This window comes from Brevibacterium pigmentatum (genome assembly GCF_011617465.1).
GTDB classification, from domain to species: domain Bacteria; phylum Actinomycetota; class Actinomycetes; order Actinomycetales; family Brevibacteriaceae; genus Brevibacterium; species Brevibacterium pigmentatum.
Map to the genome: position 1 here is coordinate 115,344 of NZ_CP050153.1, position 56,568 is coordinate 171,911.

Sequence of the window (56,568 nt, forward strand, 5' to 3'; positions counted from 1 at the left end):
GAAGTCCGACCTCGCTCCAGAGGACAACGACGCTGTGAAATCAGATGCGTCGGCGACCGCGCAGCCGAATATCGAGCAGAAGCGGACGCTGCGGCGCGTCGTCTCCGCCAGTTTCGTCGGCAACTTCGTCGAATGGTTTGACTACGGCGTCTACGGGTATTTTGCGACGACCATCGCGATCGTCTTCTTCCCTGAGTCCGAAGACAATCTCGCGCTTCTGTCCACCTTTGCGGTCTTCGCCGTCTCCTTCGTCGTCCGCCCCATCGGCGGCTTCATCTGGGGTCATATCGGAGACAAGATCGGACGACGTTCCGCACTGTCCGTCTCGATTCTCATCATGTCTGTCTCGACCTTTGCGATCGGTCTGCTGCCGAGCTTCGCGGTCGCCGGCTTCCTCGCTCCGGTGCTGCTGCTCGTCGTCCGCCTCGTCCAAGGATTCTCTGCGGCAGGCGAATATGCGGGGGCCTCGGCGTTCCTCGTCGAATACGCACCACCGCGGCGACGCGGTCTCTACGCAGCCGTCGTTCCAGCCAGCACCGCCACCGGATTGCTATTGGGATCGGTGCTCGCCGCAGTCCTCTCGTCGACGCTGAGCGATGGACAGCTGGAGAGCTGGGGTTGGAGGCTCCCATTCTTCCTTGCCGCGCCCATGGGACTGATCGGCCGCTATATCCGGACCCGACTCGAGGACACGCCGGCATTCCGTGAACTCGCTCAGCAGGATGAAGTGATCAAAGCTCCAGTCTTCGCCATGTTCCGGGACCACTGGCGCCCCCTGCTCATCTCGATGTGCGCAGTGCTGCTCAACGCCGTCGGGTTCTATGTCGTCCTGACTTATATGCCCACCTATCTCACGACCGAGCTCGGCTATGGGGCTACTGAATCGTTCGTCGCCACCACCATCGCTCTCGTCACCTATATCGGTTTCATCCTGCTCACCGGTCTGGCCTCGGATCGGTTCGGTCGCAAGAGGATGCTCATCATCGCCTCAGTCACTTTCATCGTCCTCACGGTGCCGGCCTTCATGTTGCTGGACGCCGGCAGCTTCACGCTCGTCGTCCTCGTCGAGATCGGACTCGGAGCCATGCTCACCCTCAACGACGGCACTCTGCCGAGCTTCCTTGCCGAGATGTTCCCGACACGTATCCGGTACACCGGGTTTGCCGTGAGCTTCAACGTGTCGAACGCCCTGTTCGGCGGCACCGCACCTTTTATGGCCACTCTGCTCATCGGCCTGACCAATTCGCATCTTGCCCCCGGTTGGTACCTCATGGCTGCGGCCGCAATCTGTCTCGGTGCAGTCATCTGCGCCAAGGAGACCTTCCATAAGCCTCTGCGCGACGTCTGAAGTCGTCCAGAACCCCACCACACCGCCGCGGCACCGAGATGGCGGTGTCGAACGAATAGGAGAAACCCATGACCACCTTTGCTGACAACGCCTCCGTCGCTGACCTCGAGCGGCTCAAGGTCCTCCACAACGGGTCCAAGACACCGCTGGCCTTCTCCGATGGGGAGATGGAGCGGAGACTGACCGGACTGCGCGCCATTATGGCCGAGAAGGAGCTCGACGCAGTGGTCCTCACCTCTTATCACAACATCAAGTACTACTCGGACTTCCTCTTCACCTACTTCGGTCGCTCATATGCCATGGTCGTCACGGCCGACGACACGGTGACGATCACCGCGAATATCGATGCAGGCATGCCGTGGCGAACCAGCTACGGGGAGAACATCGTGTACACGGATTGGCGTCGTGACAACTACTACTACGCGATCCAGGAGGGCCTGCGTCAGCGCGGAATCGGAAACCCGCGCCGTCTCGGCGTCGAAGACGACAACCTGCCCCTCGAGAATCGCAACAGGCTCCAAGATGCCTTCCCTGCAGCGGAACTCGTCGACATCTCGAAGGAGTCGATGCGCCAGCGGATGATCAAGTCACCCGAGGAGATCGAGGTGATCAAGCACAGCGCTCGAATCGGCGACCTCGGCGGTGAGGCGATCAAGGCCGCCATCACCGAAGGCATCAGCGAGTACGAACTCGCTCTCATCGGCACTGAGGCGATGACTCATGAGATCGCTAGGACTTTCCCTGACCAGGAGATCCGTGATACCTGGGTGTGGTTCCAATCGGGTATCAACACCGATGGCGCGCACAATTGGGCGACGACCCGCAAGATCCGAAAAGGTGACATCCTCAGCCTCAACTGCTTCGCCATGCCGACCGGCTATTACACCGCGCTGGAGCGCACACTCTTCTACGGAGAGCCCAACGCTCGGTCGCTCGAGCTGTGGAACGTCAACGTCGAAGTGCACAAACGCGGAATCGAACTCATCAAGCCCGGCGCTGTGTGCAAGGACATCGCCGCCGAACTCAATGAGATCTACTTCGAGCACGGACTCTTCGAAAACCGCACCTTCGGGTACGGACACTCATTCGGAGTGCTCAGCCACTACTACGGGCGTGAGGCCGGGCTTGAACTGAGAGAAGACATCGACACCGTCATCGAGCCGGGAATGGTCATCTCCATGGAGCCGATGATCACCATTCCCGAGGGGCAGCCGGGTGCCGGCGGTTACCGCGAACATGACATCGTCGTCGTCGGGGAAAGCGGTTCCGAGGACATCACGAAGTTCCCGTTCGGGGCCGAACACAACATCATTCCGGCCTGAGGCACCGGCTGGCGAATATACTCACACCATGTCCCGACAATCGCCTGACAACCCACGCCGCGGTGCCTCGGTCATCGAAAACACCGTCGCCATCCTGCGCTGTTTCGCGCCGGACCGACAAGAGCTCGGTGTCACCGAGATCGCACCGCGCGTGGGGCTGCACAAGAGCTCGGTGTCGCGGATTCTCGCCTCACTCGAGCAGGAGGGGATCGTCGAACAGGCGCCGTCCAGGCGGTATCGGCTGGGTCTGGGAATCATCGCGATCGCGGGCCCTCTGTTGGCCGATCTTGATGTTCGCAGGGCAGCATATCCCATCCTGCAGGCACTCACGCAGGCCACTTCCGAGACGAGCGCGCTGATGGTGTGGGACGGCGCCGAGGCGGTCACCGTCGAACAGGTTCCGAGTCCCGAGCCGGTCAAGCACACGTCGAGTCTGGGGTCGCGATATCGGACGGAGGGAAGTGCCTCGGTGAAGGTGTTCCGCAACGCCGGCGACGGCCCGGATCGCGCCGGCGGACCCGCCTATGCACTCAACGATGCCGAAACCTCTCCGCACGAGGTCGGCATCGCCGCACCCGTGCACGACCATCGCGGTGAAGTGGTCGCGGCCGTCCTCATCGCCGCACCGAAGTTCCGCACCGATGCGCCCCGCATCGCCGAGCTCGGCAAACACTGCGTTCAGGCGGCGGAGCGGGTCTCGCTGCGCCTCGGCGGTTCAGGGAGGTAGTGAATCTGCATCAGTGTGCGATGACGGGACCGTGAAGCGCGGGTCCAGTTCTGGCCGGGCTCAGCGCAAGGTGGAGCGGACGGTCTTGTCGAACTCGCGGACGTGCTCGGCGGCGCGGGCGGCCACGGTCTGTTCGTCCCCGTCGAGGATCGCCTCGAGCAGATCGATGTGCTCGCGGATGTGAGTGATGAGATCCGGAATCCCCGGGATGACGAGGCACCAGATGCGAGTAGCAAGGTCGTCGAGGCGGATGAGCGTCTCCGATAGGTGCGGATTGTCCACTGAGCTGTAGATGAGGCGGTGGACGTCGAGATCGCGTTCCATGAGGGTCCGCTGCTCGTCGGTCGCCTCGAGTGCCTTGAGATCGGCGATCGCTGCCGTGAAATCCGCGCGACGCTCCGGCGTGAGGTTGCGAGCCGCGCGCCTGGCGGCGATGGGCTCGAGTGCTTCGCGCATCTCGGAGATCGTCGACAGATCGGTGAGGTCGACGTTGGTGGCGAAGGTGCCGCGCCGCGGATAGGACACCACGAGATGATCGCGTTCGAGTCGCTTGAGGGCCTCGCGGATCGGCGTGCGGCCGACCTCGAGCTCGGCACTGAGGGCCGCCTCGTTGATCGGATCGCCCGGAGCGATGTCGAGCATGATGAGGCGGTGGCGGAGGATCTCATAGGCGTGATTCGCCAAGGACGTCGTCGGTGACGTCGCGTCGGCGGATGTGCTCATGAGAAGACTCCTCCCAATCTCTGCGGGAAACGTATTGCGCTGGCTGGAATTCTCTGCCTACACTACAGGAACGCATCTGATATATTAGTTGCCGATCAGCCGAAGGAGGCTGGCTGCAGCAGGTCGAAGGAGATCCATGACAGAGCAACTCGCACACCCCGCCGACGTGGCAGAGGCCTTCCCCAGCCGCGAACCCGTCGAGCTGAGCACCTCGATCGCCGAACTCGATCCGCAGATCGCCGGATTCATCGACGCCGAACTGGCCCGGCAGCGCGAGGGCCTGGAGATGATCGCCTCGGAGAACCACACCTCCTCGGCCGTCATGGAAGCTCAAGGGTCGGTGCTCACGAACAAGTACGCCGAGGGCTACCCGGGTCGCCGCTACTACGGTGGCTGCGAACACGTCGACGAGATCGAACGCATCGCCATCGACCGCGTCAAGGCCCTCTTCGGCGCCGAACACGCGAACGTCCAGCCGCACTCCGGCGCCCAGGCCAACGCCTCGGTCATGCACGCCCTCATCCGCCCCGGCGACACCGTCCTCGGACTCAACCTCGCTCACGGCGGCCACCTCACCCACGGAATGAAGATCAACTTCTCCGGCCGCCTCTACTCGATCGTCCCCTACGGCCTCGATGCCGAGACCGGACGCGTCGACATGGTCGAGGTCGAACGCCTCGCCCACGAGCACCAGCCGAAGCTCATCGTCGCAGGCTGGTCGGCCTACACCCGGCAGCTCGACTTCGCCGAATTCCGCCGCATCGCCGACTCCGTCGGTGCCTACCTCATGGTCGACATGGCTCACTTCGCCGGACTCGTCGCCGCCGGCCTCCACCCCTCACCGGTCCCGTACGCCCATGTCGTGTCCTCGACGACGCACAAGACCCTCGGCGGTCCTCGCGGAGGCATCATCCTCACCAATGACGCGGACGTCGCGAAGAAGATCAACTCCGCCGTCTTCCCCGGCCAGCAGGGCGGACCCCTCGAACACGTCATCGCCGGAAAGGCCGTGGCCTTCGGTCTGGCCGCCACCGACACCTTCGTCGACAAGCAGAAGCGGACCCTCGCCGGCGCCTCCGAGCTCGCCCGCCGCCTGACCGAAGACGACGTCGCCGAACGCGGAATCTCCGTCCTCACCGGCGGCACCGACGTCCACCTCGTCCTCGTCGATCTGCGCAACTCGACCCTCGACGGAGCCCAGGCCGAAGATCTGCTCGCTCAGATCGGCATCACCGTCAACCGCAACGCCGTCCCCGACGACCCGCGACCGCCGATGGTCACCTCCGGTCTACGGATCGGCACCCCGGCGCTCGCCAGCCGCGGATTCGGCAGCGAAGCATTCGCCGAGGCGGCCGACATCATCGCCGAGGTGCTCAAGGCCGGCACGGACGAGAGCGGCGCGAGCCCGGAGATCATCGCCGAACTGAGCGAACGCGTCACCCGACTGGCGAACGACCACCCCCTGTACCCCACCCTCACCGAGATCGGAGCACGCTGATGGCTGACCAGCTTCCCGAACACCCCGACTTCCTGTGGCGCAACCCGGAGCCGAAGAAGTCCTACGAAGCCGTCATCGTCGGCGGCGGCGGACACGGACTCGCCACCGCCTACTACCTGGCGAAGAACCACGGAATGACGAACATCGCCATTCTCGAGCGCGGCTGGCTGGCCGGGGGCAACATGGCCCGCAATACGACGATCATCCGTTCGAACTACCTCTGGGACGAATCCGCCGCGATCTACGAGAAGTCCCTCAAGCTCTGGGAGCAGCTTCCCGAAGAGCTCGACTACGACTTCCTCTTCTCCCAGCGCGGCGTGCTCAACCTCGCCCACACCCTCCAGGACGTCCGCGAATCCCAGCGTCGGGTGAATGCGAACACGCTCAACGGCGTCGACGCCGAATGGCTGGACCCCCAGCAGGTGAAGGAAGTCTGCCCGATCATCAACATCGGCGACGACCTCCGCTATCCCGTGATGGGCGGCACCTACCAGCCGCGCGCCGGCATCGCCAAGCACGACCACGTCGCCTGGGCCTTCGCCCGCAAGGCCGACGAGATGGGCGTCGACATCATCCAGAACTGCGAGGTCACCGGCATCGAACGCATCGGCGACCAGGTCGTCGGCGTGCAGACGAACCGCGGACCGATCGCCACGGAGAAGGTCGCCCTGGCCGTGGCCGGCGACTCCTCGGTGCTCGCCGACATGGCCGGGATCCGCCTGCCGATCCAGACCCACCCGCTGCAGGCGCTGGTCTCCGAACTCTTCGAACCCGTGCACCCGACCGTGGTCATGTCCAACCACGTCCACGTCTACGTCTCCCAGGCGCACAAGGGCGAACTCGTCATGGGCGCCGGCGTCGACTCCTACAACGGATACGGCCAACGAGGCGGCTTCCACGTCATCGAGGAACAGCTGGCCGCCGCGGTCGAGCTGTTCCCGATCTTCGCCCGCGCCCATGTGCTGCGCACCTGGGGCGGAAACGTCGACGTCACCCTCGACGCCTCACCGATCGTGTCGAAGACCGAGGTCGACGGACTCTACGCCAACTGCGGCTGGGGCACTGGCGGCTTCAAGGGAACACCGGCGGCCGGCTTCACCTACGCCCACACCATCGCGAACGATGAACCCCACCCGCTCAACGCCCCATTCGCCCTCGACCGCTTCGAAACCGGCCACCTCATCGACGAACACGGCGCCGCAGCCGTGGCCCACTGAGCGGAAGGAAAGAGACACCGACATGCTGCTCATCCACTGCCCGAACTGCGGGCCACGCGACGAAACCGAATTCCACTACGGGGGACAGGCGCACGTTCCCTACCCCGAAGACCCGCACGCCCTGACGGACAAAGAATGGGCCGAGTACCTCTTCTACCGTGAGAACAGCCGCGGCGCCTTTGCCGAGATGTGGAGCCACAGCGCCGGCTGCCGAAAGTGGTTCAATGCCGTCCGTGACACGGCCACCTACGACTTCGCGGCGATCTACCCGATCGGCTCGCCCCGTCCCGACACCCAAGGAGAGGTTCGATGACGAACACCACCCGTCTGCACTCCGCGTCTCGACTGTCCTCTGCCACCGGCATCGACACCGCCCGCCCGATCGATTTCACCGTCGACGGACAGTCCTACTCGGGCTTCGCCGGTGACACGATCGCCAGTGCGCTCATCGCCGCGGGCCGCATCGACTGCGGCAACTCGACCTACCTGGGACGTGCTCGCGGCATCCTCGGCGCCGGCGTCGAGGAGTCCAATGCGCTCGTCCGCGTGTATTCCCGGTACTCCGGAGACGTCTCCGAATCGATGCTGCCCGCCACCCGTGTCGCCATCGCCGAAGGACTCGAGGCCGACTACCTCGCCGGACTCGGCATCCTCGACCCCGGCCAGGACGAACTGACCTACGAACACAAGCACGTGCACACCGACGTCCTCATCGTCGGCGCAGGCCCCGCCGGACTCGCTGCGGCCAGGGAAGCCGGCAAGTCCGGTGCGCGCACCCTGCTGCTCGACGACCAGTCCCTGCCCGGCGGCTCGCTGCTCGCGGCGGGACCGGCCACGGCCGAAACGATCGACGGCGTCGACGCCCTCGCCTGGGTCGAGTCCACCGTCGCCGGGTTCGCCGAGCACGAAGAGCTCACGTACGTGAAGAACACGACCGTCTTCGGCAGCTACGACTCGAACTACTTCGTCGCCCTCGAAGACCGCACCGATGCCGTCGCCGCTGCTGGTGGCCGCGGAGTGCGCCAGAAGGTCTGGCATATCCGCGCCGGTCAGGTCGTGCTCGCCACCGGCGCCCACGAGCGTCCGATCGTCTTCGCGGACAACGACCGACCCGGCATCATGCTCGCCTCGGCCGTGCGCACCTATCTCGGCCGCTTTGGTGTGGCCGCCGGTGACCAGGTGGCGGTGGCGACGACGAACGACTCCGCCTATGACCTCGTCACCGACCTCCACGCGGCAGGCATCACCGTCCCCGCGGTCATCGACTCCCGTCCGACCGCGTCGGCGATCGCCGAATCCGTCACCGCAGCCACGGGCACCCGGCTCATCCTCGACTCCGCCGTCACCGGCACCGCCGGTGAGGGACCGGCCGGTCGGGTCAGTGCGATCACCGTCGCAGCGCTCGACGATGACGGCGTCGCGGCTGCTGAGGGTGAGGAGATCGCCGTCGATCTGCTCGCCGTATCCGGCGGCCACTCACCGGTCATCCATCTGCACGGTCAGCGCAAGGGCGCGATCCACTGGAACGTCGACATTGCGGCCTTCGTGCCGACGACGCCCGTGCGTGACCAGTTCACGGTCGGATCCGTGACCGGGGACTACTCGCTCGAAGCGGCTCTGCGGCAGGGCGCCGAGGCGGGGAACCAGGCGGCGAACCGCACCGGCTTCCCGGCCGCGCTCACCGTCCCTGCCGCCTCGGCGATGGCGTATGCCCCGGCGCGCCCATTGTGGCTGGTCACCTCGGCGCAGGACGATCACCAGAACCTGAGCACTCACTTCATCGACTTCCAGCGTGACCAGACCGTCGCCGACGTGCAGCGGGCGATGGGCGCAGGCATGCGCTCGGTCGAGCACATCAAGCGCTACACCTCGATCTCGACGGCGAACGATCAGGGCAAGACCTCAGCGGTCAACGCCATCGGCGCGATCGCCTCGGTGCTGGGGGAGGCCGACGACCTCGGCCAGGTCGGGCACACGACCTTCCGCGCCCCCTTCGCACCGGTGCCCTTCGCGGCACTGGCCGGACGACGCAAGGGCGAACTCTTCGACCCAGCCAGGGTCACCTCGATCCACTCCTGGCACGTCGCCCACGGCGCCGAGTTCGAAGACGTCGGGCAGTGGAAACGGCCCTGGTACTACCCGAAGCCGGGCGAGGACATGGAGGCGGCGGTGCTGCGCGAGGGCAAGGCCGTGCGCGAATCCGTCGGATTCCAGGACGCCTCGACGCTCGGCAAGATCGAGATCCGCGGGAAGGACGCCGGAGAGTTCCTCGGCCAGATCTACACGAACGGCTTCAAGAAGCTCAAGGTCGGAAAGGGTCGGTACGGGCTGATGTGCAAGCCCGACGGCATGGTCTTCGACGACGGTGTGACCCTGCGCGTGGCCGAGGACCGCTACTACATGACGACGACCACCGGCGGGGCTGCGACCGTCCTCGAATGGCTCGAGGAATGGCATCAGACCGAATGGCCCGACCTCGACGTCGTCTTCACCTCGGTGACCGAACAGTGGTCGACCGTCGCCGTGGCCGGACCCCGGTCCCGCGACGTCATCGCCAAGCTCGCCCCGAACCTCGACGTGTCGAACGACGCTTTCGAGTTCATGGGCTTCCGCGAGACCACCCTGGCGAACGGCATTCCCGCCCGCATCTGCCGGATCTCGTTCTCCGGCGAGCTCGCCTTCGAGATCAACGTCGACACGTTCTATGGGCTGGCCGTCTGGGAAGCCGTCGCCGAGGCGGGCGCCGAGTTCGACATCACCCCATACGGCACCGAGGTCATGCACGTGCTGCGTGCCGAGAAGGGCTTCATCATCGTCGGACAGGATACCGACGGCACCGTCACCCCGCAGGACGCGGGCATGGAATGGATCGTGTCGAAGGTCAAGGACTTCATCGGCAAACGCTCCTACTCCCGGGTCGACACGGCCCGCGAAAACCGCAAGCACCTCGTCGGGGTGCTGCCCGTCGACGGCACGACCCGTCTCGCCGAGGGCGCCCAGCTCATCGCTGCGGGCACTCCCGTCACACCGGAGGACGGACCGGTGCCGATGATCGGCCACGTCACCTCGTCCTATATCTCGCCGAGCCTCGACCGGCCGTTCGGACTCGCGCTCGTCGAGAACGGCCGCAACCGCGAAGGTGAGATCGTCAAGTCCCCCTTCGGCGACACCCTCGTCGACGTCGAGATCACCTCTCCCGTCTTCTACGATCCGGAAGGAAACCGCCGCGATGGCTGACACCACCTATTCCACCCCTTCGACGGCACAGTCCCCGTCCGCCGCGGCTGCCACGGCAGAAACCGGCACCGCGGGCACCGGGTCGAGCGGACTCGATGATCTGCGGGTCTCTCCGGCCGCGCACCTGGCCGGGCTGATGTCCGAGGCGAGCGCGGCGGGCGGCCGCAGCGTGGGCTTGCGCGAACTGCCCTTCACCGTGCAGATCGGCCTGCGGGCACAGCCGGATTCCGCATCATGGAAGTCGCTCGAGGACACGTTCGGCCTGCGCCTGCCCCGCGGCGTCGGTGAAGTCACCGGTGACCCGGAGGCCCAGCACGTGCTGTGGCTGAGCCCCGACGAGTTCCTCGCCGTCGACGTCTCCCGCTGCCAGGAGCCCGGTGAGACGATCGTCGCCGAGGCGGGACTCGAGGGACTGCCCGGACAGGCCGTCGATCTCTCTGCCAACCGGACGATCCTCGAACTCACCGGTGAGAAGGCCCGCGAGGTGCTCGAGAAGAGCTGCCGCGCCGATCTCCACCCCCGCGCCTTCGGAGTCGGCACGGCGATCGTCACCGCGCTGGGACCCGTCCCGGTCATCCTCCATCACAGCGGTGAGGACACGTACCGGATCTACCCGCGGGCGAGCTTCGCGGACTTCGCGGTCCGCTGGCTGCTCGACGGTATGGCGGAGTTCCTCGCCGACGGACAGATTCCCGGGCCCGAAGAGGGAGCCGGCTGATGAGCCTCGGGGTCCTCGATCTGTTCTCGATCGGCATCGGGCCCTCGTCCTCGCACACGGTGGGCCCGATGCGTGCGGCGGTGCGCTTCGTCGACGAACTCGCCGAGGCGGGCCAGCTCGACCGTGTCGATGCGGTCCGCGTCGGACTCTTCGGTTCCCTCGGTGCGACGGGCATCGGACACGGCTCGGACTCCGCCGTGCTCGCAGGGCTGAGCGGTAAGGAACCCGAAACGCTCGACCCGGATTCGGTGGGCCCGCTGGTCGCCGAGATCCGCGAGAAGGGGTCGCTCCGCCTCGGCGGGCGAAAGGACGTGCCCTTCGACGTGGCGTCAGATCTCACCCTGCACCTGCGGGAATCCCTGCCCGGCCATCCCAATGGGATGCGCATCAGCGCCGAGGCGGACGGTGAGCTCATCGAGCGCGACTACTACTCCGTGGGCGGGGGATTCGTCGTCACCGACGACGAGCTCACCGCGGAGAAGGACGCTGCCGAAGCCATCGACGCAGCAGCCGGCGGGTCCGGTGAACAGCGGAGGGACGGGGACGTCATCGACTTCGCCACGGCCGACGAGCTGCTCGAGCAGTGTCGGACACACGGGCTGAGCATCGCCGAGCTCATGGCGGTCAGCGAACGAGCCCGCCAGTCCGATGAGACCCTGCGGGCGCGGCTGCTCGAGATCTGGTCGGTGATGCGCGAATGCGTGCACAACGGCTGCACCCGCAGCGAAACGACCCTGCCCGGGGGACTCAAGGTGCGCCGTCGGGCCCCCGAGCTGAAGGCGAAGCTCGAAGCCGCGGACTACCGGGCCTCGGGGTCGCTCGACGCTCTCGAATGGGTCAACCTCTACGCGTTGGCCGTCAACGAGGAGAATGCCTCGGGCGGGCGGATCGTCACCGCCCCGACGAACGGCGCGGCGGGGATCATCCCCGCGGTCCTCCATTACATGGACCGGTTCGTCACCGGCGGCGGGGGCGCCGACTCCGAAGCTGCGGAAGCGAGCGCGGGTGACGACGCCGTCGTGACGTTCCTGCTCACGGCGGGGGCGATTGGGATCCTGTTCAAACGCAATGCGTCGATCTCCGGCGCCGAGGTGGGCTGTCAGGGCGAGGTCGGATCGGCCTGTGCGATGGCTGCCGCAGGACGGTGCGCCGTGCTCGGCGGAAGTCCCGAGCAGGTGGAGAACGCCGCCGAGATCGGGCTCGAACACAACCTCGGGCTCACCTGCGATCCGGTGGGCGGCCTCGTGCAGGTGCCGTGCATCGAACGCAACGCCATCGCCTCGGTGAAGGCGATCAACGCGGCCCGGCTGGCCATGCACGGCGACGGCTCCCACCGGGTGAGTCTCGATCAGGCGATTGAGACCATGCGGCAGACTGGAGCCGATATGAAATCGAAGTACAAGGAGACATCGCGCGGCGGACTCGCCGTCAATGTCGTGGAATGCTGAGTAGAGCACCAGGCCCCACCCCACCGACAGGAAGACAAGGACATGCAGGACTACATCTTCACTCTCGAATGCGCCGAGCGCCCCGGAATCACCCATGCCGTGACCGGTGCCCTGCTCACCCACGGAGGGGATATCAAGGAACTCAAACAGTTCGACGACCAGTCGACCCAGCAGCTGTTCCTGCGCATCGACTTCAGCGTCTCCGATGAGCCCGGCAACGGTGTCGAGGCTCTACGGACCGACTTCGAGGCGATCGGCGAGGAGTTCGGGGCGACCTGGCAGCTGTGGCCGCAGGGGGAGAAGCGGCGGGTGCTCATCATGGTCTCGAAGTTCGAGCACTGCCTCAACGATCTGCTCTTCCGCGCCCGCGTCGGCGAGCTGCCGATCGAGATCGCGGCCGTCGTGTCGAACCACCCCGACCACCGTGAGCTCGTCGAATGGCACGGAATCCCGTTCTTCCGGGTTCCGGTGACGAAGGAGACGAAGCCCGAGGCCGAGGCGAAGCTGCTCGAACTCGTCGATCGCTTCGAGGTCGACCTCGTGGTGCTCGCGCGCTATATGCAGATCCTCTCCGACGACCTCGCCCGCGAACTCACCGGACGTGCCATCAACATCCACCACTCGTTCCTGCCGTCCTTCAAGGGCGCGAAGCCGTACCACCAGGCTTGGGAGCGGGGAGTGAAGACCGTCGGGGCGACCGCGCACTTCGTCAACAGCGAACTCGACGAGGGCCCGATCATCGCCCAGCAGCTCGTCGAGGTCGACCATGCCTTCACCCCCGAGGACCTCGTTGCGGCCGGCCGCGATGCCGAATGCAAGGCCCTGTCCAATGCCGTGAAGTGGCACTGCGACGGCCGCGTGTTCCTCTCGGGCAAGAGGACCATCGTCCTACGCTGAGCGATCGGCGATTTGCAGCTGAGTTGGACGGAGGCCATGAGCTCACTGCATGCCGCCTCGGCGTGGATAGACTGTCGACTATGAGCGAGACCCAGACCGAGATCGGCCCGCGCGTCGGCGACCAGGTGTTCGAGGCGCTGCAGGCGAGCATTCTGTCAGGCGAATATCGCAGCGGGGATCGTCTGCGGATCCGCCAGCTCGCGGCGTCCCTGGGCACGAGCGTCATGCCCGTGCGGGAGTCGCTGGCCCGGCTCGAGGCGGTCGGGCTCGTCGAGACCAGCCCGCACCGTGGAGCGGTGGTCAAGACCTTCACCGCCGAGGAGCTGCTGCAGATCTACTCCGTGCGTCGCATCCTCGAGGTCGAGGCGACGGTCCAGGGTGCTCAGAAGCTCGATGAGGTGGGCCGGGCACGATTGGATGAGGAATTCGCGGCGATGGAGGCGGCTCTCGACTCCGGCGATGCCTCGAAGTACCTCGACCACGACGAAGAGCTGCTTGCGACGATCTATTCTGCCTCGGGCAATCCCGTCCTCGCCGAGACGATCCGGGCTCTGTGGCTGCGATGCCGGGCCTACAAGCTCGTCGGAGCGAGGCTCGAGATCGCCGCTGCGGACACGGTGCCGCTGCTCAAACATCAGCGCCGACTCATGGACGCCGTCGACGCGGGAGACCCCGCAGCAGCCGCCAAGGTGACCGAGGAGTCCTTCGACGACGCCGTCCGTCGTATTCGTGCGGGACTGGGAGATCAAGCCGCCGTCTAGTTCGGAATCCGGTCGGCGAAACTCAGCTGCGGCTGAGGAGCGCCGAGTGGAGTTCGCGCGGGAGTTCGGCGACCTCGAGGGTGCGTTTGCGACCGAAATCGACGCCGAACTGCGAGTGCAGACGATCGAGGTGCTCGGCGACCCGCTTCGAGTAGTCAGGGTCGAAGGCGTCTGCCGCGATCGCGATGACGAACAGTCCCGTGCCCGGGTTCTCCTGTCCCGAGTCGAAGGCGGGTGCGTCGACGGAGAAGCGGCCCCCGCCATGGACGGCGAGGAGTTCGATCATGAGTGCGACATTGCTGCCCTTGACCCCGCCGAATGGCAGCAGGGAACCGGCGAGGGCGGCCTCGGCATCGACCGTGGCCGCCCCGTTCGGGTCCTGTGCCCACCCTTCGGGGATCGCCTCTGACCGATCGGCGGCGTCGCGGACGTTGACCCAGGCGGTCGCACTGGTCGCCTGGTCGAACATGCGCGGGCCGTCGGCATGGGGAACGGCGAACGAGAACGGGTTCGTTCCGGTCGCCGAGCCCGGTGAGCTGAACAGCGACATCAGCGCTGGTGAGTTGGCCCCTGCCAGCGCCACCAGGCCTCGCTCGGCAAGCCGTGTCGTGTAATAGCCGAGTTCGCCGGCAGTGAAGGCATTGGAGATGTTGAGGACCGAGATGCCGAGCTTCGCGGCAGACGCGGCGAAGTCATCGACAACTGCGTCGAACGCGAGCTGCGCAGTGCCGCGGTCGGCGTCGACATGGTGTGCTGCGGGCAGACGATTCGTCACTCGCGGCTGTGCCTGCCCGTTGATGCGGCCGGCTTCGAGCCCATCGAGGTAGTCGAAGAGGTGCGCCGTGCCGACGGCGGTCTTGCCGCGGCGCTCTGCGGCCACGGTCGCCTCGGCCAGGGACTGCGCCAGTGCGGTCGACCCGCCGGCCGCGGTGATCGCAGCGATGCACAGGTCGCGCAGTTCGGTGATCGGCAGGGACACGGTCGTGGAATCAGGAGGCTCCGGCATGCCCTTCACGCTACCGGAGTCCGCCTCCTGCGCCGGCGCTGAGGGGCGGCTCAGAGGTCGCCGGAGTTCGGGTCGTGGACGGGATGGGAGCTCAGCACCTCGGCGATGGCCTTCGCTTCCCGGCGCAGCAGAGCGACGAGGCGTTCGACCCGTGAACCCGTGACGCGATCGGCGATCGAAGCGATCGACAGAGCCGCCTGCGGGCGGGAGCCGCGGATGCGCAGCGGCACCGCCACCGCCCACGACCCCTTGGCGAAGAGCCCCGGATTGTGGACGAAGCCGTCGATGCGGGCCTGATCGATGATGTCGCGCAGATGCGGGACGGAGACCTTCGGATACCTTTCGGCAAGGATCTCGGCGTTGGCCTCGAACTGGGCGTCCACCTCGGCGGGGGAGAGCTCGGAGAGGATCGCCAGCGATCCGGCCCCGATGCCCAAAGGGTGTCGGTCGCCCACGGACAGGGCGTTGTTGAAGATCTCACCGAAACCCTCCTCGCGGCGGGCGCAGATCGAATAGCTGCCGGTGCGCAGAGTGAGGAACACGGTGTCCTGACTGAGTTCGGCCAAGCGCAGCAGACTCGACTCGGACTCCGTGACCAGGGGATCCACCGATTTCTGGGCCAGCTGACCCAGGATCTGCGATTGCACGCCGAGGCGGTATCCGCCCTCTTCGAGGCGTTCGACGTAGCCCATGGCGATGAGCGCCTGGAGCATACGGTGGACGCTGGCCTTCGGACGGCCGCTGATCGACGCGAGCTCGGACAGACTCGCGCCCTCACGTCTCTCACCGGCGATGAGGCCGACGAGGTTGAGCAGAGTCAGCGCGCGTTGGATGCTCTGTGCGCCGGTACCGGGTTCGAGACTGTCGACGGCGTGGGCGACATTGAAGGACGCGGACCGGCGCAGAAGCCGACCGCGCATCTTGATGCGGTACTCCTCACGGAGGTCCTCATTCGAATCGGCGGCATCATGCATGCCTCCATTATGGCCCGGGTCTGAACCTGCGCCGGCCGCAGACTCAGCTGAATTGACCGACGAGGAGCCGCCTCGGTGCGGGGATCGTTCAATTCGAGGTCGGGACGTTTCCGCGCGCGGTGAGCATACGGATGGCGATGATCGTCTCCTGCAGATCCGTGAAGCTGCGGACGTTGCGGCCGGTGCGGTCGGCTGCGGTGTCGAGCCGGTAGTACGCGGTGTTCACGTGGACGTGGAGGTGCTCGGCGGCGAGTTTGGCGTTGAGGTCACACGCCGCGTATTCGAGCAGCGTCTCGATGAGGACACCGCCGGCGGCGAGATCGTCCTCGACGAACCGGCGCAGTTCGGGCCGGATGATGCGGTGGGCGACCTTGTCGTCGAGGGTGACGAGGTAGTCGATCGGGGTGAGCGCATGCAGCGACCTCACTCCTGGCACACCGTTGAGACTCTCCTGCGCGAGCACGGCCTCGCGGTACGCCTCGGGCACACGGTCCAGACCCTCGTGAACGGTGGAGGTGCCCACGCACAGGTCGGTGCCGTGGCGGGACAGCTCCCGGTGGACCCGTTCGAGATCGGCCAGGGTGGTCGTCCCGTCGGAAGTCACCGGCGTGATGCCGACGATCTGATCCTGGAGGACCACGGCGATGCCACGACGGCCGAAATCGAAGACCGAGCGCAGGGCGGTGATGACCTCCCGCATCCCTCGATCATCACGCAGCGGCGTCTGCGAGGTGGCCGTTGCGACGAGCACGCGCGAATCCGGGCGGAGGTCGGACACCTCGGCGAGGTCCGCGCTCGGCCCCGGTGCCAAGCGGCGACCGGAGAGCAGATCGTCGACGAGGTCACGGCGGACCCGGTCGCCCTCAGCCATCTCAAGCTGCTGGGTCTCGAGGTAGGCGACGGCCCCGACGGAGCTGCCGACCTCGATGACGCTCATGACGTGGATGGCGATGTGCAGCGCCTCATCGCGGGTCTCCTGTTCGGAATCCGAGGCATCGACGATCGCCTCCCACAGGGTCTCCTGACCGATCCGGAAACCGGTGAGGAAGTCCGGCAGAGTCACGCCCTGCCGCAGTCGCCGCCGGGCCTGGGAGGCGGTGATCGGGAAGTCCCCGGCGGTCGCGCGGCGGCCCTCCTCCAAGGGGGTGAGCGCGGCTTCGAAGACGGTGAACGTGTGTGCGGTGAGATCCTCGGCGAGGTTCTTGTCCGGGCTGGCCGGATAAGCGGGCACTTCCCGCCAGGTGCGACTGACCGAACGTTGGACCGTGGCCGGCAGCGTTGCTCGGACACGGTCGACGATGCGCAGGACGAGTGGATTGGCGACCATGGCAGAAGCTTACGGGCATACTTGTCGTCCGACCACAATCGATGACTCGTGTTTCTGTTGCACATCCCGTTGCCCGACCCTGCCGGCAACGGCAGTATGGGCACCATAGAGCCGGACGGCGGGAGCCGAACGGGAGTCGGACCCGTCCGCTCAGTCGACTCTTCTCCTGTGCTGGGGCCACAACCAGTGGTGGTTCCAGCACCAGCTCCGAGCCGATCAACGACGAACGAATCAAGCCTGGAGGAAGCGATGACCAACCTCGCCGCCAATCTCACCGCCACCGCAAGCCGGCACGGACAGCGACCTGCCGTCCGCCTCGGCCATTCCGTGCTGACGTATGCGCAGCTGCAGGACCAGGCGCAGCAGGTGGCGACGATGCTCAAGGACAGGGGAATCGGGCCCGGCGACCGCGTCGGACTCGTCCTGCCCAACGTCCTCGAATTCCCCGTCCTCTTCTACGGGGCGCTGTCCGTCGGCGCCATCGTCGTGCCGATGAACCCGCTGCTCAAGGACCGCGAGGTGCAGTACTACCTCGAGGATTCCGGGGCCCAGATCGTCTTCGCGTGGAAGAATATGGCGGGTGAGGCCGGGAAGGCGGCGGCCGCGGTCGGCATCGAATGCGTGCGAGTCGATCCCGCCGACTTCGCCGATCAGCTCTCCGCCTTCGATCCTACGACCGAAGTGGTGTCCCGAGCCGACGACGACACCGTCGTCCTCCTCTACACCTCGGGCACCACCGGGCAGCCGAAGGGTGCGGAACTCACCCACTTCAACATGATGAGCAACGCGGCCGTCACCGCCGAGACCCTCACTTTCCTCACCGAGGAGGATATGGTCATGGGCTGCCTGCCGCTGTTCCACTGCTTCGGCCTGACCTGCGGACTCAACGCCTCCGTGCTCAGCGGATCCTGCCTCGCCCTCATCCCGCGCTTCGACCCGATCGAGGCCCTCGAGACCATTCAGGAAGCGAAGGTCAGCATCTTCATCGGTGTGCCGACGATGTACGCGCGCATGCTCAACGCCGAAGGGCGGGAGAACTTCGACGTCTCCAGCCTGCGCTCATGCATCTCCGGCGGATCGGCGATGCCCGTCGAAGTGATGAAGAACTTCGAGTCCGCCTTCGACTGCATCATCCTCGAAGGCTACGGGCTGTCCGAGACCTCCCCGGTCGCCTGTTTCAACCAGCCGGGAATGGAACGCAAGACCGGCACCATCGGCGTGCCCGTGCGCGGAGTCGAGATGAAGCTCGTCGACGATGACGACAACGACGTTCCCGTCGGTGAGATCGGCGAGATCGCCATCAAGGGCGAACCCGTGATGAAGGGGTACTGGGGACGACCGGAGGCGACAGAAGTGGCCATCCGCGACGGATGGTTCCACTCCGGCGACCTCGCCGAGCAGGACGAGGACGGCTATTACACGATCGTCGACCGGAAGAAGGACCTCATCATCCGCGGCGGCTACAACGTCTATCCGCGTGAGGTCGAGGAAGCGCTCTACGAGCACGAAGCCGTCGCCGAGGCGGCTGTGATCGGCATCGCGAATGACGACCTCGGTGAGGAGATCGGGGCCGCCGTCGCCCTCAAAGCTGGCAGCAGCGTCGACGCCGAAGCGTTGCGTGAGTTCGCGAAGGACCGCGTCGCCGCGTACAAGTACCCCCGCAATGTGTGGATCGTCGACGAGCTGCCCAAGGGCCCGACCGGCAAGATCCTCCGCCGCGAGATCTCGGCACCGGAGGACGCTCTGAACTGAGCTTTCGGCGCACTCGGATCCACGATGCGGAACGGCGGTCTCCCAACTCCGCGACCGCCTCGGCGAGGGGAGGCCTAGAATCGGATCGGCCCCATCGGACGGTGGGGCCGTCGATTTTGAGAGGTGAGTGAGACGTGGCCGAGACCGTCCTCGACATTGCCGATGTGACGTTCCGACGTGGGCAGACGCAGATCCTCCACGGCATCGATCTGCGCATCGCCGCCGGCGAGCACTGGGTGCTCATCGGGCCGAACGGGGCGGGGAAGTCGACGCTGCTGAGCTTCGCCTCGGCGCAGGTGTTCCCGACCTCGGGCACCGTCGACATCCTCGGATCTCGGATGGGGCGGGTCGAACTCGCCGCTCTGCGTCGACTCATCGGGCATGTCAACCCGCGCCATCCGCTGAGGTCGAACCTCACCGTGCGCGAGGTCGTGCTCACCGGGCTGACCGGCACCGTCGAACGCCCCATGCGGTGGGAGCCCACACCTGCCGATATCGCGAAGGCCGATGCCCACATCGCCGAGGTGGGCTTGGATTCCCGTGCCGATGCCGGGTGGAGTGTCCTGTCGCAGGGGGAACGGGGCCGTGCCCTCGTGGCGCGGGCACTCGTCGCCGATCCGCAGCTGCTGCTCTTCGACGAACCGACCACCGGTCTCGACGTCGCTGCCCGCGAGCAGCTGCTCGAGACCATCGACGACCTGTCCGTGCGCTCGCCGGAGCTGTCGACGCTGCTGGTCACGCATCATCTCGAGGAGATCCCCGAGACCACCACTCACGCCGCGCTCATCTCCGAAGGATGGCTGACAGCTGCGGGCCCCATTGCCGAGGTGCTCACCTCCGAGCAGGTCTCCGCCGCCTTCGACCACCCGATCGAAGTGGGCTTCGCTGACCGCCGCTGGTCAGCCCGCGCGGTCCGGGTCCACGCTGCTGACGCTGGGTGACGGAGAGGCCTCCGGGTCCGTCATCACGTTTTGTGCAGATACACGGGTTTTGCCCCGATGATCAGTTCAGCGAGTGATGAGGCAGGGGACAGAACCTGATGACGCCGCGTCATTGCACAGCTGTGTGCTCAGGCCTAGGCTTGAGGCATGAAGATGAGTACCGTGTGGAGCATCATCGGCGCGATCATCGCTGTCATCATCGCGTGGTGGGTGGTCAACGTCGCGTTCTCCATCGCGTGGTTCCTCGTCAAGGCCATCATCACGGTCGTCGTCGCACTCGCGATCTTCGGCCTCATCAAGGCATCCCTGAAGTCGAAGGACCGCGACCGAACGCGCTGATTTCCGGCGCTCGACCGCGCTGACCGCGCGTCTCAGAGATCGCCGAGGCTCGTGTTCGCCCCGCACAGGACGACGCAGACCTTCTCTCCCTCGGCCGGCACATAGCCGCCCGAACCGTGGACTCCCGCCAGTGCCGTGGCCGCCGCATGTTCGACCGCCAACCGGTGCTGATCCCACAGGTGCTGCCGGGCACCGATGATCGCCTCATCGCTGACCAACACCGAGGTGACCAGATCCGACCGTGCCGCAGCCAGTGCCAGCGGTGTGGCCCTTCGGGCACCGAGCGAATCCGATGCCACCGAATCGACCGTGACGTCGACCGGCTCTCCCGCCTCGATCGCAGCACTGAGAGCGCGACAGTTCTCCGGCTCGACCGCCACCGTGCGCACTCCGTGATAGGTCGCGGCCGTCGCGACCCCGGCGAACAGTCCGCCTCCGCCGACGGAGACGACGACCGTATCGAGGTCGGGCACCTGCGCCAGGATCTCGGTCATCAGAGTGCCCGCGCCGGCGGCGATGAGCGGATGGTCGTAGGCATGCGAGGCCAACGCCCCCGATGAGGCGACGAAGTCGTGGCAGGCCGCGGCCGCCTCGGCGAATTCGCTGCCAGTCAGCACCACCTCGGCACCATAGGAGCGCAGGCGCTCGACCTTGACCTCCGGGGCGTTCGCGGGCAGGAACACCGTGGCGGGCACACCGGCGGCACGAGCCGCCCACGCACAGGCGAGGCCCGCGTTTCCGCCCGACGCGATGGTCACTCCCGCCTCGGGGAAGGTGCCTTCGGCGAGATGAGACTGGATGAAGTTCTGCGCGCCGCGGGCCTTGAACGTGCCCGTGTACTGCATGAACTCGAGGGCGAAGAGCAGGCCGGATGCGTTCGGGTCCTCGGCGGGGCCGGAGCTCCACGTGGCTGCGGTGGGGGAGGCCGCCTCGGCGAGGGTGCCCGGCTGTGCCGGGGCCACGGTGACCGGCCGCACCCGTCCGGCGATCCGGGCGGCCGCGGCTTCGATGTCGGGATACGTCAGCTCAGTAGGGGTCGGTGCAGTCATGTCGCCAGCCTATGCGAGAGCTGCTGAGGGGGTGCGCCGCCTCGGTGGATTGTTGGGTCGATCCACGGCGTTTCAGGCGGAGGAATCACCGTGGATCGACCAGGAAATCGAGGTGCAGGTGACGAACCAGGGGTTCGCGGCAGCCTCAGTGATGCTTCGTCAGGCCGAGGTCGTTGCCCTTGGTCTCCTTGACGAGGCTGACGCCGATGAGCGAGACGATGCACACGACGATCATGTAGATCGCGATCGAGATCGATGAGCCGGTCTCGGCGAGCAGGGTCTCGGCGATGGTCGGGGCGAAGGCGCCGCCGAGGATCGCGCCGAGTGCGTAGCCGATCGAGACTCCCGAATAGCGGACCTCGACGGGGAACATCTCCGCATACATCGCCGACATCGGGCCGTAAGACAGGCCCATGCCGACGGTGAGGACGAAGATGCCGATGCCGTACATCCAGATGTTCGCCATATCGATCATGAGGAACGTCGGGATGAGCCACACGATGAGCAGGACGTACCCGATCTGGAAGGTTCGCACGCGACCGAGCTTGTCCGACAGCGCGCCGCCCCACATCGTGAAGACCAGCCAGCCGAAGCTCGCGAGCGTCGTCGCCAACAGCACGGGTGCCCGGTCGAGGCCGACGGAACCGCCCTCGGCGACGGGTCGCGAGGCGTAGGCGGCAAAGAACGCGATGATCATGTAGCCCACGGCGTTGTTGCCGATGAAGATGAGCGCGGAGAGGATGACTTCCTTCGTGTTCTTCTTGAACAGGGTGCCCAGCGGAGCCGAGGATTCGGCCTTGCGCTCGGCGAGCTCGGCGAAGACCGGGGACTCTTCGACCTGCCGGCGGATGTAATAGCCGACGAAGACGAGGACGACGGAGAAGAGGAACGGGATCCGCCATCCGAAGCTCGCGAACTGTTCGGCGGAGAGGACCGTGGTGAGCACCCAGATCACACCGGTGGCGAGGATCATGCCGACCGGCACACCGATCTGCGGGTACGCGCCGAAGATGCCGCGCTTGGAGATCGGGGCGTGCTCGACCGACAGCAGCGCGGCCCCGCCCCATTCGCCGCCGGCGGAGAAGCCCTGGAGGATCCGCAGCAGGGTGAGCAGGATCGGGGCGCCGACACCGATCATCGCGTAGTTCGGGAGCAGACCGATGAGCGAGGTCGCGGCTCCCATGAGGATGAGCGTGAGCACGAGCATCTTCTTGCGTCCGATCCGATCGCCGAGGTGGCCGGCGATGATCGCGCCCAACGGGCGGAAGAGGAACGAGATGCCCAGCGACGCCCACGCCATGATCTGACCGAGGGCCGGATTATCCGAGGCCAAAGGACCGAAGTACTGGGTGGAGAGGACGAGGCCGGCGGCCTGAGCGTAGATGAAGAAGTCGTACCACTCGATGGTGGTGCCGACGAGGGTGCCGGCGAGGACCTTACGCTCCTCGCGGGTGATCGAATGAGGGGTGGCCGGATTCGGAGTGACCGGGCCTGAAGCGGTGGCGGACATGAGCGGAACCTTCTGTTGCTGGGCGACTTTGCCGGGTGCCGTCTCCGGAGGCGGTGGTCCTCGACTCTGAGTGATCGCCGGTGCCTCGGGTCTGGCGGCGGACGGATGGACGTCTGCCTCGACTGACTGCTTGGTCAGTAATTGCCTCTGACTATATTGCAGATGGTCTTCGATGTCACCTGCGTGAAGGCCGAATCCGGGCCCGATCCTCCGCTGCTGCTCGTTGGCGGTGGAGATCGGTGAGTCAGCGACCTGCTTCTGAATCGTTGCTCGGTGAGGTTATCGTGGCCGAATGGCTCAATTCTGCCGCGTGCAGCAGAGCCTAGGGGCGGTGAGCGTCTCTGCGGCGAATCCAAGGAAGGGACCGAACGATGGCAAGCACAGTGATCCTGGTCAACGGCCTCCCTGCCTCCGGGAAGTCCACGCTGGCCTCTGACCTCGCCGAGGCCGCGGACATTCCGTTGCTCTCTGTCGACGAGGTGCTCGAACGGCTCGTCGATTCCGTGGACTACCGCTTCCCCCCGGGGTCCAGCCCATGAGCTCGCAGGCAGAGTGGCATGGAGGCTGGCATCCCTCGTCGAGGACACGGTGGTGGTCGAGTCGTTCTGGGCTCTCGAACGTGATCTCGAGAGTGTCAAGGAGGGCCTGCGAATCGCCAGGGCTGAGGCGGTCGTCGAAGTATGGTGCGACGCACCTCTGGAGGAGGCCGTCGAGCGATACGAGAACCGAGACCGTCACGGGATACACGAGGACGATCCGAATGATGTCGATCTGTGGCGGCGAAGTGCACCGCTCGACGTCGGGCCGGTCGTGCGCATCGATACGAGCAGCGATTCGGGCAAGGCATCGGGTGCAGAGGTGCTCGCGGCAGTGCAGGAGCTTCTGACAAAGGGTGAAACAGAAGAAAGAGGGGCATGATGAAAGGCAGACTTCTATTGGCGATCGGCATCGGAGTGGGATACGTCCTCGGTTCCCGCGCTGGTCGACAGAGCTATGAATCGCTCACGCGATGCGTCCAGGACCTGTGGGGCGACCCCAGGGTCCGGGCCCGTGTCTCGAAGGTCGAGGACTCGGTCAAGGAGAAGGCTCCGGCCGCCCAGGACAAGGCGGAACAGGTGCTGAAGGCCGTCGGTGAGAAATCGAAGAAGGTAGGCGATGAGGTGAAGGCGAAGATTACCGGCGATTCGGCCGAGGATCCGATGGAGGACAGTCATGGCTGAGATCTCCGATACCGAGCACTTCGGGGTCAGTCGAAAAGCCATCGAGGCCGAGCTCGGTGTCATCGCCGCCGAGTGGGAGCAGCAGGGGCGCATCGAGCCGGTCGTGGACAAGGACACCGGTGAGATCCATCCCGATGCGGAGCGTGAGCTGCTCGATCGTTTCTGAACTGCTCTGACGACTCTTTATGACAATTACCGACCGCTTGGTTAGTATATATCTGGGAATCGGCAGCGGTGCCGAATGCGGCCGCCGTGGACCGGGAGACGTCGTTTCACCAGGGAGAGCAAAGCATGACCGAAATCCTCAGTTCCTATGTGGCCGGAACCTGGCACACACCGGCAGCGACCGATTCCGCCCGGCCTGTCCGCGACGCCGGCACGGGGGAGCTCCTGCACTCGGTGAGCTCGGCCGGAGTCGACTTCGCCGCCGTCGCCGACCACGCCCGGACCACCGGCATCGCCGAACTGCAGAAACTCACCTTCCACCAGCGCGGTGTGATCCTCAAGAAGCTCGCGACCTATCTCATGGAGCGCACGAAGGACTACCACGAGATCTCCTTCACCACCGGCACCACCAAGCGCGACGCCTTCGTCGACATCGAAGGCGGAATCGGCACACTCTTCACCTACTCCGGCGTCGCCCGCCGCCAGATGCCGAACTCGACCGTCCACCTCGACGGCGGAGTCGAACGCCTGTCGAAGAACGGCACCTTCGTCGGCCGCCACATCCTCACCTCCCGGCAGGGCCTCGCGCTGCAGATCAACGCCTTCAACTTCCCCGTCTGGGGCATGCTCGAGAAGTTCGGGCCGATGTTCGTCGCCGGCGTCCCCGTCGTCGTCAAACCCGCCACCGACACCGCCCACCTGACTCAAGCCGTGGTCGCGGATATCATCGAATCCGGTCTGCTCCCTGCCGGCGCGATCCAGCTGGTCACCGGTGACGTCTCTCCGCTCTTCGACCACCTGGCCGAACAGGACGCGATCGCCTTCACCGGTTCCGCGAACACCGCCCGCACGCTGTCCGCGCTCGACTGTGTGACCCAGCGCGGCACCCGCTTCTTCGCCGAGGCGGACTCGCTCAACTTCTCCCTGCTCGGTCCCGACGCCGCACCCGGCACGGAGGAGTTCGACCTCTTCGTCTCCGGGGTCGTCGCCGAGATGACCGTCAAGGCCGGACAGAAGTGCACCGCGATCCGCCGCACCTTCGTCCCCGAGGCCCACGCCGAGGCGGTCGGTGAAGCCATCACCGCGAAGCTCGCCACCCAAGGTGTGGGCGATCCGCGCGAGAAGTCCACCCGCCTGGGCCCCGTCGTCTCCGACAAGCAGCGCACCGACGTCCTCGACGCGGTCGACCAGATCATCGCCGGGGGAGCCCGCGTGCTCACCGGCGGGCGTGAGGAATCCGATCGTCTGGCCGCCGAACACGGTGGTGCCTATGTCGCGGCCACCGTCCTCCAGGCCGATGACGCCTGGTCCGATGCCGTCCACGACATCGAGGCCTTCGGTCCCGTGACCTCGATCATCACCTATTCCGACACCGAGGATGCCGTCCGCCTGGCCGCCCGTGGCCGCGGTTCGCTGGTCGGCTCCGTCGTTACCCACGATCGTGAGTTCGCCACCGAATTCGTCCGGAAGATCGCCCCATGGCACGGCCGTGTGCTCATCCTCGATCGTGACGATGCCCAAGAGTCGACCGGTCACGGTTCGCCGCTGCCGAACCTCATCCACGGTGGCCCCGGACGGGCCGGCGGCGGTGAGGAGATGGGCGGACTGCGCGGTATCACACACTTCATGCAGCGCACCGCGATCCAGGCCTCCCCGGACATGCTCACCGCGATCGGCGGGGAATGGGTCAACGGATCGGAGCGCCGCCTCGGCGATCATCCGTTCACGAAGTCGCTGGTGGACCTGCGCCTCGGCGACACTCTCGATTCGGAGTGGCGGGAGGTCACGCTCGACGATATCGAGCACTTCGCGAACTTCACCGGGGACACCTTCTACGCCCACATGAACGAGGAGGCGGCCGCCGCGAACCCGTTCTTCCCGGGACGCGTGGCGCACGGCTACCTCATCGTGTCCTTCGCCGCCGGACTCTTCGTCCAGCCGGACCCGGGCCCGGTGCTCGCGAACTACGGACTCGAAGGGCTCAACTTCATCACGCCCGTCTCCCCAGGTGACAAGCTCAAGGTGACGCTCACCGCCAAGCGCATCACCCCGCGTGAGACCGACGAATACGGTGAGGTCCGTTGGGACGCACAGGTCGTCAACCAGAACGACGAACCCGTGGCGAACTACGACGTGCTCACCCTGGTGGCCAAGGAGTACTGAGGGCCCGGATGGGTTGAAGGCCCTGCCGGACGGACAGGCAGGTAGTAGTCGCCCCGCGCGGAGGATGTGCATCCTCGGCGCGGGGCGACCTCGTTCATGAGGTCCGGGGGACGCGGACCTTGAGGGATGACGGGCGGACCGTCACGATCGCCGGAGTCTGTGCGACCGCGTCGCCGTCGGCGACGATCTCGACCGGCGCGGCACCGGCGGGAGTGTCGATGCGGATCTCGCGAGCCCGGCTGAGATGGATGTGCGGGTGACGGTCGTGCCTACCGGACATGAACGCGACGAGCTCGACGGCGAGCTTCGGCAGCCATGCCTCCCCCAGGAGGACGACGTCGATGAGTCCGTCGTCGATCGCCGCCTCGGGTGACAGTGTGAGCCCGCCCCCGTAGCGGCCGGAATTCGCGAACCCCGCGGTCAGGCTCCGGAAGTCGAGGCGCTGTCCGTCGACTGTCAGCTCGAGGTCGATGCTCCTCGGCGGCAGGATCGCACGCAGGATCCCGTACAGGTACACCCAATGGCCCCGGACGACCCTGGTCGAGTTCGCATGCCGCTGGACGGTCGAGTCGAGGCCGAGACAGACGTTGCCGAGGCTGATCGTGCCATCGAGGTCGAGCACGTCGATCACTCGATCGCGGCCGTCGGCGATCGTGGCCACAGCCTCTTCGACGCGCTTCGGGATGCCGAGTTTGCCGACGAGGTCATTGCCGCGGCCACCGGCGATGACGCCCAGCGCCGTGTCCGTATCGACGAGGCCGGCGGCGACTGTACGCGCCATCCCGTCACCGCCGAGTGCGCCGACGACCTTGGCGCCCTCGGCGGCGAATGCTGCGGCGAGCTCCTTCGCATGTTCCTCGCTCGTGCTTCTCACCAGCCGCGCCTCGAGACCGTGTGCGGCGAAGGCGTGGACGAGCGGATCGATGCGTCTGAGCACCGCTCCGCGCCGTGCCGTGGGATTGAGGATCACGGGCACGACCGCCGGATCGGCGACCGGCCGTGCAGAGCCCCGGTCTGTGGAATCCGTGCCGAAGGCGCCCTTGTCTTCGATGCCGCTCACAGCCGATCCGGTCCGTTCATCAGCTTGCCGGGATTCATGATGCCGGTCGGGTCGACCTCGGCCTTGGCTGCGCGCAGCATCCGCAGCCACATCTGACCGGTCTCGGCAGGCAGCCACGGAGCGTGGTCGGTGCCGACGGCATGGTGATGGGTGATCGTTCCGCCGCCCGCCATGATGGCGTCGCTGGCCGCGGACTTCAGCGCCTTCCACTGGGCGATCTCCGCCCCGACATCCTGCTTGGCGAAGACCGTGTAGTACAGCGAACAGCCGGTGGCGTAGAGATGCGAAACGTGGCAGAGCACGAATGCAGGAGTGCCGCGCTCGGCCATCGCTTTCTCGATTCCGGCGCTGATCGTGCCGTGGAGGTCATTCACCTTCGACCACGGGGCCGAGGTCTCCATCGTCTCGACGATCATGCCCTCACGCAGCAGCTGATCCCGCAGGTACGGAGTCGAGAAGCGGTGCTTCTCCCACGAGGCCTCCGGAACCGCGCCGAGGTTGACGCCCTTGTGTCTGCGCACGATCGAACGGCCCTGCGAGCGACGCGCACGCACATCGGAGGGGGTGCCGTCGTAGCGGACGACGAGGAGACAGGGAGTCGTGAGGCCGCGGGCGCGCAAGTAGGCGAGAACGCCCTTGCGCTGCAGCTCGCTGCCGAGCTGCGCGAGACCGAACGCGGTCTCGTTGACATCCGAGAGACGGGCGATGTCGAGGTGCAGTCCCGACTGCTCCATCTCCCGCAGTGCTGCAGCCCCGGATTCGAAGTCCGGGAAGAACCAGGAGTCGCCCTGCACTGCCTTCGGCACGCGATGGATCCGCAGGGTCGCCTCGGTGATGATGCCCAGCGTTCCCTCGGAGCCGACGAACAGCTGGCGCGGATTCGGTCCGGCCGCCGTCGCCGGGGTGGTGCGCAGCTCGACGGGACCGTTCGGAGTCGAACAGCGCAGACCGCAGACGTTCTCATCGATGCGGCCGTACCCGGTCGACTGCTGACCGGCCGAGCGGGTGGCGACCCAGCCGCCGACGGTGCTGAACTCGAAGGACTGCGGATAGTGGGCGAGCGTGAAGCGCCGAGCCTGCAGAGCCTCCTCGAGGTCGGGTCCGAAGACTCCGGCCTGGACGGTGGCCGTCAGCGACTCCTCGTCGATGTCGATGATCCGGTCGAGGCGGGCCAGGCTGATGCTCACGACCGCCGCGAACTCGCCGCGCACGGCATCGATGCCGCCGACGACGCTTGTGCCGCCGCCGAAGGGAACGACCGCCACGGATTCCTCGGCGCACAGCGCGAGGAGGGCGTCCACCTCGGCGTTCGAAGCCGGGTAGAGCACCGCATCGGGAGCGGTGACCAGCTCGCCGCTGCGCAGCCGGATGAGGTCGGGCAGGCTGCGCCCGGCCGCATGGGAGACGCGGACGGCGCGATCGTCGCGGACGAATTCCTCGCCCACCGCCTCGGCGAAACGGGCCCTGACTGCGCACGGCAGGACTGATTCGGGCAGCTCGACGTCCTCGAGCGCCACATGCGGCCTGTCGACTCCGGCCGGCCACCCGCAGTGTTTGCTCAGTATCACCTTCGCGCCGGGTTTGACCGGGCCGTCGTGGCCGTCTTCGCCCCAGCCCCACCAGCGCATACGCGGCTTGTCCATGGTCGTCATCCTTCGTGTCGTGATTCGGTGCGCAGTTCCGGAGCGAGCCGGGCCACAGCGTCATAGAGGTCGGCGCGGTCGGCGTCGACGAGTCCCCACCGGGTCCGCCGGTCGATGACGTCCTCGACCGTCAGCGCCAGTTCGTGTTCGACGGCGAAATGGACCTCCGCGCCGGTCAGCGGGATGCCCTCGCGCACGGGTTCGTTGAGGGAGGGGTCGGCATCGCCGTAGGCTGCCACCTTCGCCGCGTCGGTTCCGTAGATGGCGACGAGGCGATCGGGCAGGCCAGGTGCGGGTGTGCCCTTGCCGACGAGGCCGAGTTCGGTCGTCCGGCATGCTCCGGCGCGCAGTCCGCCGACCCTGACGACGTCGTCGACGGCGTCTTCGGCCATGCGGCGGTAGGCGGTGAGCTTGCCCCCGACGATCGTCAGCGCCCCGGTCCGCGAGTCGCGCAGCAGGGCGTGTCTGCGGGAGAGGTCGGCGCTGCTCGAGGTGTCGCTTGTCTTGATCAGCGGGCGGAAGCCGGCGTAGCCGCCGACGATGTCGTCAGTGGTCAGCTTGTCCTCGAGAACGGCGTTGATCGTGTCGAGGAGGAACGCCTCCTCATCGCCGTCGGGAAGGGCGCGGTCCGGGATCGGACCGTGGTGCGGATCGTCGGTGAGGCCGATCATGACCAGACCGTTGTGCCACGGCACGGCGAAGACGTAGCGGCCGAAATGACCGGGCACCGGGGAGGTGATTGCGGCCTGTGGATCGCCGAGGCCGGCGGCCGGCACGAGGATGTGCGAACCCTTGCTCGGTGCCAGTACGACCTCGTCCGAGAGAGTGTCCGACCAGACGCCTGCGGCATTGACGATCTGTCGGGCGCGCAGCGTGTGCTCCTGCCCGGTGAGGCGGTCCCTGATGTGCACACGGGTGGGTTCGATGTCGGTCGCCTCGGCGTAGGTGATGACACCCGCACCGTGTTCGGCGGCGGTCCGGGCCAAGGCGACGACGATCCGTGCGTCGTCGATGAGCTGACCGTCCCAGCTGAGCAGCCCGCCGCGCAGGCCGTCGGTCGCCGTCGTCGGGGCGAGCTGCCGGACTTCGGCGGCCGAGACGCGGCGGGGATGGGGGAGAAGCTCCTTCGGGGTGCGGGCGAGCATTCGCAGGACGTCGCCGGCGTGGAAGCCGGTGTTCGTCATGGCCGCCTCGACGCGGCCGACCCCCGGATGCAGCGGGAAGATCATCGGCAGCGGTCGGATGAGATGCGGGGCGATGGTGTTCATCAGCCGGCCGCGTTCGACGGCGGATTCCCACGCGATCCCGACGTCGGCCTTCGCGAGGTAGCGCAGTCCGCCGTGGGCGAGCTTCGAGCTCCAGCTGCTCGTGCCCGAGGCAAGGTCGCCGCGTTCGACGAGGGTGACAGAGAGTCCGCGGCTGGCCGCGTCCAGAGCGACGCCGGCGCCGGTGAACCCACCGCCGATGACGACGACGTCGCAGATATTCGCCGAGGCGGCCGCGAGGTCACGTTCGCGCTGAGCGGCGCTGAGGGACGAGGTGTTCGCTGTGGCTTGGGAGCCGAGTCCCGCCGAGGTCGTGGGGCCGTCGTCTGCATTGGTGGAGGTCATTCTCGCCCTTTCTGGCACGATGCCGTACCAGTTTGCATTCGGCGATGAGTGTTGTCAAGATCACACTGTGACTACTCAAGGACGCCCCTACGCCGGGGCCAGCCGCGAAGCGCGGGAAAGTGCTCGGCGGGAACAGATCATCGCGGCAGGGATCGAACTGTTCGGGACTCAGGGATACCGGGCGGCCACGGTGGGCGCGATCTGCGAGACCGCGGGGTTGAACAAGCGCTACTTCTATGAGTCCTTCGCCACCTTGGAGGATCTCCTGGTCGAAGTCTACGAGCGGGTGGTGGCCGATCTGCGGGCCGCGGTGCTCGCCGGTGGTGCGGCCGATGCAGGGGGATCTGAGGCTGCGACGGAGGCGCAGGGCGGCGAGTCGACGGCAGCATCAGGGGCTGACACCACGGCGACGCCCGGTGTCGAGATCGCCGCGACACCCGGCGCCGAGGCCATGGGGGTGCTGCGCGGATTCATGGGCGGGTTTCTCGGCTGGGCGCAGGAGAACCCGATCTTCGCGCGAGTCCACCTCTTCGAAGTGCTCGGAGTCAGTGCGCGCATCGACGAGCTCTACCGTCGGCACGGGCGCGAGATCGGCGGTGAGCTTGCCGATTCGCTCTCAGCGGCGGTCTCTGGGCGGGGTGTCGTCGGTACCCGGCGCAGGGTGCTCGGCGATCTGCTCGTGGGTGCCGGCATCCAGATCGCCGTCGACTGGGTGATCGGCGGATATGATCCGCCGAAGGAAGAGCTGCTCTCCGAAGTCGAGGGGACGCTGGGCTGGGTTCTGACAGCCGGCGCGAGCTGGGATGGCTGAGCCTCAGGCCTCCAGGCCTTGGAAGGCCATCGTTGTGACCGCCTCGGCGATGGTGTCGGGGTCGACGGGATAGCTGGGGCGGTACCACTCGGTGATCGAGTTGACCATGCCGAAGAGCAGGCGGGTGATGAGCCCGGGGGTGAAGTCCGAGCGCAGACCGCCCTCGGCGATGGCGGCCTCGACGAGCGCACGGACCTTCGCATCGATGTTGCGGCGGGCCTCGAGGGCTTCGCGTTCCAAGGGCGAGTTTCCGCGCACGCGCAGCAGCAGTGTCACCGAATGGTGATACTCGATGAGGATGACGACGCTGGCGCGCACGGCCAGCTGCAGGCGTTCGAGCGCGGTGACGTTCTCTCGCAGGCTCTCGGTCTCGACAGCGGAATCGAGGGCACGGATGCCGCGGCTGATCGCCAGGTGCAGCAGCTCCTCCTTCGACTTCACGTGATGGTAGATCGCGGACTTCGTGATGCCGAGCTCACGGGCGACCGTGTCCATCGACGTGCCGTCGTAGCCGCGGGAGACGAAGACCTCTGTGGCCTTGTTGATCAAGGTCTCCCGGTCGTAGCCGGGACGGCCGCGGCGCGAGCGTTTGGGGGCGGTCGCCTCGGCGGGGGTCGTCGGGGACGTCGACGCGGCGGTCGTCGAGTCCGCGGACGACGTCGTCGAGTCCGGGGCTGTCGACGCAGGTGAGGACGATTCGGGCATGCGCATCAGTCTAATCGGCCACCTCGGTGAGTGCCGCGATCCAAGTCACAGCACTCGCCTCGGCGCGCGTCCGCAGCGTCGGTTCCGCGCATGCCCCGCCTCATCTCAGCGCACGCCCTCGCGGCGGTCGATGATGCGCTTCATCTTGCCGACCGAGCGCGGCAGGTCCCCGGGCATCTTGATGTCGATGGCGCAGGAGACGCCGAGGCGTTCCTTGATGCGGGCGGCCACGAGCTTGTCGAGGCCGTCGAGCTCGACGGCGCCGACGCCTTCGCGGGCCTCGACCTCGACGGTCATCTCGTCCATCCGACCCGGGCGGGTGAGGATGAGCTGGAAGTGGGGGCTCAGGGGTGCGAACTCGAAGAGCACGGTCTCGACGTTCGCGGGGTAGACGTTGACGCCTCGGATGATCATGAGGTCATCGGAGCGACCGGTGATGCGCGAGATGCGGCGGAAGTTCGGGCGCGCGGTGCCCGGCAGCAGCGTTGCGAGATCGTGCGTGCGGTAGCGGATGATCGGCAGCGCTTCCTTCGTCAGTGAGGTGAAGACGAGTTCGCCCTCCTCGCCGTCGGGCAGCACCTCGCCGGTGAAGGGATCGACGATCTCCGGGTAGAAGTGGTCCTCCCAGATCGTCGGGCCGTCCTTCGTCACCGCGGATTCGCAGGCCACACCCGGTCCCATGACCTCGGAGAGGCCGTAGATGTCGACGGCATCGATGTTGAAGGAGTTCTCGATCTCCTTGCGCATCTCGTCCGTCCACGGCTCGGCGCCGCAGATCGCGGTCTTCAGGCTCGTCGAGGTCGGATCGATGCCCTGCTTGTGGAACTCGTCGAGGATCGTGAGCAGGTAGGTCGGGGTGGCCGTGATGATGTCCGGCTTGAAGTCCTGGATGAGCTGCACCTGGCGCGGGGTCTGCCCGCCGGAGATCGGGACGACGGTGAACCCGTGACGCTCCGCCCCGTGGATGCCGAGTCCGCCGGTGAACAGGCCGTATCCGTAGGCGTTGTGCATCATCTGTCCGCGCTTGCCGCCGGCACCGAGGATGGACCGCGCGATGAGGCTGCCCCACCGATCGAGATCGCCCATCGTGTACCCGACGACCGTCGGCAGACCCGTTGTGCCCGAGGAGGCGTGGATGCGCGCGACCTGCTCCTGTGGGACGGCGAAGAGCCCGAACGGATAGTTGTCGCGCAGGTCCTGCTTGTTCGTGAACGGCAGCTTCGCAATGTCATCGAGGCTCGTGATGTCGGCGGGAGTCACGCCGAGGTCGTCGAAGGCCTTCCGGTAGAACGGCACCCGTTCGTACACCGAGGTCACCGTCCTCTTGAGGTTCTTCAGCTGGTCGGAGCGCAGCTCGTCCAGGCTCATTCGTTCGCCGGCGTCGAGGTCGGTCTCAGTCATCATCGTCTCCTTGCGAATCTCTTCTGTGTGTCAGATCCAAAGACCGCCGAGGTGGTCCACCGTTCTTCGGTGTCCGGTCGTCGACGGGTGGTTCGGTGGGGGTGGTCCGGCGCGGCTGGGTGCCGGACGCGGGTCGGGAGGTTGTGCAGTCGGCTGGGTCTACTTACGGGCGGGCAACGTGCGGGAGCGGCCGCGGTAGGTGGCGATGATGTCGTCGCCGCGGGTGACCGTGACGTCGTAGATACCCGAGCGGCCCTGCTTGACGACTTCGTGGCCGCGGGCGACGAGCTCGTCACCGAGGTACGTGGGCTTGAGGAAGTCGATGTCTCCGCCCGAAGCGACCGTGACCGAACCGGGATAGTTGCAGGCCATCGCGAAGGTGGTGTCGGCGAAGAGGAAGACGTAGCCGCCGTGAGTGATGTCGTGGCCGTTGGTCATGATCTCGGTGACCGTCATCGAGCACTGCGCCCAGCCGGGTCCGTGGTCATCGACGGTGATGCCCAGGTGCTGGGAGGCGCGATCGTTGGCGAACATCGCGGCGGCACCGGTGAGCTCCTCGGTGGCCGCATCGGTGGGGGACTCAGGTGCCGCCTGGGTGGATCCTGTTGGATCGGTCGGTGGTGTCGCCTCGGCGGGGGAGGGGGCGTTCGGGGTCTCCGACTCCGCGGTCGTCGTGTCGTGGGTGGGCTGTCCCATAGTCGGCTCCTCCTCGAGTCGCGGGTTCAGGCGCCGATGCACGAGGAGTGCCTGCGCCGCTGCGTATGGACGACGGTGAGAGTTCCCCGCGATCCCGGACGGTCAGCCCGTCGGAGAATTAACGACCATCTGGTCAATAAATATCGTTCCGATCGTCGTTGCTGTCAAGTCACGGGTGTGGTCGGGGTGTGTTCGTCTGCGAATCGCGCACGCATCCTCAAGCGCAGGCGGGAATAGGTCACTATCGGATAGTTGCCGAGAAACATAGGTCGCTATCGGACATTATCCGGCGGGCGGAAGTATCCGATGCTGACCTGAATTCGGCAGGCGCCGCGCTGGTAGTGCGATTGTTGGGTCGATCCGCGGTGGTTTCGTCGCCGATGACGCCGTGGATCGACCCAACAATCCACTGATCGGCACGGCGACGCGGCACGGCGATCCCACAGTGCCGCGGCACGGCGGCGGGGCTGAGCGGCTCGTTCGCGTGGGCGGCATTGCGCCTCGGCGAGGGGTGTGCGACACTGGTGGCAACAATACAGAACAAATGGTCAGTAAATGGATATCCCAGCCCGAAGGTTCTACGATGGTCGGACCGATTCGAGGTCGGCAGCCGCTGACCGAGGCAGGTCCTGACAAGGGCACATCCAAGGGTGGAGTGGTCATGACAACTCAGATGAACGACAACCGCTTCGACGAGGCGCAGCTGCAGGCGCAGTTCGACGCCACGATCGAGGCCAAGGATCGGATCGAACCCCGGGACTGGATGCCCGAGGCCTACCGCAAGACGCTCATCCGCCAGGTCGCGCAGCACGCGCACTCGGAGATCATCGGCATGCAGCCCGAGGGCAACTGGATCTCCCGCGCACCCTCGCTGCGCCGCAAGGCGATCCTGTTGGCGAAGGTCCAGGACGAAGCCGGACACGGCCTCTACCTCTACTCCGCCGCCGAGACCCTGGGCGCCACGCGCAATGAGCTCACCGAGAAGCTCGTCGCCGGCAAGCAGAAGTACTCCTCGATCTTCAACTACCCGACCCTGTCCTACACGGATGTCGGCACGATCGGCTGGCTCGTCGACGGGGCGGCCATCTGCAACCAGGTCCCGCTGTGCCGGACCTCCTTCGGCCCCTACGGCCGTGCGATGATCCGCATCTGCAAGGAAGAGTCCTTCCACCAGCGCCAGGGCTACGAGCTGCTGATGACGATGATGCGCGGCACCGAGGCTCAGCGCGAGATGGTCCAGGAATCGGTCAACCGCTTCTGGTGGCCGGCGCTGATGATGTTCGGTCCTCCCGACGACAACTCGCCGAACACCGAGCAGTCGATGGCCTGGGGCATCAAGACCCACACCAACGATGAGCTGCGCCAGAAGTTCGTCGACATGTCCGTCCCGCAGGCAGAAGCCCTCGGCGTGACGTTCCCCGATGAGAACCTCAAGTGGAACGAAGAGCGCGGACACTACGACTTCTCCACCCCGAACTGGGACGAGTTCTGGGACGTCGTCAAGGGCAATGGCCCCTGCAACACTCAGCGAGTCGCCCATCGTAAGCGCGCCTGGGACGAAGGAGCGTGGGTGCGCGAAGCAGCGCTCGCCTTCGCGGAGAATCAGACCGCAGAGGCGGCCGCCACCACGGCCGCGGCCGACGCGACCCCCGCCGCCGGAGTCGACACCACCACCCCCGAGGAGACAGCGAAATGACCGAGACCAACCCCGGCTCCACCTCGGCGAAGGATGAATCCGCTGTGGGCTCGACCCGTGGCGAATGGCCGCTGTACGAGGTCTTCGTGCGCGGCAAGCGCGGACTCAACCACGTTCACGTCGGATCCCTGCACGCCGCCGACGACCAGATGGCCGTCCACCACGCCCGCGACGTCTACACCCGACGCAACGAAGGCGTGAGCATCTGGGTCGTCCGCGCCTCCGACATCACGGCCTCGAGCCCGGACGAGAAGGACCCGATGTTCGCCCCCAGCGGCGACAAGGTCTATCGCCACCCCACCTTCTACGACATCCCCTCCGATGTCCCCCATATGTGAGAAGGGGCGAGAAATGACTGCGAACAACGAACCCACCATCCACGTCGAACACGACGAAGCCGGCACGAACGTCGATCACGGCGACCACGACAACGCGTATTCCGGTCTGCTCGTCAACGACGCCAACTGGGCCTTCGGCACCGACTTCGAAGACCCCCTGGCCGGCGTCGACACGACCGTGCCCGACGGCGTCGACGCCAAGGACCTCGGCGTGTACTGCCTCATGCTCGGCGACGACGCCCTCGTCTTCAGCCAGCGGATCTCCGAATGGTGCTCGAACGCCCCTGACCTCGAAGAGGACATCGCGCTGGCGAACATCGCGCTCGACCTCCTCGGCCAGGCGCGTCTCCTGCTCGCCCGCGCCGCCGCAGCCGATCCGGAGCTCGTCCCTGAACTCCCCGAAGGCTCCCCGGTGCCCGATGAGGACCGTCTCGCGTACTTCCGCAACGACCTGGGCTTCCGCAACGTCCGCCTGGCCGAGGTGCCCAACGGCGACTTCGCCGAGGCGGTCGCGAAGATCCTCATCTACTCCACCTGGCGCCTGTCGATCTTCGAACGCCTCGTCGACAGCCGCGACACCGTGCTCGCGGCCATCGCGGCCAAGGGCGTCAAGGAGATGTCCTACCACCGCGACTTCGCCGGACGCTGGGTCGTGACCCTGGCCCGCGGCACCGAAGAATCGAAGTCCCGCCTGGTGGCAGCCCTCGATGGACTGTGGCCGCTGTGGGCAGAGCTCTTCGAGACCCACCCCGTCGAAGCCTCCGTGGCCGAAGCCGGAATCGGCGTCGACCCCGCGCCGGTGGCCGACGAAGCATCCGTGATCCTCGACCAAGTGTTCGCCGCGGCCGGAATCGACCGGCCCGAACGCGGCGGTCTGGCCGGAGTCGGCGTCCACGGCGGCAAGGGCCGCGACGGACTCCACACCGAGGCCCTGTCGAAGCTGCTCGCCGAGATGCAGGTCGTCGCGCGAGAGCACCCGGAGGGTCAGTGGTGACCGCCATGCTCGAGACCTCCCCGACCGACACCCGCACAGCTGACATGGATACCCGTACGACCGACACCGCCGCCGAGGCGATCGACCGTGCCCGGGCCGCCGCCGAACGCGTGACCGACCCCGAGATGCCGATGCTCACCCTCCTCGACCTCGGAGTTCTGCGCGACGTCACGATTGAGAACGGCCACGTCGTCACCACCATCACCCCCACCTATTCGGGCTGCCCGGCGATGGCGACGATGCGCGATGACCTGCAGCGCGAACTCCTCGAGGCCGGTTTCCCCGACGCCGAGGTGCGCGTGTCCCTGACACCCGCCTGGACGAGCGACTGGATCACCGAACGCGGCAGACAAGCACTCAAGGACGCCGGAATCTCCCCACCCGGAGCCGCACCGCGCAACTCCGGCCCGGTGGCGCTGACGCTCATGCCCACCCGCCGCGCTGTGACCTGCGTGCTGTGCGGATCCGACGACGTCAGGCTGTCCTCCGAGTTCGGCGCGACCGCGTGCAAGGCGATGTACCAGTGCAACGACTGCCTCGAACCGTTCGACCATGTGAAGGAGATCTGATGACACAGACGATCGATCAGACCGCCGAGGCGGCTCCCGCCACCGAGCCCGCCGACGGACGCTCCCGGTCGGCTTTCTACCCGCTGACCGTGAAGTCCGTCGACCACCTCACCGAGGATTCGGCCGCAGTGACTTTCGACGTGCCGGCCGAATACAGCGAACTCTTCGACTTCGCCGCCGGACAGTCCCTGACCCTGCGACGCATCATCGACGGCCAGGAGCACCGCCGCACCTATTCGATCTGCGCCCCGGCGGGAACCGCCCCGCGCATCGGTGTGCGCGAAGTCCCCGAAGGCCTCTTCTCCCTGTGGCTGGTGGGCGAGGTCCGAGCCGGCGACGTCATCGAGGTGCAGCCGCCCTCGGGCAGCTTCCGCGCCGACGCCTCCGCCGGCGGCCGGCATCTGTGCATCGCGGCGGGTTCGGGAATCACCCCGATGCTCTCCATCGCGTCGACCGTGCTGTCCAACCCCGAAGCCTCGGTGACCCTGCTCTACGGCAACCGGCACACGAACACCGTGATGTTCGCCGAGGAGCTCGCCGACCTCAAGGACGCCCGCAACCAACAGCTCGACCTCGTCCACGTGCTCTCCCGCGAACCCCGCGATGTCGAGCTCTTCTCCGGCCGCCTCGACGAGGAGAAGCTGCGGGATCTGCTCACCGCCATCGTCCCGATCGGCAGCATGGACCATGTGTGGCTGTGCGGACCCTTCGGCATGCTCGAAGACGCCCGCAAGGTGCTCGCCGAATTCGACGTGCCGAAGGACCGGATCCACTTCGAGCTCTTCTACGTCGACGAACCCCCACCGGAGGTCGTCCACGCGGACAAGGTCGTCGAAGGCGCAACCAGCGACGTCACGGTCATCCTCGACGGCAAGCGTTCCACCTCGGCGATGTCGCAGGGCAAGACCATCCTCGATTCCGCGCAGGAATCCCGGTCTGATCTGCCGTTCGCCTGCAAGGGCGGAGTCTGCGGAACCTGCCGCGCGAAGATCTGCGGCGGCGAGGTCAACATGGTCCGCAACTATGCTCTCGAGGACGCCGAGGTCGAAGCGAACTTCGTCCTTACCTGCCAGACGTTCCCCGTCAGCGACGAGGTCACGGTCGACTTCGACTCCTGAGCGTCCCGAACCCCAGTGGGCGCGGGCCCGCACACCAACGGGTGCAAGCCCGTACCATGTCACCTACCCGAACTCTTCAGCGAGGAGACCCATGCCCGAGGCATTCATTCTGGACGGACTGCGCACCCCCATCGGACGCTACGGGGGTGCACTGGCCGACCAGCGGCCCGACGACCTCGTGGCGACCACGATGAAGACCGTCGTCGAGCGGGCGGGCATCGACCCGACCGATATCGACGAGGTGATCCTCGGCTCGGCGAACCAGGCCGGTGAGGACAACCGGAACATCGCGCGCATGGCCGTGCTCCTGGCCGGACTGCCCGAATCCGTGCCCGGGTTCACCGTCAACCGTCTGTGCGCCTCGGGGATGACCGCGATCACGACGGCACGGGCGATGATCGCCGCGGGAGATGCCGATGTGGTCGTGGCCGGCGGAGTCGAATCGATGACTCGAGCCCCGTGGGTGAGCGAGAAGCCCTCGCGTGCGTGGTCGAAGCCGGGACGGACCTGGGACACCTCCATCGGCTGGCGGTTCACGAACCCCGCCTTCGGTGAGGACACGACTCTGTCGATGCCGCAGACGGCCGAACGCGTTGCCGAGAAGTGGCAGCTGAGCCGTGAGGCCCTCGACGAATTCGCCTATCAGTCCCATCAGAAGGCGCTCGCCGCGCAGAACGCCGGCAGCTTCGGCCCGGAGATCCTGCCCATCGGAGAAGTCACCGCCGATGAGGGCCCGCGCGATTCGACGCTGGAGAAGCTCGGCAAGCTGCGCCCCATCCACGGACCCGGGGGCGTCATCACCGCCGGAAACTCCTCCTCGCTCAATGACGGCGCCGCCGTCGTCGTGCTCGTGTCCGAGGACTATGCGAGCAAGCACGGACTCAGCCCGCGCGCCCGCGTCGTCGCCGGTGCCAACGCTGGAGTCTCCCCGGAGATCATGGGCATCGGCCCCGTCCCCGCGACCCGGAAGGTGCTCGAGCGCACCGGGTGGAAGGTCGGCGAACTCGAGGCTGTCGAACTCAATGAGGCCTTCGCCTCCCAGTCGCTGGCGTGCATGGGCGACCTCGGCCTCGACCCGGAGACCGTCAACGGCTTCGGCGGAGCGATCGCGCTCGGCCACCCGCTGGGCTGCTCGGGCACCCGCATCACTCTGACCCTGCTCAACCGCCTGGAGCAGGCCGGGGCGAAGAAGGGACTGGCGACTATGTGCGTGGGCGTCGGCCAGGGTTCGGCGCTGCTGCTGGAGCGCGTGTGAGCGCCGGCGGCCCCGGCGGGGACACGAACGGCGCAGCCGGTGCACCCAACGGCCCCGGCGTGAACGATTCCGCCTCCCCGCTGCTCATCGAACGCCGTTCCGACCGCACGATCATCCGCCTCAATCGGCCGGAGGTCCGCAATGCCATCGACCAGTCGATGGTCGATGCCCTCCATGCCGTGTGCGCCGAGCTCGAGGCCGAACCGAAGGTTGCGATCCTCATCGGCACCTCGGGCGTCTTCGCCGCCGGTGCGGACATTTCGCAGCTGCGCAACCGTCGCCGCGATGATGCCCTGGCCGGGATCAATTCGAAGATCTTCTCCCGCATCCAGGAGCTGCCGATGCCGGTCATCGCGCTCGTTGAGGGATTCGCCCTCGGCGGTGGGGCCGAGCTCGCGTTCGCCGCGGACTTCCGCATCGGCACCCCGTCGACGAAGATCGGCAACCCGGAGACCGGTCTGGGCATCCTCGCCGCAGCCGGAGCCGCGTGGCGCCTGCGCGAACTCGTCGGCGAGCCCCGCGCCAAGGAGATTCTCCTGGCCGGGCGCACCCTGCAGGCCGACGAAGCCAAGGCGATCGGTCTGCTCAATGACGTCGTCGATCCCGAGGACCTCGAACTCGCCGGTCAGGCGCTGGCCGACCGGATAGCGAGCTTCGCACCCCTGGCCGTGCGGCTGAGCAAATCGGCGTTCCACGCGCCGCGTGAAGCGCATCCGCTCATCGACAATGTGGCCCAGGCCGTGCTGTTCGAAACCGACGAGAAGTTCGCCCGCATGGATGCGTTCCTGTCCAAGCGCGCGGCGAAGAAGGCGAAGAAGGCCGCCGAGGCGGAAGCAGCCGAGCGTGCACGCGCCGAGGCCGTGGCGACCGAAGCGATGGATCAGCAGAGCGATCCGCGAACCCGAGGAGAAGGCGACAACGCATGAGCGAGCCCAACACAGACACCCCCAGCGAGGCGGCCCCCACCATCGCACGTGTCCCTGATGTCGTCGGCGTCTACGGCGGCGGACGGATGGGTGCCGGAATCGCGCATGCCTTCGCCACCGCCGGTGCCCGCGTCATCGTCATCGAGAACACGGACGAGACCGTGGCAGCGGCCAGAGAGCGCATCGACGCGTCTACGAGTAAGTCACGGTCCAAGGGCATCGAGGTGCCCGGCACCGTCGTCGTCGACCGTGACCCGACCCTGCTCGACGAGGCCCTCCTCGTCGTCGAAGCCGTGCCCGAGATCGTCGAACTCAAGCAGGAAGTGCTCGCGAGCATTGCGAAGCACGCTCCTGCAGCATCCATCGGCACGAACACCTCGGCGCTGTCCATCGATGAGCTTGCCGCTGCCCTGCCGCGACCGCAGGCGCTCATCGGGCTGCACTTCTTCAACCCGGTGCCCGTGTCCGAACTCGTCGAGGTCGTCGTCGGCACCCACACCGACGTGAAGCTCGTCGATGTTGCCAAGGATTGGGTGACGGGGCTGGGGAAGACGGCGATCACGGTGAAGGACTCGCCCGGATTCGCCTCCTCCCGCCTCGGCGTGGCTCTTGCTTTGGAAGCGATGCGGATGGTCGAGGACGGTGTTGCCAGTGCCGAGGACATCGACCGGGCCATGACCCTGGGCTACCGGCATCCGGCCGGGCCGCTGACAACGACGGACATCGTCGGCCTCGATGTGCGCCTCGGCATCGCCGAGCACCTCGCCGCTGAGATCGGCGAGCGTTTCACACCCCCGCAGATACTGAAGGACAAGGTCGCCGCCGGTGAACTCGGCCGCAAGACCGGACAGGGTTTCTACACCTGGTGACACCCTGGTGACGGGCGCGACTGCGTCCGCCACCTCAGGCGCAGCAACTGCAAGGACACGCAAAGGAGCATCCATGACCGAGATCCAGCTGAAGAACCGCGGCCCGATCGCCGAACTCGTCCTCGACGGACCCGAGTCCCGCAACGCCCTCGACGCGGACAACCTCCGCGATATCGCGGCCGCCGTGGCCAAGGTCGCCGAGGCGGTCCCCAACGTGCGCGTGCTCGTCATCCGCGGGGAGGGCAAGGTCTTCTGCTCCGGTCGCGATATTGCGAACGTCGACGTCGAGACCGATGACGCCCACGCCTTCCTCGCAGAGATCTTCGCCCCCGTGTTCCAGGCGATCCGCGCGCTGCCGATCCCGGTGATCGCCCAGGTCCAAGGGGCCGCGCTCGGGCTCGGGTACGGAGTCGCCGCGGCCGCGGACATCATCTTCGCCGCTGATGATGCGAAGTTCGGGTCCCCGTTCGCCGCGATCGGCGCGATGCTCGATTCCGGCGCTCACCACGTGCTCCTCGACCGGGTCGGCTATCACCGGACGATGGACCTCATCGTCACCGGTGATTTCATGACCGGCGCCGAGGCGGCCGCCACCGGGATCGTCTCCCGTGCGGTCCCAGCCGCGGAACTGTCCGACTTCGTCGAATCGAAGCTCGAGAAGATCGTCACCGGACCGGCCGAGGCCTTCGCCATGGAGAAGGGCTTCGTCCAGAAGCTCGCCGACGAACGGCCGAACCTCGCCGAGGTGCTCGCCCAAGAGGCGGCCCTGCAGGAATCGGCGCGCCAGACCCCGGACTACGCCGAAGGCTTCAGAGCCTTCCAGGAGCGCCGCAAGCCGAACTTCGGCTGAGCCGCTCGTTCAGTGCGTCGCGGGGTCACTGCGTCGCCGGTTCACAGTGCCCGACGGTGGTTCTCATCGTCGGGGCTCTCCGTCGACCCGTTCTTCGTTTTCTCGGCATCCCGCGAGCTCTTCCATCGGCGCATCGTGATGATCGTCAACGCGATGACCAGTGCCCAGGAGATGCCCACTGCGATGCCGTTGAGGGCATTCGGGTCCCCGATGAAGGCACCGACGGCCACAAGTGAGAGCTGGCCCGGCAGGGACGAGATGACAGTGGCGCTGAGGAATGTGCGGTTGTCGATTCCCAGTGCCCCGCTGCCGTAGTTGACCGGCCAATACGGGAAACCGGGCATGAGGCGCAGGGCGCACACCGCGTAGAAGCCGCCGCCGGTGAGCTTGGATTCGATCGTCTCGGCATGGGACCCGAGCAGACGTAGAACCGTGTCCCGACCGAGCGCCCGGGCGATCCAGTAGCCGAGCCAGCAGCCCCCGACGACTCCGGCCATCGACAGGAGGGTGCCGAACGGCAGTCCGAAGATGAGTCCTCCGGCCGTGGCCATGATCGTCACAGGGATCGGGGTGGCGGCAACGCCCATATAGATGAGGACGAAGACGGCGAAGCCCCAGAATCCGGCGGCCGCGATATCGTCCTGCAGCACGTCGACCGAGGGCAGGCGAACATTGAAGACCGCCCACACACCGGCCAGCACGGCGAGTGCGAGGGCGATATTGCGCAGGATCGTCGACCAGTCGAGACGCTCCCGGTTATGCCGGGTGCGGGGCGACCACTCCGCGGGCGAGGCGTCTTCGTATCCGGACATGGCCCGATCTTACGTCTCGCCCGGGGTGGTAGGGCAATCCCACCGTCAGGCTGCGGGACCCTCGGTCAGAGTCACCTCGCTGGTGTGGGACTGACCGTCGGCGTCGGTCCAACTCAGCGACACGGTGTCACCGGGCTTGTGCTCGGCGATGGCGGACGACAGAGCAGTGCCGTCGGTGATCTGCGTCGAACCGATCTGGGTGATCGTGTCACCGGCGGTCAGTCCTGCCTCGGCCGCGGGGGTGTTCTCATAGACACCGGCGACGACCGCACCCTCGGCCTGCGACGCTGAACCCGATTGACTGGCTCGGCCCGGCTGGATGGGCTGTGAGTCCTGCTGGACGCCGATGCCGAGGAATGCCGGATAGCCGATCGTGTTCGTGCTCGTCTGCTGTCCGTCGATGATCGCTTCGGCAGTCGTCAGCGCGGACTCGATGGGGATGGCGTAGCCCGTGACGACGGGGGCGCCGGAGGAGGCGGCCGTGTTCATGCCCACGACTTCTCCTTGGTCATCGAGCAGCGCCCCGCCTGAATCGCCGGACACGATATCGGCCTGGACTTCGATCATGTCTCCCAGAGTCTCCGAGTCCTCGGAGCCCTGTGCGGTGGTGGTGACCGAAGCGCCGAGGTCGGTGACCGAAGCGCCGAGGTCGGTGACCGATCCGTCGGCGGCCTGCAGCTGTCCCTGCCCCTCGGAATTGCCGACGGCGGTGACATCGTCACCGACGGCGACGGAGTCTCCATCGATGGTGGCCGGCTGCAGGTTCGAGGCGTCCTTGAGCTGGAGCACCGCGACGTCCTTCGTCGAATCGGAGCCGACGACGGAGGCCTCATAGGTCTTGCCGGTCGTAGTCACGGTGACGGAGATCTTCGTCGAATCGGCGATGACGTGGTTGTTCGTCAGCACCAGACCGTCCTTGCTCAGTACGATGCCGGTGCCGGCCGCCTCGGCGTTTTCGTAGCCGAGCTCGGTGTCGATGAGGACGACTCCCGTGGATTCCTCGGCGCTCGCCGGGGACGCCTCCTGCTGGGTCGAGCCGTTGGAGTCCTGGCCGGTGTTCGGCGACTGCGCGTTCCCGCCGGGTGCGGTGCCGTTGCCGGGAGTGACGCCGTTGGTTCCTCCCTGGGTGCCCTTTCCCTGACCGAGACCGGACGACTGACCTCCACTTTGTCCGGGATCGGTGCCCTGTCCAGGATCAGTGGCCTGTCCGGTGAAGGGGATGGCTGACTGGGTGGTCGCGACCGTGGAGGTGTGGGCCGCCGCGGCAGCCGGCAGTCCCGCGGCCGTGCCGACGGTCAGTGCCAGTGCGGCTGCGGCGGCAGTGACCGCTGCCGCCAGGCGACGACGGGGGTTGGTGCTCATGGTCTGTGCCTTTCTCTGCTGAGTGGGAGTGCGTGATGACTCCTATTCAGCACCTGGACGCTGTGGCCAGGCTGTGGCGCAGCTGGAGCGAGGCTTCGACTTCGTCAGGCGAGAGCTGAGAGGGCCGGACCGGGGCATGAATGCGCCGATCCCTGCGGAGCTGAACTCAGCTCCGCAGGGATCGGCGGGGTGACGGCTGCGGCAGGGCCGCCTCGGCGAGGGTTTCAGCCTGAGGGATTCTCAGCCGGTGAAGATCGCGACGGCCTTGACCACGGTCAGGGACAGGCCCCAGAGGAGGCCGCCGACCACGACGACGGTGAGGACGGATCCGACGGCCCGGTAGGCACCGCCGACGGGGGACTGCGGTGAACCGGAGTCGGGGACGTGGGCGACGGGGGTGGAATCGTTCATGATCTGACCTTTCCTTCAGTTCTCTTCGAGGGCGGCGGCCTGCTTGGCGGCGACGTCCTCTTCGCGTTCGAAATACTTCTCGCTGACCGGGCGGACGAGCGCATTGGCAATGAAGCCGATGACCAGTGCGCCGACCATGATGAACATGCCCGGGGTGTAGAGCTCGGGGCCTTCCTTGCCCGCGGCCTCACCGGCTTCGACGACGGAGTTGACGATGAGCGGACCGGCCACACCGGCGGCCGACCATGCCGTGAGCAGCGCACCGTGGATGGCGCCGACTTGGTAGACGCCGAAGAGGTCCTTGAGGTAGGCGGGAACAGTGGAGAATCCGCCGCCGTAGAAGGAGATGATGATGAGGGTGGCGAGCACGAAGAGGATGATCGACGCGCCGCCGAAGAGCGCGACGAGAAGATAGAGGATCGCCCCGACGCCGAGGTACATCATGTAGTTGTTCTTCCGCCCCAGGTAGTCCGAGGTCGTCGACCAGATGAAGCGTCCGCCCATGTTGCCGATGGAGAGCAGGCCGACGAAGCCGGCTGCCGCGGCGGCGGTGATGCCGAAGTAGGACTGGATCATCGGGGCGGCGTTCTCGAGGATGCCGATGCCCGCGGTGACGTTGAGGAACAGGACGACCCACAGCAGCCAGAACTGCGGTGTGCGGATGGCGTTGCGCACGGAGACGTTGCCCTTCGTCTGCATCGGCTTGGCCTCCACCTTCGACGGGTCGAAGCCCTTCGGGGTCCATTCCGGGTGGGGGACGCGGATGACGAAGGCGCCGGCGGCGATGACTACGGCGTAGACGATGCCGAGGGTGACGAAGGTCGGGGTCAGACCGGCGACGAGGTGTTCGGGATCGGCACCGCCGCCGTAGAGGGCCATGAGCTGGTTCGACATCGGGCTGGCGATGAGCGCACCGCCGCCGAAGCCCATGATGGCCAGCCCTGTTGCCAGGCCGGGACGGTCCGGGAACCATTTCATCAGGGTCGAGACCGGGGAGATGTAGCCGATGCCCAGACCGATGCCGCCGATGACTCCGTAGCCGAGGTAGACCAGCCACAGCTGGCCGGCCACGATGCCGAGGGACGCGATGAAGAAGCCGACGACCCAGCAGGTTCCGGCCGCGACCATCGAGGCGCGCGGACCGTTCTTCTCCACCCAGGGGCCGAAGACGGCCGAGGAGATGCCGAGCATGAGGATCGCGATCGAGAAGATCCAGCCGATCGCGACCTCACCGGAGTCGAAGTGGGACATGAACGGGATCTTGAAGACGCTGAATGCGTAGACCTGGCCGATGCACAGGTGGATGGCCAGAGCGGCCGGTGGGATCAGCCACCGGTTGAAGTTCTTCGGCGCGACGATCGCCGAGCGCGTGAGAATGGAAGCCACGGGAAGTCCTTTTCTGCGATGAAACTCGTGTCACCGTCGACACTGGTCAGCGGACGGAGCGGGCGACCGGCGGTCAGCCGACCGACCGGATAGTCCACCTCAGGGTAAGTTCCACACAAAGAAAATGCGAGGAATGCTCAGCGTTTTCTTGAGAAAAGGCGGCAATTTCTTGCCAACTGGGACGGAATCCGTGGCCTCCGGGGCTCAGAGGCGGATCGTGACGTCGGCCTGCTTGCGCAGCTTCTTCGCGAACTTCTGAGTTGCCTCCTGAGACTTCTGGCTCTTCACCTGCTCCTTGAGCTGGGGACGCATCTCCTCGATCGGCGGCATCTCCTGCTGGCCCTGGCCGCCCTGCTGAGCCATCTGCTCCTGCTGGGTCTTCGCCTGTTCGTAGGCCTGCCCGATCTCTTCGCCGCTGACCTTGAACTCACCGTACTCGTCTTCGACGAGGCCTTCGATCTTCAGCTGGTTGGCAAGCTCCGAGCGGACCTTCTTCTCATCCATGCCCTGGTCCTTCATGGCCTTGAGGAAGTCCTTCTCGCTCATCTGCCCCGACTTCGCGGATTCCTTGAGGCCCTTGTCGATGTCCTTGTCCGAGACGTCGATCTTGCGCTTGTCGGCTTCCTGGACGAGGACTTCGGTGCTCACGAGGTTCTCAGCGGTCTGCTTCTTCAGTCCCTTCTCATCGACCGGCTGGCCGGACTGCTGAGCCTGCATCTGCATCTGCTGGTACTGGGTTTCGAAGAGGGGGACGAACTCGCTCTTCTTGATCTTCTTGCCGTTGACCTCGGCGACCACCTCGGGGATGTCCTTGGTGTTCGGCTTGCCCTGCTGGCCCTGTTGGTCCTGAGCAGAGTCGGCGCCGGGGGACTGTTCGGCCGCGGCCGAGGACTCCTTCGGTTTTGCTTCGTCGCCCTGACTTCCGCAGGCGGCCAACGCCACCACGGATACGGACATGGCCAGGCCCAGCAGCCACCGGTTCGTTCGCACATTCACTCCTGCTCATCGGTTTCAGCCTGCCAGGCTAACAGTGCCGACTCCCCGAAGAATGTGTGGAGTATGTGCGTCGCTTGGCAAGGACGATTGCGGTGGTTGGGCTCGGGGAGGTTCCTGATCCTTTCTGTTCGTCTCGGACTCGTCGATCGGGCGCTGACGGCAGGCCGCCTCGGCGGGTACACTTCGGCTACCGGAAACGCACGGAGCACGGTCCGTGCCATCCGCAGCGAAGGGAGTTGGCCATGGAATCGACGTTTCGCGGGGTGTTCCTCACCTGCACCGACGCCGAGGCGACCGCCGCCTTCTATCGCAAGATCGCAGGGCTGCCGCTGACGACCGAGGGCGATGAAGAGTACTCGTACTTCGTCGTCGAGGCCGGGGGAGTGCAGTTGGCTCTGCATTCGGCCGAGGCGTTCGCCGACTATGCGTTCCCGCCCGTCGCCGAGTCGAATCTCACGCACCTGTACTTCCGGATTCCGGATCAGGCGGAGTTCCTCGAACGGATCAAGAACGCCGGCACTCCGCTCGTGGCGGTCGATGACGTCGTCGTCACGGTCGAGGACCCCGACGGCCGGAAAGTCATGTTCGGCACGGCGTGAGGATTGCCGTCAGTCCGGCCCTGAGGTCAGCGAGGAAGTCGTGCGGTGCTTCGAGGGACGGGAAGTGTCCGCCTTTCGGCGCTGCCTGCCAGCGGACGACGCGCCGGTAGCGCTGCTGTGACAATCCGCGCGGATACCTTTCGATATCGCAGGGGTACATCGTGATCGCCGTGGGAACGTCGACGCGCAGGTCGGGGTGGAGGGAGTCGTGGCTTTCGGCGTAGATGCGCGCCGAGGAAGCACCGGTGCGCATCAGCCAGTACAGAGAGACATTGTCGAGCAGTCGGTCCCGTGAGATCGTCTCGAACGGGTTGTCTCGGGTGTCCGTCCATTCGGCGAACTTGTCGAGGATCCACGCCAGCTGGCCGACAGGTGAGTCGACGAGGGCATAGCCGATGGTCTGTGGGCGGGTGGCCTGCTGATGGGCATACGCGGCCCGATTGGCCCAGAAGTCTTCAGCGTCTTCGGCCCATGCGCGTTCGTCTGCTGTCAGCTCGTCGAGTGATGCGCCGGGGACGCCGGGGGCGTAGGTGGTGTGGATTCCGATGAGGTGGTCGGGGAAGCGTCCGCCGAGGATCGTGGTGATCACTCCTCCCCAGTCGCCGCCGAAGGCTGCGAAGCGGTCGTAGCCGAGTCGTCCCATCAGCGTGACCCAGGCTTCGGCGATTCTGTCCGTCGACCAGCCGGTGCTGCTCGGTTTGTCGCTGAAGCCGAAACCCGGCAGTGACGGAACGACGCAGTGGAACGCCGGTGCCTCGGGATCGGTCGGTTCGGCCAGCTCGTCGATGACGTCGACGTATTCGGCGATGCTGCCGGCCACCCATGGGTGAGGACCAACGGGGTTGCGTTGGGTCGCGAGGACCGGCGGTGGAGGAAGTGGATTCGGAGTCCGTCGATGACGGTGCGGAACTGGCCGATCTCGTTGAGCCTAGTCTCGAAGTTTCGCCACGAATAGTCGGTTCGCCAGTAGTCCACAAGGTCGACGAGGTCAGTGAGCGGGACACCCTGGGACCACCGATCAGGACCCGGCGCAGGTGACTGACTCGCGACGGTCTCTGCTTCGGGCAGGCGAGCCGAGGAGAGTCGGCGGTTGAGGTCATCGATTTCGGACTGAGGGAGGCAGAGGTCGAAGGGTACGACGGCACTTGTGCTCATGGGTTCGGTGGTCCTTTCGAGGGCGGGGCGGACAACGGACGGCGAATCTGTATTGAGCGACCGGTCAGCAGGCAGTGTGGATCCGCAGTCCGTGTTCTCCGGGGCGCAGGTGGGGTGCAAGTTCCCAATCGGTGGTGTACTCGCCGGTGAACTGCGGCCGGTAGGGGATTGTCGGGGCAGTGAAGAGCTCGCCGAGGCGGTCTGTGAGTCGGGTACGGATCAGCGTCAGGTCGTCGATACGGTCGGCGCTGGGAATGGCGAACGGTTCGAGCACGCTCATGCCGGTGTAGGCGAAGGTCCCGTGGAGGAGGCCGAAGAGGAGCTCGTTGAGCTCTCCGGACTTCCCGCGGGGGCCGATGGCGTGCGGGCGATCTCCAAGTGTGGTGATGACGAGTGCCCGTTTGCCGGTGAATGGGCCTTGCTCGAAGCGGAGCCGTCGTCCCGTGTTTTCGTCGGTTCCGAAGGCGAAGCCGCTGACGAAGACTCGGTCGAACCAGCCTTTGAGAATCGCCGGCATACCGTACCACCACAGCGGGAACTGAATGACGGCAGCGTCGGTTTGCCGCAGCTTCTCCTGCTCGCGGACGACCTCTGAGGGCTGGGTGCCGGTGAGGTGGGCAGTGCGGGTGTCGGCACTGACGCGGAACCGATCCGATGAGTGGATGTCGGCATCGCGCGGACGCACCACCGGGTCCCATTCCATGGCATAGAGATCGGATTCGACGACGGTGTGGCCGAGCATGCGCAGGTGGTCGATTCCGGCGGTGCGCAGGCTCCCGTTGAGCGAGCGAGGATCCGGGTGTGCGCTCAACCAGAGGACGGCCGAACGGGTGTCATCGTATTGCATGTCTCCATCGTGGATGCATAGAGTACGAGCGTCTAGTACGGACATTTCTGTCCCTGTGGAGGTGCCTATGCGGTTGCCGGTCCGGCGCGCGATGGAGGTGTGCCCGGTCGAGGTGGCGGTCTCGGCGGTCGGTGGCACCTGGAAGCTCACTGTCATCAAGCATCTGCTCGACGGAACTCGCCGGTTCAACGAACTCGGGCGACTGGTGCCTTTGGTGAACACGAAGACTCTCACCAGGCAGCTGCGCGAGCTCGAGGAGGACGGCTTGGTTCTGCGCACTGTCTATCCGGAAGTTCCGCCGCGCGTCGAGTACTCACTGACCGATCTGGGGCGCAGCCTTCAGCCGATCGTCGAGGCGATGAACGAGTGGGGCAAGGACTTCGAACGCACTCACGCGGACTGAAGACAGAGGCAAGTGCCGTCCGCGGGCTCTGGCGCTCGGTCCTGCCGTATGGTGCTTCAGGCGCTCGGCTCGTAGGCCGAGTAGGTGATGCCGCTCGGGAAGGACTTCGCATCGATGAGCTTGAGGCGCGGCGGTCTGGCCGAGTGCGCGCCGTCGTGAAAGTAACCGCGTCCGCGACCCTGCCATACCGGATAGGTGAACATCCGATACTCATCGACGAGTCCCTCCGCGATGAGTTCGTGGGCCAGGGTGATGCTGCCGGTGACGATGACATCGCGTCCCGGTGCCTCGCGCAGGTCAGCGACCGCGCGCAGCGGATCGGAGCTGATAATCTGTGTGTTCTGCCAGCCCGGTTCGGTCAACGTCGAAGACACGACGCGTTTGTCGACCTGATTGAGGTGGTCCGCGACTCCGGTGGTGTCATCGGTGGCGTTCGGCCAATAGCCGCGGAAGTCCTCGAAGGTCTGCCGACCGAGCAGCAGCACGTCCTCGTTCGCGGACTGCCGCATGAGTTCGGCCGAGAGCTCTTCGTCCTGGGCCTGCGGATCGAACCAGTCGTCGAGCATCTCGACACGACCGTCGAGGGTGATGTTCTGAGTGATGATGATGCGCACGCTCGGTCTCCTCGTTGAGTGACGTGGGTAATCAACATTACTTGCCCGTGCAGACCGGCAACAAGGGTGCGTTGACCACCGCAGGGCATAGATTGGTAACAGCAGCCGACCGGAACCGGTCGAACCGAACCGCACGCCACCCATACGATGAGGAGCCCCATGACCACCCCAGATTTCCGCACCGAAGCTCAGGGCCACCTCGGCGATCTCATTTCCCTGCGACGCAAGCTGCACGCGAACCCCGAACTGGGATTCGACCTTCCCTTCACGCAGCGGACGGTGCTCGATGAGCTCGTCGGGCTGGGACTTGAGATCACGACGGGGGAGTCGCTGACCTCGGTGGTGGCCGTCCTCAAGGGCGGGAAGCCCGGGCCCGCAGTCCTGCTGCGTGGAGACATGGACGCGCTGCCGGTCGTCGAGGACACCGGCCTGGACTTCGCGTCGACGAATGGGAACATGCACGCGTGCGGACACGACCTGCACACGGCAGGACTCGTCGGCGCCGCCCGACTGCTCGCCGCTCACCGGGAGGAGATCCCCGGATCGATCATCTTCATGTTCCAACCCGCCGAGGAGGTCGAGGGCGGGGCCGAGCCGATGATCGCCGAGGGGGTGCTCGAGGCCGCCGGAGTCCCAGCCATCGCGGCCTACGGAATCCACGTCGAAGCCGACGTTCGGGGTCGCTTCACGACGAAGGGCGGGCCGCTCATGGCCGGGTTCGCCGACCTCAACCTGACCATCCACGGAGCCGGCGGGCACAGCAGCCAACCGCAGGCGACCCGCGACCCCGTGCCGGCGCTCGCCGAGGTGGTGCTGGCCCTGAATACGATGACCGGCCGGTCCTTCGACATATTCGACCCCGTCGTCGTCTCGGTCACCCAGCTCGAAGCCGCGCAGGCCAGCAACGTCATCCCGGACTCGGCGAAGCTCACCGCGTCCATCCGCTTCCTCTCCGCCGAGTCTCTGGCACTGCTGCAGGAGCGGGTGACCGAGATCGCCGAGAACATCGCCCGGGCGCATCGCTGCACCGCCGAGGTGGACTTCCGAGTGGGATTCCCCGTGACCGTGAACAACGCGTCCGAGTCAGCACTCGTGCTCGAACGCTTGGGCTCCGTGTTCGGGTCCGAGCGGGTCGTCGAGATGGAGCATCCGCGGATGGGGTCGGAGGACTTCTCATTCGTCTTGCAGAAGGTTCCGGGCACATTCGTGTTCCTCGGCGCGACGCCCGAGGGCATCGACCCGGACGCCGAGACGAACCACTCACCCAGGGTGGTCTTCGACGACGGCCTGCTCGGGGATCAGGCCGCAGCGCTCGCCCACCTGGCGTTCGCGCGGCTGGTGGACGAGGAGAAGCGCTGACGAAAACAGTGGTCGCAATCGGATGCTCAGGAGGTCCTGAAAGCATCCGATTGCGACCACTTCTCACCGCTTCACCCGGCTTTCGGCCATGAGAAGCACGGGCTCAGCGTGAGGTCTGAGAGCCTCAGGCGGAGATGAGGCCGTGCGGGTCGAGGACGAACTTCTTCGCCACGCCCGAATCGAAGTCCGCATAGCCCTGCGGGGCATCCTCGAGGCGGATCGGTGTCGCGTTGACGTTCTTCGCGATCGAGACCTTGTCGTGCAGGATCGCCTGCATCAACCCGCGGTTGTACTTCATCACCGGGCACTGGCCGGTCACGAACACATGCGACTTCGCGAATCCGAGGCCGAAGCGCATCGACAGCGACCCTTCCTTGGCCGCCTCATCGGGCGCGCCCGGATCGCCGGTGACGTAGAGGCCGGGAATGCCGAGGCTGCCGCCGGCCCGGGTGATGTCCATGAGCGAGTTGAGCACCGTTGCCGGCGCCTCGTGGCTGGCGTCCTTGCCGTGTCCGCGCGCCTCGAAGCCGACGGCGTCGATTCCGCAGTCGACCTCGGGCTCGCCGAGGATCTGCGCGATCTGGTCCTTCGGGTCGCCCTTGGACACGTCGACCGTCTCGCACCCGAATCCGCGGGCCTGAGCCAGGCGATCCTCGTTGAGATCGCCGACGATGACGCAGGCCGCACCGAGCAGATGCGCCGAGGTGGCTGCGGCGATTCCGACGGGACCCGCACCGGCGACGTAGACCGTCGAACCCACACCGACGCCGGCGCTGACGGCACCATGGAAGCCGGTGGGGAAGATGTCGGAGAGCATCGTGAGGTCGAGGATCTTCTCCATCGCCTGGTCTTTGTCCGGGAACTTCAGGACGTTCCAATCGGCATAGGGCACGAGCACGTACTCGGCCTGTCCGCCGACCCATCCGCCCATGTCGACATAGCCGTACGCCGAACCCGGGCGGTCCGGATTGACGTTGAGGCAGATACCGGTCTTGCCCTCCTTGCAGTTGCGGCAGCGGCCGCACGAGATGTTGAACGGCACCGACACGAGGTCGCCGACCTTGACGACCTCGACGTCCCGTCCGACCTCGACGACCTCACCGGTGATCTCGTGGCCGAGCACGAGGCCCTCCGGGGCCGTCGTGCGGCCCCGGACCATGTGCTGGTCGGAGCCGCAGATGTTCGTCGCCACCGTCTTGAGGATGACGCCGTGATCGACCTTGCGGCCGACATTGGCGGGATTGACTCCAGGCCCGTCCTTGAGGACGAATTCCGGGTATTCGGTGTCGATGACCTCGACCTTCCCGGGACCTGCGTAGCTGATTGCCTTATTGCTCATCGTTGAGCCTCCATGTGTGCGAAACGTGGGAGTTCGACATGCGAATGTGACGAACTGGGGTCCGTCGACATCACTGACATATCAGTCTGACATCAGACTTAGACGCAGTCTCGCCGTCGTGACAGAACTCTGTCAAGCCCCCTGCAGGGAACATGTGCAGGCTCAGGAGTCTTCGCGCAGGCGCGTCGAGAGAATGTACTGGGAGGTCGTGCGCAGATGTTGAAGGGAATCCCTGATCAGCGGAGATCTGCGACTGCCTGCCCGCATGGCGGCGATGATCTTTCGGCTCAGTCGGCCGGAGCCTGTCAGGCGAACCCGGCTGACGTTGTCTTCGCCGGCGAGACTCGCCAGTCGCGGCAGCAGGCTGACTCCGATGCCTGCCCCGACCAGGGCTGCCGAGGTCTCCCACTCGGCCGACTCGTGTGCCACCGATGGTGTCACTCCCGCCGCTGTGAAAGCAGCGATGAAAAGTGAGTGATAGGGCGATCCCGGGCCTGCTGTGATCCACTCCTCTCCCGCGAGTTCGCTCAGCGTCACCGACTCCCGACCTGCAACCGGGTGATCGGCGGGCACCATGACGTCGAGGGGGTCATCGAGAAGGTCGATGCTTTCGAACCGGTCATCTTCCTCGACTTGGACATTGCCCTGCATCGAGACGATGACGGCGAGGTCGATGCGCTCGGCGACGAGGAGTTCGAAGCAGCGGGTCGGACTCGCTTCGACCACGTGGACGCTGATCCCGGGACGAGTCGTGCGCAGCTTGGCCGCCAGCGGCGCCAGCAGGTTCGACGAGGCGGTCGAGAAGCCGCCGATGCCGAAATGCGTCGGTGCCTGGTCGCCGGCTCCGAGCGCACCGGCGCGGATGTCCTCCCACGCGGCGGTCAGCTCGTCGGAGCGGCGGACGAGATAGCGGCCGGTCGACGTCAATCGCAGGCCACGTCCGTCCTTGACGAGCAGCGTCATTCCCAGGGCCTGCTGCAGCTCTCTGAGCTGGCCGGAGACCGCCGATGCGGAGTAGCCGGTGAGCTCGGCGGTGGCGGCCACGGTGCCGCAGGCGGCGAAGGTGCGCAGTGTCGTCAGGCGTGGATCGATCATGCGCACAATTATGCAGTGAATCCGCAGAATATGTAACGAAATCTCGCGCTTTTTCTGCAGGGTGTTCCTCGCTAGTGTGACTGTCGAGATCGTTCCGGCAGCACACGGTCTCCGCGGTCTCCGCCGAGGAATTCGCCCGTTCCACCGGTGGGCCGCTGCAGGCAGACATCAAGGGAGATGAGCATTGACAGCTACCAACCTGGCACCGACGAAGAAGGGCTTCCCCGCGGGATTCACCGAGGAGAAGCTCGACGAGACCCGCATCCGACTCGACACCCGTCGGACAGGCTTCTCGCTCGAAGCTCCGTTCTACACGGATCCGAACCTCTTCAATCTCGATATGCAGGCCATCTTCGGTCAGCACTGGGTCTTCGCGTGCAGCGTCGCCGAGATCCCCGAGCCGGGTGACTATGTCACGCTCGACTACGGTCCGTACTCCCTCATCGTCCTGCACAACGACGACGGCGGCGTCAACGTCCTCCACAACGTCTGCCGGCACCGCGGGGCGCGCGTCCTCACCGATGCGCAGGGAACGACGGGCAACCTCGTCTGCGGCTACCACTCGTGGACGTACTCTCCCGAGGGCGACCTCATCCACGCCTCGGCGCCGGGGGAGATGACCTTCGACAAGTCCTGCTACGCGCTCAAACGCGCGCACGGAAAGATCGCCGCCGGGCTCGTGTTCATCTGCCTGGCCGAAGAGCCGCCGATTGACTTCCATGAGACCGCGAAGATCTTCGAGCCTTATATCGCCCCTCATGAGCTGGCGAAGACGAAAGTCGCCTATCAGCAGAACATCGTCGAAGAGGGCAACTGGAAGCTCGTGATGGAGAACAACCGCGAGTGCTACCACTGCGATGGTCACCCGGAGCTCGCGTGCTCGCTGTTCCCGACCTGGGGCCTGACCGATGAGACGATCCCACCCCACCTCGAAGACGTCTGGGACCGCAACCAGCAGGCGCAGGCCTCCCTCGAATACCGATGCCGTCGCTACGGCCTGCCCTATGAGGTCGTCGAAGAACTCGACACTCGCGTCGGCGGCATCCGCATCTCCCGCGAATCGCTCGACGGAGCGGGGGAGTCCTTCTCGGCAGACGGGCGCCGGCTGTCGAAGAAGCTGCTCGGCGACCTTCCGGACTTCCGCCTCGGCCGCTGCTCGATGCATCTGCAGCCGAACTCCTGGTTCCACCTCCTCGGCGATCACGTCATCACCTTTGCGGCATTCCCGATCAGTGCCTCGAAGACCCTCGTGCGCACCACCTGGCTCGTCGCCGACGACGCCGTCGAAGGTGTCGACTATGACCTTG

The 56,568-nt window shown here is 66.2% G+C and carries 55 protein-coding genes and 1 pseudogene (2 of these 56 running past the window's edge); 33 read left to right on the forward strand and 23 right to left on the reverse strand.

The window, feature by feature from the left end:
• The 3 genes from GUY30_RS00485 to GUY30_RS00495 all read left to right on the forward strand — a co-directional run.
• Positions 1-1,348: the 3' portion of an MFS transporter gene (locus GUY30_RS00485; protein WP_167193166.1), read on the forward strand. The gene continues 2 nt to the left of window position 1, outside the view; the window shows 1,348 of its 1,350 coding nt (coding positions 3-1,350); the start codon is cut by the window's left edge — 1 of its three bases falls inside, at position 1; it ends in the stop codon at positions 1,346-1,348.
• Positions 1,349-1,416: 68 nt separating this feature from the next.
• Positions 1,417-2,670 (forward strand): aminopeptidase P family protein, encoded by a 1,254-nt coding sequence (locus GUY30_RS00490; protein ID WP_167193168.1) that lies wholly within the window; start codon positions 1,417-1,419, stop codon positions 2,668-2,670.
• Positions 2,671-2,698: 28 nt separating this feature from the next.
• Positions 2,699-3,397: an IclR family transcriptional regulator gene (locus tag GUY30_RS00495; protein WP_167193169.1), complete on the forward strand. Its 699-nt coding sequence runs from the start codon at positions 2,699-2,701 to the stop codon at positions 3,395-3,397.
• Positions 3,398-3,457: 60 nt separating this feature from the next.
• Here the strand turns inward: GUY30_RS00495 and GUY30_RS00500 are convergent, their stop codons facing one another.
• Complete coding sequence (locus tag GUY30_RS00500) at positions 3,458-4,120, reverse strand: GntR family transcriptional regulator (protein ID WP_167193171.1); 663 nt, start codon at positions 4,118-4,120, stop codon at positions 3,458-3,460.
• A gap of 136 nt (positions 4,121-4,256) precedes the next feature.
• Between GUY30_RS00500 and glyA the strand changes: the two genes are divergently transcribed.
• From glyA to GUY30_RS00540, 8 genes are all read left to right on the forward strand, one after another.
• Entirely contained in the window at positions 4,257-5,618 is a 1,362-nt protein-coding gene (gene glyA / locus GUY30_RS00505; protein WP_167193173.1) for a serine hydroxymethyltransferase, read from the forward strand.
• Entirely contained in the window at positions 5,618-6,835 is a 1,218-nt protein-coding gene (locus tag GUY30_RS00510) for a sarcosine oxidase subunit beta family protein (RefSeq protein WP_039211579.1), read from the forward strand. Before glyA ends, GUY30_RS00510 begins: the two co-directional genes overlap by 1 nt.
• A gap of 22 nt (positions 6,836-6,857) precedes the next feature.
• Positions 6,858-7,148: a sarcosine oxidase subunit delta gene (locus tag GUY30_RS00515; RefSeq protein WP_167193175.1), complete on the forward strand. Its 291-nt coding sequence runs from the start codon at positions 6,858-6,860 to the stop codon at positions 7,146-7,148.
• Positions 7,145-10,072 (forward strand): 2Fe-2S iron-sulfur cluster-binding protein, encoded by a 2,928-nt coding sequence (locus tag GUY30_RS00520; RefSeq protein ID WP_167193177.1) that lies wholly within the window; start codon positions 7,145-7,147, stop codon positions 10,070-10,072. The genes GUY30_RS00515 and GUY30_RS00520 overlap by 4 nt, the downstream gene beginning before the upstream one ends.
• Positions 10,065-10,790: a sarcosine oxidase subunit gamma gene (locus tag GUY30_RS00525; RefSeq protein WP_167193179.1), complete on the forward strand. Its 726-nt coding sequence runs from the start codon at positions 10,065-10,067 to the stop codon at positions 10,788-10,790. The genes GUY30_RS00520 and GUY30_RS00525 overlap by 8 nt, the downstream gene beginning before the upstream one ends.
• Complete coding sequence (locus GUY30_RS00530; protein ID WP_167193181.1) at positions 10,790-12,238, forward strand: L-serine ammonia-lyase; 1,449 nt, start codon at positions 10,790-10,792, stop codon at positions 12,236-12,238. Before GUY30_RS00525 ends, GUY30_RS00530 begins: the two co-directional genes overlap by 1 nt.
• Positions 12,239-12,280: 42 nt before the next feature.
• Entirely contained in the window at positions 12,281-13,135 is an 855-nt protein-coding gene (gene purU / locus GUY30_RS00535; RefSeq protein ID WP_167193183.1) for a formyltetrahydrofolate deformylase, read from the forward strand.
• 80 nt (positions 13,136-13,215) lie between these two features.
• Positions 13,216-13,896, forward strand: coding sequence for a GntR family transcriptional regulator (locus GUY30_RS00540; protein WP_167193185.1), 681 nt, complete (start codon positions 13,216-13,218; stop codon positions 13,894-13,896).
• A gap of 22 nt (positions 13,897-13,918) precedes the next feature.
• Here GUY30_RS00540 and GUY30_RS00545 read toward each other — a convergent pair whose 3' ends face one another.
• From GUY30_RS00545 to GUY30_RS00555, 3 genes are all read right to left on the reverse strand, one after another.
• Positions 13,919-14,902 carry an Ldh family oxidoreductase gene (locus tag GUY30_RS00545; protein ID WP_167193187.1) on the reverse strand — a complete coding sequence of 328 codons (984 nt, stop codon included), beginning with the start codon at positions 14,900-14,902 and terminating at the stop codon, positions 13,919-13,921.
• Between the two features lie 50 nt (positions 14,903-14,952).
• Positions 14,953-15,876 (reverse strand): IclR family transcriptional regulator, encoded by a 924-nt coding sequence (locus GUY30_RS00550; protein ID WP_167193189.1) that lies wholly within the window; start codon positions 15,874-15,876, stop codon positions 14,953-14,955.
• Positions 15,877-15,964: 88 nt separating this feature from the next.
• A complete protein-coding gene (locus GUY30_RS00555) occupies positions 15,965-17,203 on the reverse strand; it encodes a PucR family transcriptional regulator (protein WP_167193191.1) in 1,239 nt (412 codons plus the stop codon).
• A gap of 249 nt (positions 17,204-17,452) precedes the next feature.
• Between GUY30_RS00555 and GUY30_RS00560 the strand changes: the two genes are divergently transcribed.
• The 3 genes from GUY30_RS00560 (at position 17,453) to GUY30_RS00570 (ending at position 20,235) form a co-directional block, all read left to right on the forward strand.
• Positions 17,453-18,955: a long-chain-fatty-acid--CoA ligase gene (locus GUY30_RS00560; RefSeq protein WP_167193193.1), complete on the forward strand. Its 1,503-nt coding sequence runs from the start codon at positions 17,453-17,455 to the stop codon at positions 18,953-18,955.
• Positions 18,956-19,089: 134 nt separating this feature from the next.
• Positions 19,090-19,896: an ABC transporter ATP-binding protein gene (locus GUY30_RS00565; protein WP_167193195.1), complete on the forward strand. Its 807-nt coding sequence runs from the start codon at positions 19,090-19,092 to the stop codon at positions 19,894-19,896.
• Positions 19,897-20,043: 147 nt separating this feature from the next.
• Positions 20,044-20,235 carry a hypothetical protein gene (locus tag GUY30_RS00570; RefSeq protein ID WP_062860502.1) on the forward strand — a complete coding sequence of 64 codons (192 nt, stop codon included), beginning with the start codon at positions 20,044-20,046 and terminating at the stop codon, positions 20,233-20,235.
• Between the two features lie 32 nt (positions 20,236-20,267).
• On the opposite strand, the gene GUY30_RS00575 is transcribed toward GUY30_RS00570, so the two are convergent.
• Entirely contained in the window at positions 20,268-21,284 is a 1,017-nt protein-coding gene (locus tag GUY30_RS00575; RefSeq protein ID WP_167193197.1) for a serine/threonine dehydratase, read from the reverse strand.
• 145 nt (positions 21,285-21,429) lie between these two features.
• On the reverse strand, positions 21,430-22,794 hold the full coding sequence (locus GUY30_RS00580) for an MFS transporter (RefSeq protein ID WP_167193199.1): 1,365 nt from the start codon (positions 22,792-22,794) through the stop codon (positions 21,430-21,432).
• A 371-nt stretch (positions 22,795-23,165) separates the two neighbouring features.
• Here GUY30_RS00580 and GUY30_RS00585 point away from each other — a divergent pair, with 371 nt between their 5' ends.
• The 5 genes from GUY30_RS00585 (at position 23,166) to paaZ (ending at position 26,342) form a co-directional block, all read left to right on the forward strand.
• A complete protein-coding gene (locus GUY30_RS00585) occupies positions 23,166-23,333 on the forward strand; it encodes a P-loop nucleotide/nucleoside kinase family protein (protein WP_167193201.1) in 168 nt (55 codons plus the stop codon).
• 13 nt (positions 23,334-23,346) lie between these two features.
• Positions 23,347-23,712 carry a hypothetical protein gene (locus GUY30_RS00590; protein WP_167193203.1) on the forward strand — a complete coding sequence of 122 codons (366 nt, stop codon included), beginning with the start codon at positions 23,347-23,349 and terminating at the stop codon, positions 23,710-23,712.
• Complete coding sequence (locus GUY30_RS00595; RefSeq protein WP_167193205.1) at positions 23,709-24,014, forward strand: YtxH domain-containing protein; 306 nt, start codon at positions 23,709-23,711, stop codon at positions 24,012-24,014. Before GUY30_RS00590 ends, GUY30_RS00595 begins: the two co-directional genes overlap by 4 nt.
• Positions 24,007-24,180 (forward strand): hypothetical protein, encoded by a 174-nt coding sequence (locus GUY30_RS00600; RefSeq protein ID WP_167193206.1) that lies wholly within the window; start codon positions 24,007-24,009, stop codon positions 24,178-24,180. Before GUY30_RS00595 ends, GUY30_RS00600 begins: the two co-directional genes overlap by 8 nt.
• Before the next feature lie 125 nt (positions 24,181-24,305).
• Complete coding sequence (paaZ, locus tag GUY30_RS00605) at positions 24,306-26,342, forward strand: phenylacetic acid degradation bifunctional protein PaaZ (protein ID WP_167193208.1); 2,037 nt, start codon at positions 24,306-24,308, stop codon at positions 26,340-26,342.
• Between the two features lie 94 nt (positions 26,343-26,436).
• Here paaZ and GUY30_RS00610 read toward each other — a convergent pair whose 3' ends face one another.
• Genes GUY30_RS00610 through GUY30_RS00620 form a run of 3 tightly spaced genes read right to left on the reverse strand, consistent with a single transcriptional unit; the run spans position 26,437 to position 30,655 of the window.
• Entirely contained in the window at positions 26,437-27,402 is a 966-nt protein-coding gene (locus GUY30_RS00610) for a diacylglycerol/lipid kinase family protein (RefSeq protein WP_167193210.1), read from the reverse strand.
• Positions 27,399-29,045, reverse strand: coding sequence for an FAD-binding oxidoreductase (locus GUY30_RS00615; RefSeq protein ID WP_228281562.1), 1,647 nt, complete (start codon positions 29,043-29,045; stop codon positions 27,399-27,401). Before GUY30_RS00615 ends, GUY30_RS00610 begins: the two co-directional genes overlap by 4 nt.
• A gap of 5 nt (positions 29,046-29,050) precedes the next feature.
• Entirely contained in the window at positions 29,051-30,655 is a 1,605-nt protein-coding gene (locus tag GUY30_RS00620; RefSeq protein ID WP_167193214.1) for a glycerol-3-phosphate dehydrogenase/oxidase, read from the reverse strand.
• Between the two features lie 67 nt (positions 30,656-30,722).
• On the opposite strand from GUY30_RS00620, the gene GUY30_RS00625 reads away from it, so the two are divergent.
• Positions 30,723-31,466, forward strand: a complete 744-nt coding sequence (locus GUY30_RS00625) for a TetR/AcrR family transcriptional regulator (protein WP_167193216.1) — start codon at positions 30,723-30,725, stop codon at positions 31,464-31,466.
• Positions 31,467-31,469: 3 nt separating this feature from the next.
• Here GUY30_RS00625 and GUY30_RS00630 read toward each other — a convergent pair whose 3' ends face one another.
• The 3 genes from GUY30_RS00630 to paaI form a co-directional block, all read right to left on the reverse strand.
• Positions 31,470-32,171, reverse strand: coding sequence for a TetR/AcrR family transcriptional regulator (locus GUY30_RS00630; protein ID WP_167193218.1), 702 nt, complete (start codon positions 32,169-32,171; stop codon positions 31,470-31,472).
• 105 nt (positions 32,172-32,276) lie between these two features.
• The gene (locus tag GUY30_RS00635) at positions 32,277-33,572 is read right to left on the reverse strand and encodes an AMP-binding protein (RefSeq protein WP_167193220.1); all 1,296 of its coding nucleotides are present in this window, start codon (positions 33,570-33,572) and stop codon (positions 32,277-32,279) included.
• 159 nt (positions 33,573-33,731) lie between these two features.
• Positions 33,732-34,268: a hydroxyphenylacetyl-CoA thioesterase PaaI gene (gene paaI / locus GUY30_RS00640; protein ID WP_323127768.1), complete on the reverse strand. Its 537-nt coding sequence runs from the start codon at positions 34,266-34,268 to the stop codon at positions 33,732-33,734.
• A gap of 661 nt (positions 34,269-34,929) precedes the next feature.
• Between paaI and paaA the strand changes: the two genes are divergently transcribed.
• The 9 genes from paaA to GUY30_RS00685 all read left to right on the forward strand — a co-directional run bounded on the left by paaA (position 34,930) and on the right by GUY30_RS00685 (position 42,883).
• Entirely contained in the window at positions 34,930-35,964 is a 1,035-nt protein-coding gene (paaA, locus tag GUY30_RS00645; protein ID WP_208091456.1) for a 1,2-phenylacetyl-CoA epoxidase subunit PaaA, read from the forward strand.
• Positions 35,961-36,302 (forward strand): 1,2-phenylacetyl-CoA epoxidase subunit PaaB, encoded by a 342-nt coding sequence (gene paaB, locus GUY30_RS00650; RefSeq protein WP_228281564.1) that lies wholly within the window; start codon positions 35,961-35,963, stop codon positions 36,300-36,302. Before paaA ends, paaB begins: the two co-directional genes overlap by 4 nt.
• Before the next feature lie 13 nt (positions 36,303-36,315).
• Positions 36,316-37,296 (forward strand): 1,2-phenylacetyl-CoA epoxidase subunit PaaC, encoded by a 981-nt coding sequence (paaC, locus tag GUY30_RS00655; RefSeq protein ID WP_167193222.1) that lies wholly within the window; start codon positions 36,316-36,318, stop codon positions 37,294-37,296.
• A gap of 5 nt (positions 37,297-37,301) precedes the next feature.
• Complete coding sequence (gene paaD, locus GUY30_RS00660; protein ID WP_228281566.1) at positions 37,302-37,865, forward strand: 1,2-phenylacetyl-CoA epoxidase subunit PaaD; 564 nt, start codon at positions 37,302-37,304, stop codon at positions 37,863-37,865.
• A complete protein-coding gene (paaE, locus tag GUY30_RS00665; protein WP_167193224.1) occupies positions 37,865-38,983 on the forward strand; it encodes a 1,2-phenylacetyl-CoA epoxidase subunit PaaE in 1,119 nt (372 codons plus the stop codon). Before paaD ends, paaE begins: the two co-directional genes overlap by 1 nt.
• Positions 38,984-39,074: 91 nt before the next feature.
• Entirely contained in the window at positions 39,075-40,238 is a 1,164-nt protein-coding gene (locus tag GUY30_RS00670; protein ID WP_167193226.1) for a thiolase family protein, read from the forward strand.
• 59 nt (positions 40,239-40,297) lie between these two features.
• Positions 40,298-41,164, forward strand: a complete 867-nt coding sequence (locus GUY30_RS00675) for an enoyl-CoA hydratase/isomerase family protein (RefSeq protein WP_167200562.1) — start codon at positions 40,298-40,300, stop codon at positions 41,162-41,164.
• Complete coding sequence (locus tag GUY30_RS00680) at positions 41,161-42,033, forward strand: 3-hydroxyacyl-CoA dehydrogenase family protein (protein ID WP_167193228.1); 873 nt, start codon at positions 41,161-41,163, stop codon at positions 42,031-42,033. Before GUY30_RS00675 ends, GUY30_RS00680 begins: the two co-directional genes overlap by 4 nt.
• Positions 42,034-42,106: 73 nt before the next feature.
• Complete coding sequence (locus tag GUY30_RS00685) at positions 42,107-42,883, forward strand: enoyl-CoA hydratase/isomerase family protein (RefSeq protein ID WP_167193230.1); 777 nt, start codon at positions 42,107-42,109, stop codon at positions 42,881-42,883.
• Positions 42,884-42,924: 41 nt separating this feature from the next.
• Here GUY30_RS00685 and GUY30_RS00690 read toward each other — a convergent pair whose 3' ends face one another.
• The 5 genes from GUY30_RS00690 to GUY30_RS00710 form a co-directional block, all read right to left on the reverse strand.
• Positions 42,925-43,695, reverse strand: coding sequence for a TVP38/TMEM64 family protein (locus tag GUY30_RS00690; RefSeq protein WP_167193231.1), 771 nt, complete (start codon positions 43,693-43,695; stop codon positions 42,925-42,927).
• A 45-nt stretch (positions 43,696-43,740) separates the two neighbouring features.
• Positions 43,741-45,057: a S1C family serine protease gene (locus GUY30_RS00695; RefSeq protein WP_167193233.1), complete on the reverse strand. Its 1,317-nt coding sequence runs from the start codon at positions 45,055-45,057 to the stop codon at positions 43,741-43,743.
• A gap of 240 nt (positions 45,058-45,297) precedes the next feature.
• Positions 45,298-45,468 (reverse strand): hypothetical protein, encoded by a 171-nt coding sequence (locus tag GUY30_RS00700; protein ID WP_167193235.1) that lies wholly within the window; start codon positions 45,466-45,468, stop codon positions 45,298-45,300.
• A 15-nt stretch (positions 45,469-45,483) separates the two neighbouring features.
• Complete coding sequence (locus GUY30_RS00705; protein WP_167193237.1) at positions 45,484-46,854, reverse strand: L-lactate MFS transporter; 1,371 nt, start codon at positions 46,852-46,854, stop codon at positions 45,484-45,486.
• A 204-nt stretch (positions 46,855-47,058) separates the two neighbouring features.
• On the reverse strand, positions 47,059-47,844 hold the full coding sequence (locus GUY30_RS00710; RefSeq protein WP_228281567.1) for a SurA N-terminal domain-containing protein: 786 nt from the start codon (positions 47,842-47,844) through the stop codon (positions 47,059-47,061).
• Positions 47,845-48,092: 248 nt separating this feature from the next.
• Between GUY30_RS00710 and GUY30_RS00715 the strand changes: the two genes are divergently transcribed.
• Positions 48,093-48,449, forward strand: a complete 357-nt coding sequence (locus GUY30_RS00715) for a VOC family protein (protein WP_096168356.1) — start codon at positions 48,093-48,095, stop codon at positions 48,447-48,449.
• On the opposite strand, the gene GUY30_RS00720 is transcribed toward GUY30_RS00715, so the two are convergent.
• The 3 genes and pseudogenes from GUY30_RS00720 to GUY30_RS00725 all read right to left on the reverse strand — a co-directional run bounded on the left by GUY30_RS00720 (position 48,430) and on the right by GUY30_RS00725 (position 50,451).
• A complete protein-coding gene (locus GUY30_RS00720) occupies positions 48,430-49,269 on the reverse strand; it encodes an alpha/beta fold hydrolase (protein ID WP_228281569.1) in 840 nt (279 codons plus the stop codon). The genes GUY30_RS00715 and GUY30_RS00720 overlap by 20 nt on opposite strands.
• A 50-nt stretch (positions 49,270-49,319) precedes the next feature.
• Positions 49,320-49,604 (reverse strand): annotated as a pseudogene (locus GUY30_RS17830) (epoxide hydrolase N-terminal domain-containing protein); the annotation flags it as partial.
• A gap of 64 nt (positions 49,605-49,668) precedes the next feature.
• On the reverse strand, positions 49,669-50,451 hold the full coding sequence (locus GUY30_RS00725; protein ID WP_167193239.1) for an NAD(P)H-dependent oxidoreductase: 783 nt from the start codon (positions 50,449-50,451) through the stop codon (positions 49,669-49,671).
• Positions 50,452-50,518: 67 nt separating this feature from the next.
• Here GUY30_RS00725 and GUY30_RS00730 point away from each other — a divergent pair, with 67 nt between their 5' ends.
• A complete protein-coding gene (locus tag GUY30_RS00730; protein WP_025777424.1) occupies positions 50,519-50,854 on the forward strand; it encodes a winged helix-turn-helix transcriptional regulator in 336 nt (111 codons plus the stop codon).
• A 56-nt stretch (positions 50,855-50,910) separates the two neighbouring features.
• Here the strand turns inward: GUY30_RS00730 and GUY30_RS00735 are convergent, their stop codons facing one another.
• Positions 50,911-51,468 (reverse strand): dihydrofolate reductase family protein, encoded by a 558-nt coding sequence (locus GUY30_RS00735; RefSeq protein WP_139467764.1) that lies wholly within the window; start codon positions 51,466-51,468, stop codon positions 50,911-50,913.
• Positions 51,469-51,627: 159 nt separating this feature from the next.
• Between GUY30_RS00735 and GUY30_RS00740 the strand changes: the two genes are divergently transcribed.
• Complete coding sequence (locus GUY30_RS00740; RefSeq protein ID WP_167193243.1) at positions 51,628-52,827, forward strand: M20 metallopeptidase family protein; 1,200 nt, start codon at positions 51,628-51,630, stop codon at positions 52,825-52,827.
• 124 nt (positions 52,828-52,951) lie between these two features.
• On the opposite strand, the gene fdhA is transcribed toward GUY30_RS00740, so the two are convergent.
• Positions 52,952-54,166, reverse strand: a complete 1,215-nt coding sequence (gene fdhA, locus GUY30_RS00745) for a formaldehyde dehydrogenase, glutathione-independent (protein WP_167193245.1) — start codon at positions 54,164-54,166, stop codon at positions 52,952-52,954.
• A gap of 162 nt (positions 54,167-54,328) precedes the next feature.
• Complete coding sequence (locus GUY30_RS00750) at positions 54,329-55,261, reverse strand: LysR family transcriptional regulator (protein WP_167193247.1); 933 nt, start codon at positions 55,259-55,261, stop codon at positions 54,329-54,331.
• Between the two features lie 262 nt (positions 55,262-55,523).
• Between GUY30_RS00750 and GUY30_RS00755 the strand changes: the two genes are divergently transcribed.
• Positions 55,524-56,568: the 5' portion of an aromatic ring-hydroxylating oxygenase subunit alpha gene (locus GUY30_RS00755; RefSeq protein ID WP_228281913.1), read on the forward strand. The gene runs 176 nt beyond the window's last position; only the first 1,045 of its 1,221 coding nucleotides appear in the window; the start codon lies at positions 55,524-55,526; its stop codon lies beyond the right edge, outside the window.

Bases quoted from the DNA above. Each gene is read 5' to 3' on its own strand.
- GUY30_RS00490 (WP_167193168.1), top strand. From the start codon at position 1,417: ATGACCACCTTTGCTGACAACGCCTCCGTCGCTGACCTCGAGCGGCTC.
- GUY30_RS00495 (WP_167193169.1), top strand. From the start codon at position 2,699: ATGTCCCGACAATCGCCTGACAACCCACGCCGCGGTGCCTCGGTCATC.
- GUY30_RS00500 (WP_167193171.1), bottom strand. From the start codon at position 4,120: ATGAGCACATCCGCCGACGCGACGTCACCGACGACGTCCTTGGCGAAT.
- glyA (WP_167193173.1), top strand. From the start codon at position 4,257: ATGACAGAGCAACTCGCACACCCCGCCGACGTGGCAGAGGCCTTCCCC.
- GUY30_RS00510 (WP_039211579.1), top strand. From the start codon at position 5,618: ATGGCTGACCAGCTTCCCGAACACCCCGACTTCCTGTGGCGCAACCCG.
- GUY30_RS00515 (WP_167193175.1), top strand. From the start codon at position 6,858: ATGCTGCTCATCCACTGCCCGAACTGCGGGCCACGCGACGAAACCGAA.
- GUY30_RS00520 (WP_167193177.1), top strand. From the start codon at position 7,145: ATGACGAACACCACCCGTCTGCACTCCGCGTCTCGACTGTCCTCTGCC.
- GUY30_RS00525 (WP_167193179.1), top strand. From the start codon at position 10,065: ATGGCTGACACCACCTATTCCACCCCTTCGACGGCACAGTCCCCGTCC.
- GUY30_RS00530 (WP_167193181.1), top strand. From the start codon at position 10,790: ATGAGCCTCGGGGTCCTCGATCTGTTCTCGATCGGCATCGGGCCCTCG.
- purU (WP_167193183.1), top strand. From the start codon at position 12,281: ATGCAGGACTACATCTTCACTCTCGAATGCGCCGAGCGCCCCGGAATC.
- GUY30_RS00540 (WP_167193185.1), top strand. From the start codon at position 13,216: ATGAGCGAGACCCAGACCGAGATCGGCCCGCGCGTCGGCGACCAGGTG.
- GUY30_RS00545 (WP_167193187.1), bottom strand. From the start codon at position 14,902: ATGCCGGAGCCTCCTGATTCCACGACCGTGTCCCTGCCGATCACCGAA.
- GUY30_RS00550 (WP_167193189.1), bottom strand. From the start codon at position 15,876: ATGCATGATGCCGCCGATTCGAATGAGGACCTCCGTGAGGAGTACCGC.
- GUY30_RS00555 (WP_167193191.1), bottom strand. From the start codon at position 17,203: ATGGTCGCCAATCCACTCGTCCTGCGCATCGTCGACCGTGTCCGAGCA.
- GUY30_RS00560 (WP_167193193.1), top strand. From the start codon at position 17,453: ATGACCAACCTCGCCGCCAATCTCACCGCCACCGCAAGCCGGCACGGA.
- GUY30_RS00570 (WP_062860502.1), top strand. From the start codon at position 20,044: ATGAAGATGAGTACCGTGTGGAGCATCATCGGCGCGATCATCGCTGTC.
- GUY30_RS00575 (WP_167193197.1), bottom strand. From the start codon at position 21,284: ATGACTGCACCGACCCCTACTGAGCTGACGTATCCCGACATCGAAGCC.
- GUY30_RS00580 (WP_167193199.1), bottom strand. From the start codon at position 22,794: ATGTCCGCCACCGCTTCAGGCCCGGTCACTCCGAATCCGGCCACCCCT.
- GUY30_RS00585 (WP_167193201.1), top strand. From the start codon at position 23,166: ATGGCAAGCACAGTGATCCTGGTCAACGGCCTCCCTGCCTCCGGGAAG.
- GUY30_RS00595 (WP_167193205.1), top strand. From the start codon at position 23,709: ATGATGAAAGGCAGACTTCTATTGGCGATCGGCATCGGAGTGGGATAC.
- GUY30_RS00600 (WP_167193206.1), top strand. From the start codon at position 24,007: ATGGCTGAGATCTCCGATACCGAGCACTTCGGGGTCAGTCGAAAAGCC.
- paaZ (WP_167193208.1), top strand. From the start codon at position 24,306: ATGACCGAAATCCTCAGTTCCTATGTGGCCGGAACCTGGCACACACCG.
- GUY30_RS00615 (WP_228281562.1), bottom strand. From the start codon at position 29,045: ATGGACAAGCCGCGTATGCGCTGGTGGGGCTGGGGCGAAGACGGCCAC.
- GUY30_RS00620 (WP_167193214.1), bottom strand. From the start codon at position 30,655: ATGACCTCCACCAATGCAGACGACGGCCCCACGACCTCGGCGGGACTC.
- GUY30_RS00630 (WP_167193218.1), bottom strand. From the start codon at position 32,171: ATGCCCGAATCGTCCTCACCTGCGTCGACAGCCCCGGACTCGACGACG.
- GUY30_RS00635 (WP_167193220.1), bottom strand. From the start codon at position 33,572: ATGACTGAGACCGACCTCGACGCCGGCGAACGAATGAGCCTGGACGAG.
- paaI (WP_323127768.1), bottom strand. From the start codon at position 34,268: ATGGGACAGCCCACCCACGACACGACGACCGCGGAGTCGGAGACCCCG.
- paaA (WP_208091456.1), top strand. From the start codon at position 34,930: ATGACAACTCAGATGAACGACAACCGCTTCGACGAGGCGCAGCTGCAG.
- paaB (WP_228281564.1), top strand. From the start codon at position 35,961: ATGACCGAGACCAACCCCGGCTCCACCTCGGCGAAGGATGAATCCGCT.
- paaC (WP_167193222.1), top strand. From the start codon at position 36,316: ATGACTGCGAACAACGAACCCACCATCCACGTCGAACACGACGAAGCC.
- paaD (WP_228281566.1), top strand. From the start codon at position 37,302: ATGCTCGAGACCTCCCCGACCGACACCCGCACAGCTGACATGGATACC.
- paaE (WP_167193224.1), top strand. From the start codon at position 37,865: ATGACACAGACGATCGATCAGACCGCCGAGGCGGCTCCCGCCACCGAG.
- GUY30_RS00670 (WP_167193226.1), top strand. From the start codon at position 39,075: ATGCCCGAGGCATTCATTCTGGACGGACTGCGCACCCCCATCGGACGC.
- GUY30_RS00680 (WP_167193228.1), top strand. From the start codon at position 41,161: ATGAGCGAGCCCAACACAGACACCCCCAGCGAGGCGGCCCCCACCATC.
- GUY30_RS00685 (WP_167193230.1), top strand. From the start codon at position 42,107: ATGACCGAGATCCAGCTGAAGAACCGCGGCCCGATCGCCGAACTCGTC.
- GUY30_RS00690 (WP_167193231.1), bottom strand. From the start codon at position 43,695: ATGTCCGGATACGAAGACGCCTCGCCCGCGGAGTGGTCGCCCCGCACC.
- GUY30_RS00695 (WP_167193233.1), bottom strand. From the start codon at position 45,057: ATGAGCACCAACCCCCGTCGTCGCCTGGCGGCAGCGGTCACTGCCGCC.
- GUY30_RS00700 (WP_167193235.1), bottom strand. From the start codon at position 45,468: ATGAACGATTCCACCCCCGTCGCCCACGTCCCCGACTCCGGTTCACCG.
- GUY30_RS00715 (WP_096168356.1), top strand. From the start codon at position 48,093: ATGGAATCGACGTTTCGCGGGGTGTTCCTCACCTGCACCGACGCCGAG.
- GUY30_RS00725 (WP_167193239.1), bottom strand. From the start codon at position 50,451: ATGCAATACGATGACACCCGTTCGGCCGTCCTCTGGTTGAGCGCACAC.
- GUY30_RS00730 (WP_025777424.1), top strand. From the start codon at position 50,519: ATGCGGTTGCCGGTCCGGCGCGCGATGGAGGTGTGCCCGGTCGAGGTG.
- GUY30_RS00740 (WP_167193243.1), top strand. From the start codon at position 51,628: ATGACCACCCCAGATTTCCGCACCGAAGCTCAGGGCCACCTCGGCGAT.
- fdhA (WP_167193245.1), bottom strand. From the start codon at position 54,166: ATGAGCAATAAGGCAATCAGCTACGCAGGTCCCGGGAAGGTCGAGGTC.
- GUY30_RS00750 (WP_167193247.1), bottom strand. From the start codon at position 55,261: ATGATCGATCCACGCCTGACGACACTGCGCACCTTCGCCGCCTGCGGC.